Raw genomic sequence first — 47,828 nt, 5'->3', positions numbered from 1 at the left:
GAGCCGGAGCCCCCCGCTCCCGCCGGCCCCACGCCCGCCGAGCGCGCCGGTGAGTTTGCCGAGCGCGCCAAGGAGGTTGCCGGCAGCGCAAAGGATGCCGTGGTCGACTTTGGGCACTCCGTGGCGGAGCGCTTCGAGTCCCTCGGGCCGGACAAGGTCCCCGCAATCGCGATCGCGCTCGTGATCCTCGCCGTGGTGGGCGTGGCCCTGGCGTACATCTCCACCGGCTGGTTCAGCCCCTTCGCGGACCGCACCGCCGAGACCCCGCAGTTCGAGGAGCCCTCCGACGGCAGCATCGAGCCCATCCAGCCCGAGGTGGCCGAGGAGGAGCCCGAGGACGAGGGTCCCATCGAGGGCGGGCCCGAGGTTCGCGACACGCTCCAGGCCTACTCCTGGACCGAGCTCTCCCAGATCTCCGCGCTCATTGCCGCAGCGCCCAGCGACGAGGAGGGCATCGACATCGCCCGTCGCTACAACCTCTGCGCCGAGAGCGGCTCCATCGACGCCAACAACGTCAAGAACCTCGAGCTCTCCAGCGGCGCGGTCGTGCCCGTGGCCATCGGCGGCTTCAGGCATGACGCCAAGTCCGACGGCACCGGCGTCTCGGGCATCACGTTCATCACCCGCGCGTCCGTGGGCAACCAGGCCGTCGATCCCTCCGGCATCGCGACCGCCTGGGAGGAGACGCCCCTGCGCTCCTGGCTCAACCAGAGCCTCATGGCGGAGATTCCCGCCGAGCTCGCCGAGCTCGTGGTGCCCGTGAACAAGACCACCAACCTGCCCATGGCCTACGGCAGCGGCCAGAGCGTCACGTCCGAGTACCTGTGGATCCCCTCGTACTCCGAGGTCGTGGGCCCGCTCGACTCGAGCAACCGCCGCTACGGCATCTACCAGAGCGAGGGCGAGCAGTACCAGCTCTACACCGACTCCGGCGTGACCTCCGTGGGCGACAACGCCACGCTCGCCCTGGGCGAGTACTGGTGGACCAGGAGCCCGGACGTCGTGACCGACTACTGGTACCTCGTGGTCTCCCCCGAGGGCGGCACCCCGTACGGCCATCGCACGGGCACGTCGGACGCCATCATCCTCGGCTTCTGCCTCTAGGCGCGTCCAGAGAGACGACGGCGCCCCGCGGGTTCTTCTCGACCCGCGGGGCGCTTTTTTGTCCTGCCGCTTGGCGTTGCCGATGACCGGAAGGGCCGGCTGCCCGAGCCTAGCCCAGAAGCGCTGTCACGTCTCCCAACACGCTCTCGAAGCTCACGCCGCGCACCTGGTAGTCCGGCTGGTCGGGCGTGATCTGCATGGCGTGGCGCACCAGAGCGCCGGCAAACTCCACGCTGGAGAGCAGGCTCTCGCCGGCGTAGATCGCCGCGGTGAGGCCGGAGGCAAAGAGGTCGCCCGTGCCGTGCAGCATGAAGGGAAGGAGCACGCTCGAGACCTCCTCGACCTGCGTCTCGCCCTCGCCGTTCACGGCCACGTAGTTGCGGATGACCTGCTCGCCCTCGTGGACGATGCCCTTGATCACCACGGACTTGGCGCCCATGCCCAGCAGCGCGTCCATGAGGCGCGTGACGTACGCCACGTCCACGTCCTGTCCCTCGTAGGGGATGCCGGTGAGGATGGAGGCCTCGGTGAGGTTGGGCGTGAGCACGTCCGCGCCGTCAACGAGGTCGCGCATGGCGGCGCACATCTCGTCGGTGTAGGTGGGGTACTTGGAGCCGCCGTCGCCCATCACCGGGTCAACGATGCGCAGCGCGTTGGGGTACTCGCGATAGAGGCGCAGGATGGCGCCCACCTGCTCGGCCGAGCCCAGGAAGCCGGAGTAGATGCCGTCGAGCTCGATGCCCTCCTCGCGCCAGGCGTCGAGGTACTCGTCCAGCATGGGCGTGGTGTCGTGCATGTAGAACTTGGGGAAGCGCGTGTGCGCCGAGAAGAGCGACGTGGGGACGGGGCACACGTCGATGCCCGCCGCCGAGAGCACGGGGATGGCCACCCCGAGCGAGCACTTGCCGTAGCCGCAGAGGTCGTGGACGGCAGCGACGCGCGGCAGGTAGCCGCCCTCGCGCTGGTAGAGGTGCAGATTGCTGGCTGTGTTCATGGGATTCTCCTTTGTCCGCGGACTGATGGACCAGCGTACAAGGGGACAGCATAGCCCTTTTCCCGCCGCGGCATGTTACGTTTGCGACAAATTCCCGCGGCAGCGCGGGGCGAACCATGCAACACCCGGGGTTTGGCCCCGAATCTGCCCAATAAAGCCGGGTGTTGTATGGTCCAGCTTCACGCCCCGCTCGTTATGACAAACCACCCTGTCCCCTTTGTCATAACGTCGCGGGCCAGCACGTTCTATACTTGAACGGCATATGCAACGACGAGAGGAGCATCATGGCAGAGCAGCCGCTTGTTGGTATCATCATGGGCTCGAAGTCCGACCTCCCCACGATGGAGGCCTGCACCGCCCAGCTCGAGGAGCTCGGCGTTCCCTACGAGCTGGTCATCGCCAGCGCGCACCGCAACCCCGACAAGGTCCACGAGTGGGCCGGCTCCGCGGCCGATCGCGGCCTCAAGGTCATCATCGCCGCTGCCGGCAAGGCCGCCCACCTCGGCGGCGTCGTCGCGGCGTTCACCCCGCTGCCCATCATCGGCGTGCCCATGAAGACCTCCGACCTCGGCGGCATGGACTCGCTGCTCTCCATGGTCCAGATGCCCTCCGGCGTGCCCGTGGCCTGCGTCGCCATCAACGGCGCCAAGAACGCCGCCATCTACGCCACGCAGATCCTCGGCGCCACCATGCCCGAGTATCGCGAGAAGATCGTCGAGTTCAAGCGCCAGATGGCGGAGGCGTAGGTCCCAAGGGGCTCAGGATGGCTTCGCACTTCAGACAACCCGACGAGGCTCCCCGCGGCGCGCATGCCGCCCGCGGGTCCTCGGGCTCCGGGGCGCACTTCGCGCAGGAGTCCCAGCGCCCGCGCTCGGCCAACCCCCGCTCGGGCCTCACCACCCGTCGCGGCGGGGAGGAGTCCTTTCACGCGCCGGACGGCAACCCTCACGCCGCGAGCATCCCGCACGGCGCCGAGGGCTTCGTCTCGGTCGTGACCGAGCCCGAGGAGGAGCGCCGCGGGCACGACCGGCGCCTCAAGGCGCCGCACTTCGTCGAGACGGACCCCTACGACCTCTCCGGCCGCCGCAGCCGCAGCGTCTGGAAGCGCATCGGCCGCGTGCTCTCCGTCCTGCTCTTCCTTGCGGGCATAGGCCTCATCGTGGCCGCGGGCGTGCTCTGGTTCAACAACCAGCGGCAGTACGCGGAGCAGGAGCGCGTGAACGAGGAGCTCGCCGCGTTCGTGGACGTCTCGGAGAGCGGCGAGGAGCCGCCCCGGGTTGACTGGGAGGCCCTCAAGGCCGTGAACGACGAGGTCGTGGGCTGGGTGCAGATTCCCGGCACCGTGGTCAACTTCCCCGTCTACCAGGCCTCTGACAACGAGAAGTATCTCCACACCAGCGCCGAGGGCGAGTACACCATCGGCGGGCAGATCTTCATGGACTACGAGAACGCCGCGCCCGGCATGGTGGACTCCCAGACCATCATCTACGGTCACCACCTGCGCGACGGCTCCATGTTCAAGGCCGTGTCCGACATGCAGGGTCAGGAGATGTTCGACAGCGTGTCCACCATCTGGTACGTGACCGAGGCGGCCACCTACCAGCTCAGGCCGCTGATGGCCTACCCCACCTCCGCGGATGACGTCAACGTGCGGCAGTTCAACTTCGCCTCCATGGACGACTTCCACGCCTACCTCAACGGGCTTCTCGGCATGTCCACCGCAAGCCGCGCGGACGCCGCCGAGGTCATTGCCGGCACGTCGCAGGTGCTCTCCCTCTGCACGTGCTACTACGATGACGCGGACAAGGGCCGCGTGGTCCTGGTGTGCGCGCCCGTGTCCGCCGTGGACGCCGCCGCCGCGGCGGCCGCCTCGGCAGCCAACTGATAGGAGGGACCGATTTCGTGACCATCCAGGACCTCGATACTGGCGCTGAGCCGCAGACCGCGGGCAGCGCCGAGAAGGACCTCGAGCCCCGGGGCCTCCATGAGGAGTGCGGCGTCTTTGGCGTCTGGGCGCCCGGGCGCGACGCGGCCCGCATGACCTACTTCGCCCTGCGCGCGCTCCAGCACCGCGGCCAGGAGTCCGCCGGCATCGCGGTGGGCGACGGGCGTACCGTGCTCGTGCGCAAGGACCTGGGCCTCGTGACGCAGGTCTTCTCGGACGCCGACCTCTCGGCCATGCCGGGGCACGTGGCCTGCGGGCACTGCCGCTACGGCACCGCCGGGGCGCGCGGCTGGGAGGCCGCGCAGCCGCACCTCTCCACCATCAACGACGTGATCATCGCGCTCGCACACAACGGAACGCTCGTGAACTTTGACGCGCTGCGCCGCGAGCTCATCGAGATGGGCATCCCCTTCCGCTCCAACACGGACTCAGAGGTCGCCGCCAAGCTCATCGGCTACTTCACGCAGCGCGCGGGGCGCCTGCGCACGGGCATCGCGCACACGATGCGCATGCTCGAGGGCGGCTACGCCATGGTGCTCGTGCGCGACAACGCGCTCTACGCCTTCCGCGACCCGCACGGCATCCGACCGCTCGTGCTGGGCCGGCTGGGCGAGGACGGCTGGGTCGTGGCGAGCGAGACCTGTGCCCTCGACATCACCGGCGCCACCTTCGTGCGCGAGATCGAGCCCGGCGAGATCGTCCGCGTCTCCGACGACGGCCTGCGCTCCGAGCGCGGCTGCGCGCCGGGCCGCCGCGCGGCCTGCGTCTTCGAGCACGTGTACTTCTCGCGCCCCGACTCCGTCCAGGACGGGGAGAGCTTCTACCTCATGCGCCACAACATGGGCCGCCGGCTCGCCCGCGAGACCCCCGTGGACGCCGATCTCGTGATCTCCGTGCCGGACTCGGGCACCCCCGCGGCAGAGGGCTTTGCCCAGGAGCTGGGCATCCCCTTTGGCACCGGCCTCATCAAGAACCGCTACGTGGCGCGCACCTTCATCCAGCCCACGCAGGAGCTCCGTCAGATGGGCGTGCGCCTCAAGCTCAACGCCCTGCCGGACGTGGTGCGCGGCAAGCGCCTGGTGATGGTGGACGACTCCATCGTCCGCGGCACCACCTCGCGCCAGATCGTGCGCATGCTCAAGGCCGCCGGCGCCACCGAGGTGCACGTGCGCTCGGCCTCGCCCATGGTCAAGTGGCCGTGCTTCTACGGCATAGACACCGGCAGCCAGGACCAGCTCATCGCCGCCCGCATGTCGCTGGAGGAGATCCGCGCCCACATAGAGGCGGACTCCGTGGGCTTCCTCTCCACCGAGGGGCTGCTGGCCTGCGTGCCCTCCGGCGCGGGCTGCGGCTACTGCAAGGCGTGCTTCACCGGGGAGTACCCCGTCGAGATACCACGCTCGTTCTGGGAGGACCGGTTCCTCCCCGGGTTCGAGCCGCGCAACCTGGAGTCGGCCTCCGCGACCTCGCAGATGCCGCTCGAGGACGCCCAGGACTTCCTTGATAATGGGCCGGAGGGGGACAGCCCCCTTCTGACTCGCTGACAGAAGAAAGGACCAAGATGGCCGAGAACACCAAGCACGTGAGCTATGCGGACGCCGGCGTGGACACCGCCGAGGGCGCCCGCGCCGTCGACGCGATCAAGGCCGCCGTCGCAGCCACCAACCGCCCCGAGGTCATAGGTGGCCTGGGCGGCTTTGGCTCGTGCTTCTCGGCCGCCGCGCTCAAGGACATGGAGGAGCCCATCCTGGTCTCCGGCACGGACGGCGTGGGCACCAAGCTCGCCATCGCGCAGCTGCTCGACCGTCACGAGACGGTGGGCGAGGACCTCGTGGCCATGTGCGTGGACGACATCGTGCCCATGGGCGCCGAGCCGCTCTTCTTCCTCGACTACGTGGCCATTGGCAAGCTGCGCGCCGAGCACGTGGCCAAGATCGTGGGCGGCATCGCCGAGGGCTGCCGCAAGTCCGGCTGCGCCCTCGTGGGCGGCGAGATGGCCGAGCACCCCGGCGTCATGGCCGAGGGCGACTACGACCTCGCCGGCTTTGTGGTGGGCGTCGTGGACCGTCCCAAGATGATCGGCCCGGACAAGGTGCGCGAGGGCGACGTCATCCTGGGCCTCCCCAGCTCCGGCATCCACTCCAACGGCTACTCCCTCGTGCGCAAGGTGGCTATCGAGGGCAAGACCGTGGAGGAGCTGGAGACCCCGCTGCCCGAGCTGGGCGGCGAGTCCCTGGCCGACGCCGTCATGCGCCCCACCACCATCTACGCCGGCCAGCTCCTGGCCGCCCTGCGCGCCGGCGCGCCCATCCACGCGATGGCGCACATCACCGGCGGCGGCATCACCGAGAACCTCGACCGCGCCATGCCCGAGGGCCTGGATGCGCTGGTCTCCCGCGGCGGCGAGGCCGGCCCCGCGTGGGACGTCCCGCCCGTCATCACGTACATGATCAAGGCCGCCGGGCTCACGCTGGACGAGGCCTACCGCACCTTCAACATGGGCGTGGGCATGGCCGTCATCTGCGCGCCCGAGGACGAGGCCGCCGTGCGCGAGGCGCTCGAGGCCCAGGGGCTCGCGCCCTTCTCGGTCGGTCGCGTGATCGCTGGCGAGGCGGGCGCCAAGGGGAAGGTGGTGTACGACGATGAGCGCTAGCACGACGGACGAGAAGAACGTCGCCTCGTCGCCCGCCATCAGGCTCGGCGTCCTCATCTCCGGAAGCGGCACCAACCTCCAGGCCATCATCGACCGCATCGCTGACGGCACGCTGGACGCCTCGATCGAGCTCGTGGTGAGCTCGCGTCCGAGCGCCTTTGGCCTCAAGCGCGCGGAGGCCGCGGGGCTCCAGACCCTCACGCTCTCCAAGGAGATCTACGCCGACCCCGAGGAAGCGGACGAGATCATCGCCGCCGAGCTCAGGCGCCGCGGCGTGGACTACGTCATCATGGCCGGCTACATGCGCAAGGTGCACGACCCCATCCTGGCCGCGTTCCCCAACCGCGTGGTCAACCTGCACCCCGCGCTGCTGCCCAGCTTCCCCGGCGCGCACGCCATCCAGGACGCCTACGACCGGGGCGTCAAGGTCACGGGCGTGACCGTGCACTTTGCCAACGCGGACTACGACGCCGGCCCCATCATCGCGCAGCGCGCGCTGCCCGTCGAGGAGGGCTGGACCGTGGACGAGCTGGAGGAGCACATCCACGCCATCGAGCACGAGCTCTATCCCGAGGTCGTGGGCCTGCTCGCCGCGGGCCGCGTCCACGTGCGCGAGAACCTCACCGTGGCGATTGACCCCGCGTAGCGGGGCGAAGCGGGGGCGGACCCGTTCCGCCTCCCGCCACAGATACGGGCCGGCGCCCGACGGGGAAGGAGGACCCGTCGGGCGCCGGCCCGTTCGTATGGGTATACGCGTCTTGCCCTGTTGCGGCGAGGGGTCCGGCTATACCTCCGCCGCCAGGGGGTCGACGCGACGTACCTCGTGGATTCCGGCCGCCAGGAGGGCGTCAACGTCCTCGTCCGTGGCGCCGGTGTCCGTGATGAGAATCGAGACCTGGTCGAGCGTGGCGTAGGAGAACCCGGCGGCCATGCCCAGCTTGCTCGAGTCCGCAAGGAGGATCATCCTGTCCGCGCGCTCGACCATGAGGGAGTTCACGGCAGCCTCCTGCTGCGTGGTCGACGTGACGCCCGCGGAGGTGGAGATGCCGGCGCAGCCCACGAAGCACGTGGTGGCCGAGACGCTCCCCACGTTGGCGAGAGCGAACACGCCAGAGAGCACGCCGCGCGGGCGGCGGACCTCGCCGCCGGTCACGAGCACCATGCCGTTGGGCGGGATGGGCAGCTTGTAGGCGTTCGCGCTGTTGGTGACCACGGTCACGCCCTGCGCCCTGATGTAGGGAACCATGTCGAGGGCGGTGGAGCTGGTGTTGACAAAGAGCAGCTCGTCGCTGCTCACGAGCTTGGCCGCCGCCTGCGCGATGGCGGCGCGCTCGGCGGCGAAGGCCTCCTTGGCCTCGCTGCCGTCGGCCTCCGCGAGGACCGCCTCGCCGTAGCGGCGGACGACGACGCCGCGCTCCTCCAGGGCGTCGAGGTCGCGGCGTATGGTGAGCGGGGAGGTGCCGAGCCTGTCGGCAAGGTCGGAGACGCCGGCGCGCCCCTCGTCCTTGAGGATGTTGGCGATGGTCTCTCGCCTCTGTCTCACGAAGCCCCTGCTTCTCCCGGATCCCATGGCAAGGCCCCCTTGCGGATAGTCGTCGCTCTATGGTGCTGCTCAAACTGCTGAACAATATGAGCAAGTATTTGGTTACATTACACAGTAAACCATCAAATCGGTCCATTCACTGTGATTATTTTGAATGACCGTTCAGAGAGAAGAACAAACCGTTCACAGACTGTGAACGGTTTGAATGGCGCTCTCGGATTGGGGGTATCTACGCGAGGACGGTGTGGCATCCGACTACGCAATCGATGTCACAGCGGATGATGACAAGTTTTCTATGTTTTTCTTGACTCGCTTCCCCAACCATAGGTACCGAGGGGTTCGGCTTCCGCGGGGCCGACGAGACTCCAGCCTGTTCGTAAAGATAGACACAGGAGACGTCCTTATGGAAGACAAGTTCGACTATGACAACCTGCGCCTCCAGGTCGAGGTTGCGGACTGCCGCGACGCAATCCAAAAGGCGGCAGACGTGCTGATTGAAAAGGGCTGCATCACATCGGGGTACGTCGACGAAATGAACGCGGCGTTTGATGAGCTCGGTCCATATTTCGTGCTGTCCCCGGGAATGGCGTTCGCGCACTCAAAGCCCTCTCCCAGCGTCAAGCGCACCGGGCTCTCGCTCATTACCCTGAAAAACCCGGTCAACTTTGGCAGCGCCGCCAACGACCCGGTCTTTCTCGTGTGCGTGATTGCGTCCGTTGACGCTAAGGAGCACATTGACCAGCTCAGGCGCATCGCCCAGTTCCTGGGTGACGAGCGGCACGTGAGCGCGCTCCGAGCTGCCCGCACGGACGAGGATGCGCACGCCATAGTCGACGAGCTTAACAAGGGAGGCTGCTAAACCATGCCAGACATCGTATCTACGCTTGTTCAGTCATTCACCCAGGCACCGATCTTCTTGAGCCTGGTCACGCTCGTCGGCCTGCTTCTGCAGAGGAAGAAGGCCCACGAGATTCTTGATGGCGTCATCAAGACGCTCGTTGGCATGACGATGCTTTCTACGGGTTCGAACCTGCTCACCAGCACGCTCACGCCGGTTATCCAGAAGCTCAACGATGTGACGGGCGTTACGGGCGTCGTCCCGCAGAACTTCTCGGTCTACGGCACGATGCTCTCTGAGTACACGACCGCCGTCGTTCTGGCTTTCCTTGGCGGCTTTGTGATCAACCTCATTCTGGTTAAGATCGTGCCCTGGAAGCAGTGCAAGAACGTGTACCTCACCGTTCACGTTGCCCTTATCCTGTCCTCGTTCCTCTGCGCGTCCCTCTCTGCCGCTTTTGGTTGGGAGATAGTCTCCGTTCCCACCATTGTGACCGCCGCAGTGCTTCTTGGCATATACAACACGTTCTCTCCCGCGGTGGCGCGCCTCTACACCAAGAACTTCACCGGAGACAATTACACCCTTGGTCACCAGCTGCAGATTGGTACCGGCCTGGGCGTCCTTCTCGCCAAGGCGGTGGGCAACCCCGAGGAGGATGCGGACAAGATCAAGCTTCCCAAGGGTCTCGAGGTCCTGAAGGACGTCACCGTTGCCATGGCCATCCTCATGCCGCTCATCTTCATTGGGATGGGTATCGCCATTGGCCAGGCGGGCATCGAGGAGCTCGCTGGCTCCACCTATTGGCTCGTCTGGCTTTTCCTGCAGGGAATCTCCTTCACCGCAGGCTTTACCATCCTGCTTGCCGGCGTCCGCATGTTCATCAACCAGCTTCTGCCCGCCTTCAAGGGCATCGCTGACAAGTATGCCAAGGGCTCCATTCCCGCCCTGGACTGCGCGGTCTTCTATCCGCTTTCCGGTACGGGGGCGATGCTCGGCTTTGTGTCCGCCGCCGTGGGCGCGCTGTGCGCCATGCTCATCACCATCGTCTTTCAGATGCCCGTCGTGGTGTTTCCGAGCCCCAATGTTGTCGTGTTTGACGGAATGACCCTTGGCGTCTTTGGCAACAAGTTCGGTGGCTGGAAGGGCTCCATCGTTGCCGGGTTCGTGATCGTCTTTGCCGTCCATATGCTCGTGATGTTCCTCTATCCCCTCACGGGCGTGCTCTATGGCGGGGGCCTCACCTACTCGCAGACCGACTACAGCATCTTCTGGATGCCGGTCATGTCGATTCTCTCCGGCATCGGCCACGCTCTCGGCCTCGCCTAGTCCTCCTGGGGGGTGCGGGTTCGCCCCGCACCCCTTCTCACGCATCTCGCCCAAACGGGAATTCGTCTTGGAGTGTCTCTTGAAGAAGCGCGTCAACATGATTCTTCGCCAGCTGCTGAGGCAGCCCGGCTGGGTCAGCTCGCAGGAGCTTGCCGATCGGCTTGGTCTCAGCCGGCGTGCCCTGACGTATGCGCTTGGAGAGGTCGACGAGCTGCTGGAGGCTGGAGGCCTCCAGGCGGTCGAGCGTGTGCCGGGCAAGGGCCTTCGCCTCGCCGAGGCTCAGCGCTCAAGGGCGTTTGCGCTGCTTGACGAGGACGTCTCTTCAGATGTGGTGATAGATCCAGCCGACCCGAAGGGCAGGCGGCTCTTCGTGCTCTTCTCGATACTGTGCGTAGATGCCCGCAGCACCGTGGAGCGGATGGCAAACCAGATGCAGACGTCCGCCAGAACCGTAAGCAACGACATGAGCTCCCTGCGTCGCACCCTTACAGGGCAGGGGCTGCAGCTCGTCTTTGACAAGCAGCATGGCTACCAGGTCAAGGGAAACCTCTTCGTTGTGCGCAATCTCCTGCTGTCGAGTCTTCGCGAGGCATGCGTCATGGACACCTGCCGAGAGGTCGAGCGAGTTGTCCGGGGCCTTTACGGGATGGCCGAAACAGAGTTTGATCGGTTTGGCGCGACGCAGGTGGGTCAGCTTCAGCAGACCCTCGAGGACGTCCTTCCGAACCACTTTGAGCGGGGAGTCCAGTGGACGATTCTGCTTCAGGTCGTGCTCATCTCGCTGGAGCGAGGTGCCGGCCACGATTATGGTCTTAATGATGACGACCGATCCTATCTTGAGAGAAGCGCGGGATTCGAGCTCGCACGCTTCCTGCGAGCTCGCGCCTCCGAGCTGCTGGGCGTGGAGCTTTCGGAGGATGAGAACTACTACCTGGGCATCATCCTCCAGTCCCTGCCCACCACGAGCCCCCGCTACGCAGAGCAGAACTACCCATTCGAGCTCGAGGTAATAGCCCAGCGGTTCATCCTTGCCGTGAGCGAGCGCTACGACTATGACTTTGGCGCGGACTCCGAGCTCTTTGGCATTGTGGTGGGACACATGATCCCCCTTGTGTATCGGCTGCGCTTCAATGCCCAGATTTCCAACCCTCTGCTGGAGAGCGTGATGGGCAAGTACGGCAAGCTGCATGCCGCCGTCAGGGAATCCGTCTCCGAGCTGGAGGGGTTCGCCCACGCCGAGCTGACCGATGACGAGTGCTCCTTCTTCACGCTCTACCTGGCCTCCTCGATCGAGAAGCTGTCAAATGCAAGGCGGGGCGCGACGCGGGTCGTGATCGTCTGCAACGCTGGAAACGCGGTCTCGCGCCTTCTGCAGTACAAGCTCATCAACGCGTTCAGCATCAAGGTGGTGGCCACGGTGGGTGCGGCGGACCTCGCCGCGGCGCTCCGCGGCTCTTCCCCGGTCGACCTCGTCATCAGCGTCGTGGACGTCAATCGGTCCGCGTACGGGGACGTGCCGTTTCTGAGGGTGTCGCCCCTCCTCACGGACGACGACTATCAACGACTGGGCAGCCACCTTGTGCGTCGCGTCTTCACCTCGGTGGGCGACGAGGAACCTGAGGCTCCCGGCCTCCTCGACCTTCTTGGCGAGAGGTGCTTTGGGGTCTGTGACGAGGTTGAGGGCATGGACGAGCTCATCTTGCTCGGCGGTGGCCTTCTCCACAAAGCGGGACTCTGCGACGAGGAGTACCCACGACAGATGGTGAGCGCCGCGCACTGCTTTGGTCCGCTCACGACGATTCTCATAGCGCCGGGCATCATCATGCCTCACGCCGGGATAAGCGATCACGTGCGCGGGACCGGCTTTAGCTTCGTGAGGATACGGAGGCCCATTTACGTGAACGGGAAGGAGGTGTTCTGCGCGCTGTCCCTTTGCACGAGGGACAAGCTGGTAAATCAGAGAGCGATTCAGCAGGTGGGAATGCTGCTGAGTCGAAGCGACTTCATCGATCGCGTGCGTGCCGTTGGCACGTACGAGGAGTTTGCAGAAACAGTCAGTCAATGCCTCAAAGAGGCAGAAGGGAAGTAGGGTCATGAAGATCACGTGCGTTTGCGGCATGGGGATGGGCAGCTCCCTCATTGCCAAGATGAACATCGAGAGCATTCTCTCTCAGGAGGGGATTGACGCTGAGGTTGATAACTGCGACCTCGGTTCGGTTTCTGCTCAGGATTCCGACTGGTACGTAACCACGCGGGAGCTGGCGGACAACATGCCGGAGAGCGCCAAGGACCACACCATTGTGCTGACCGACTTTATCTCCGTTGACTCCATCCGGGAGGAGCTGGTCAAGAACCTCAAGTAACGCTTGCTGCCTTACGGGCGCCCGGTTGAGCCTGCTCGCCGGGCGCCCGTTTTCTACCGCAGCGCGCGCATGATGTCCGCCATGCTCGGCGCGAAGGCGTTGGCCCCGGCTGCCTCGCCGGCGCCGCGGTCCGCGCTGGCCGCGCCCAGGTACTGCACGGTCCAGATGCCCGCCGCGCGCGCCGCGGTGATTCCCGCGCGCGAGTCCTCCACGGCAACCGCCCGGAGCTCGGGGTTCTTCTCGCCCGGCGCGAGATACGAGAGGGCCGTCCGGTAGGGCTCGGGGCTGGGCTTGCGCTCGCTCACGAGCTCGCGTCCCACGATGACAGAGACGAGGGACAGCAGCTGAAAGTGGTTGAGGGCGCGCACGAGGCTCGAGCACGGGGTCGTGGAGACCACGCCGATCTTCGTGCCGCGCGCCGCGAGCTCGTTCCAGAGCTCGGGTAGGCCGGGGCTGGGCTCGAGGTCGGGGCTGCCGTAGATCATGCCGTCCGCATCCCACACCTCGAGGTACTGCTCGGTCGTGATGCTGATGCCGTGCTTTGCGAGGAGCTCCGGCGCCAGGATCTCTGAGGGATGGCCTACGAAGGAGAGGACCTCCTCGTCTGTGGGGTCGTAGCCAAAGTGCCGGATGGCCTGGCGGTCGAGCTCAACGTAGAGTGGCTCGGTGTCCGCGATGACGCCGTCAAAGTCAAAGAGGGCGAAGTCCAGGTGCTCGGGGAGCGTGATGGGGGCAGTCACGGTGTCTCCTGTTCTTGGGTCGGTCGTTCTGGGGCTCGCTGCCGGCTGCTACCGGCGCCTGAGGGTGACCACGCTCTCGACGTGGCGCGTGTGGGGGAACATGTCCACCGGCGTCACGTGCTCGAGGCGGTAGCCGCGCTTTCGGAGCAGCTCGAGGTCGCGCGCCTGGGTGACCACGTTGCAGGAGACGTAGGCCACGCGCTCGGGTGCGAGCGCGGCCACGCCTGCCAGGAACTCCGGCGTGCTGCCGGCGCGCGGCGGGTCCATGATCACGGCGTCGAAGCGCTCCCTCGCGCCCTCGCGGGCCATCCACTCGGTGGCGTCCGCGGCAACGAAGCGGCAGCGGTCCTGCACGCCGTTGGCCTCGGCGTTGCGGCGGGCGCAGGCAACGGCTCCCGTTACCTGCTCGACGCCCGTGACGCGCGCGTCCTCGGACTCGCGGGCGGCGCAGATGCCGATGGTGCCCGTGCCGCAGTAGGCGTCCAGCACGCGCGCGGAGCCCGCCACGCCCTCAAGGGCAAGCTGGTAGAGGACCTCGGTCTGCTCCGGGTTGGTCTGGTAGAAGCTCGTGGGCCCTATCTCGAAGGTGCAGCCGAGCAGCTGGTCGTGCATGACGCCGGGGCCAAAGAGGGTGCGGCAGCGCCGTCCCAGGATCGCGTTGGTCCGGCGGTCGTTCACGTTCTGCACGATGCTCGTGACCTCGGGGCACGCGGCGCGGAGCTCGGACACCAGGCGGCCGGGGTCGCGCAGCTCGTCCACGCGGGTCACGAGGACCAGCAGGACGTCCTCGGTCTTCCAGCCGCAGCGAACGACGGCGTGGCGGAGCACGCCAACGCCGCGGTCCTCGTCATAGGGAGGGATGTGCAGCCGCTCCGCCACGCGTGCGACGGAGTTGAGAATGCGCCGTGCGCGCTCGTCCTCCACGAGGCAGGTCTCGCATGGCACGATGCGGTGCGTTCCCGCAGCGTAGAAGCCGCAGCGCACGCGCCCCCGCGGGCCGTGCGCAAACGGCGTGGCCGCCTTGTGGCGGTAGCGCACCGGCTCGTCCATCCCGCGGATGGGCTCGAGCGCTGCGTCGTCCTCGCGGGCCATTGCGCCCAGCAGCTCCTCCACCTGCTCCTGCTTGCGCCGCAGCTGTATGGGGTAGGGAACCGCGAGCCACTCGCAGCCCCCGCAGTCGCGCGCAATCTGACAGGTGTAGGTCCTGTATCCCATGTGACCTCCGCTTTCATTGAGTCACAGCCCATCATATCCGAGCGTGCCGGGTCCCTCGGCCATCGTAATTGGCCTCCTCGTGCGGACGCTCTCATTTGTAGGGTATTTCACGGGGCTTGGGTGAGATACACTCAAAATGCGGCAAGCTCCCTAGCTGGGGTTTCTTCCTCCATTCATTTGTTGGGTATCTGGCAAACCCTCCTGGAAATACCCTACAAATGAGAGACGGGCGGCAGGTGACCCTCTCGGGCGCTCCGCCGGCCTCGAAGTCGCTAGAAAAGCACCCGCTCCCTGTCGTTCATCCACTGGAATAGGTCGACCTGAGCGCTTCTCTGGTCTTTCGTCGCCTCGGAGTGCTCCCGGCCGATTCGCTCTTCGAGCAGCCAGGTGAAGTCATCGAAGTGCTGGAGGGTGTCCATCTGTCCATGGGTTGCCGAGATGGTCTTGATCTCCATGGCCTCCAGGACGTTTCTCCGAGTCTGCGTGTGGTCAAGACGAAAGCGGCCCGTGTGATAGGTCAGGCTGTCGTACTCGAGGTCGCTCCTGTAGTCCGACAGGTACAGGTCGCCCTTGAGGTGATGCTCGTCCAGGAGCCGCTGGCCGTGTTCCTCGATCTTGATTATCTGGTTCGCCGAGATTGCGATTGGCCCCCTGCCGCCCAGATCGGGAGGCATCCCGTAGTGCATGGCAAGGTGGACCTCCTTTGGGGAGGCCGTCAGCTCGACGACGTACTCGAGGGCGCGGCGCGCCTGCCGCATGCCGTACGTGCGTTTTGGGAGGGAGCTCACGTACCTGCGAAGGTCGTCGAGGGAGACCAGCTGCTCGCGCTCTCCCGTGTAGTCGCGCCCGCGCTCCGAGATCGAGAACGTCGAGCAGAGATAGCAGCCAATCTCGACGAGCTCCCACAGGGTGTGGTGCGGAGCCATCTGGAGGAACGTGAGCCCGGGGGACGCCACGAGGTTGTCTCCGCTCAGTCGCCTGAACGAGTGCTCGGGAAGGCGGGTGCTGCAGACGTGCACCTCAAAGCCGTCAAGACGGTGCTTTACCGTCTGGTTGGGAACCATGAGGTGAAGGGGGCGCTTCTCGGAGGGCTCCAGCGGGAGGTGCTCGCGTCGAGCCAGCCTCGAGCTGGCCTGCGCAAATGCGAACCTGCCCGTGTCCGTGCCCTCTGGTACGGCCTCGTCCTCTCCCTTTGTCAGCCAGTACTGCAGCGCCGACTCAAATCCCAGACACAGCCCCATCTCCTGCCTCCCATCTCGAAACTCGGCCTCAGCCTAGCGGATGCCGCGTACGCAAAGCTGACCGGCAGCTTTGGGCAATCTGCCAGGCAAAAGGGAGGGACGAGCAAAATGGCGGGTAGCACGGCACGCGCTCGTCGCCGGTGCGGTCGGTCGGCGCCGGCGCCGTCCATCGACTATTCACTGCCGTACGCCGCTCCTCCTGCGGTTGCGTTGACAAGAAACCAATGTGATATCACAATGGTATCAGCGCATCGCGACCCATAGGGGGCCGCAGCGCCGTTGAAAGGAACCGCAATGACCGTAGAGAAGCAGGCCCGCGCCGCGTCCGGCTGGCCCATGCTCTTCGTCAACCTCGTCGTGTACGTCGTCGCCATCTGGGGTATGGTCCAGGGCATCATCATGTTGGGCACGGCGGATGAGGCTGGCCAGCCGCTGCCGATCCCGGGCGTTGTCCTCCTCGTCGGCGGCATCGTGCTGCTCATCGCGAACATCATCGTCAGCAGCGGGTTCTTCTCGCTGCAGCCGGGTCAGGCCCGCGTGCTCGTGCTCTTTGGCAACTACGTGGGTACCGTCCGCGAGTCCGGGTTCTACTGGGTCAACCCGTTCTACAGCCACAGCCTGGGCTCCGATGGTACCGGCGCCTCCATCGACGTGAGTCTGGAGGAGGGCACCCCGTCCGTGAAGGCAGCCGCAGCCGCCAAGGCGCTCTCCACCAAGGTCTCCCTGCGCGCCCGCACGCTCAACGGCGACCGCCTCAAGGTCAACGACAAGATGGGTAACCCCATCGAGATCGCCACCGTCGTGGTCTGGCACGTGGCCGACACCGCCAAGGCGCTCTTTGACGTGGACCACTACCCCAGCTACGTGGCCATGCAGACGGAGACGGCCCTGCGTCACGTGGCCAGCGTCTACGCCTACGACCACATGGAGGACGATGACGCCTCCAACCAGTCCATCACGCTGCGCTCCAACATCGAGGAGGTCTCCGAGTCCCTCAAGGAGGAGCTCGACCGTCGCCTGGCCCCGGCTGGCGTCTCGGTGGACGACGCTCGCCTCACGCACCTTGCCTACGCGCCGGAGATCGCCCAGGCGATGCTGCGCCGCCAACAGGCCGAGGCCATCATCGCCGCCCGCAAGAAGATCGTGGAGGGTGCCGTCTCGATGGTGGACATGGCCCTCAAGGAGCTCTCCGACGGCGGCGTGGTGGAGTTCGACGACGACCGCAAGGCCGTGATGGCCTCCAACCTGATGGTCGTCCTCTGCGGCGAGTCCGAGGCTCAGCCCGTGCTCAACACCGGGTCCCTCTACCAGTAGGACGCTGACGACGTGGCCGCGCGCAAGCAATATCCGCTCCGCATAGACCCGGAGGTCTGGGCCGCGGTCGAGCGCTGGGCCGTGGACGAGATGCGCAGCGCCAACGGCCAGGTCGAGTGGATCTTGCGCGACGCCCTGCGTCGCGCCGGCCGCCTGCCCAAGAAGGGCGAGGGCGACGATAACCCCAAGAAGTGACGATGGGGGCGGGACGGTGACGTTCCGCCCCCACCGCTCTTCTCGCCCGCTGCCCGATATGTGCGCAACGCCGTGTCCAAACGTGGGTATGGTGAATGGCATCGTGCATACACCCGTTCTAGGGAGGCATCATGGCTGCAAAGGGAACCGAGAAGGTTAAGAACGTGGTCCTTGTGGGCCAAGGCGGCGTGGGCAAGACCATGCTGGCCGAGGCCATGCTCCACCTGACGGGGCGTACCACTCGTCTGGGCGGCCACGCCGGCACCAAGCCCACGCTCGACTACGACGGCGAGGAGGGAGAGCGCGGCTTCTCCATCTCCACCGCCATCGCGCCCATCACCTGGGAGGGTACGCGCCTGAACGTGCTCGACGCTCCGTGCTACCCCGACTTCGTGGGTGACGCCTACGCGGCCATGAGCGCCTGCGAGACCGCCGTCTTTGTCGTGGACGCCGCCTCGGGCCCGGGCACCATCACCACCCGTCTGTGGTACGCGGCCGAGGACCTCTCCCTCGCCCGCGCGCTCTTCATCAACCGCCTCGACCGCCCGGATGCGGACTTTGACGTGGCCATGGCCGCGCTGCAGGACCGCTTTGGCTCCAACCTCGGTGCCGTGACCATCCCGATGGGCTCCGGCGAGGCGTTCCAGGGCATCATCGACGTCGTCCACATGAAGGCCCGTCACCTCGATAACGGCAAGCCCGTGGTGGGCGACGTCCCCGCCGAGTTCGCCGATGCCGCCGAGGCCGCGCGCGCCCAGCTCACCGAGCTCGTGGTCGAGGCCGACGACGAGATCATGATGAAGTACCTCGAGGGCGAGGAGGTCACCCAGGACGAGCTCGAGGGCCTGCTTGCCAAGGCCATCCGCGAGCGCGTCTTCGTGCCCGTCTTCTCCGGCAGCTGCGTGCGCGAGGAGGGCGTCATCTCCTTCATGGACGCCGCCGTGGCGTGGTTCCCCACCATGGCCGACTTCGGCCGCATCCCGCTGGTCAACGGCGAGCAGCTCGACATCTCCGAGGACGACGAGCGTCCCGTGGTCTTTGCCTTCAAGTCCCTCAACGACCCGCAGAACGGCCGCCTCTCCTTCCTCAAGGTCCTCGCCGGTACCATCACGCCGGGCATCGAGCTCACCAACGCCCGCACCCGCAAGACCGAGCGCCTCGGCCACCTCTATCAGATGTGCGGCAAGGAGACCACGGACGTCCAGTCCGCGGCCGCCGGCGACATCGTCGTGGTTCCCAAGCTCGAGGCCATGACGGGCGACACGCTCTCTGTCACCGGCAAGGTCGAGGCCGCCGAGTTCCGCTTCCCCAACTCGCTCTACCGCATCGCCATCGAGCCCGACGCGCGCGGCACCGAGGGCAAGCTCTACGCCTTCCTGGAGAAGTCCGCGGACGCCGATCCCACCCTCAAGGTCGAGCGCGACGAGGACACCGGCCAGACCGTCATCTCCGCCATCGGCGAGGCGCAGGTCAGCGTCCTTCTTGACCGCCTCGAGGACCGCGCCGGCATCACCGCTCACACCGTGGCGCTCAAGATTCCGTATCGCGAGACCATCCGCCGCGTTGCCTCCGCCCAGGGCCGTCACAAGAAGCAGACCGGTGGCGCCGGTCAGTACGGCGACTGCTGGCTGCGCATCGAGCCCAACCCGGGCGCCGGCTACGAGTTCGCCGACGAGGTCGTGGGCGGCCACATCCCGCGCGGCTTCATCCCGGCCATCGACAAGGGCGTCCAGGAGACCATGCGCGAGGGCGTGCTCGCCGGCTACCCGATGATCGACGTCAAGGTCGCCGTCTACGAGGGCTCCTACCACCCCGTCGACTCCAACGAGATGGCGTTCAAGACCGCCGCGCGCATCGGCTTCCAGAAGGCCGTCGACCAGGCCGAGCCCGTTCTGCTTGAGCCCATGGCGCACCTGCGCATCACCGTGCCCGAGAGCTACGCCGGCTCCGTGATGGGCGACGTCTCCGCCTCCCGCGGCCGCGTCGAGGGCATGGAGGCCGGTACCGGCGCCACCGCCGGCGAGACCACCGTCGTCGCCACCATCCCGTACGCCGAGGTCACCGACTACGCCACCCGCCTGCGCTCGCTCTCCCGCGGCACCGGCGAGTTCGAGATGGAGGTCTCCGGCTACGAGCAGGTCCCGCACGACATCCAGCAGAAGCTCGCAGCCGAGTACGCCGCCCGCCGCGCCGCCGGCGAGAAGTAGCCTGTAAATTGGGGACAGTCCCCAATTAACAGAACCCCCACGCGGGCGGTCGGTCCTCAGCGTCCGACCGCCCGCAGTTGGGTAAAATGCTACCAGTCGGCCAACAAATGAGGCCGTCGTGCAACAGGAGGACAGCATGCTTTCCGCAGTTCAGATCAAGCCGGACGTCTACTGGGTCGGCGCGCTCGACTGGAACGCCCGCGAGTTCCACGGCTACACCACCGAGGCCGGCATCACCTACAACGCCTACCTCATCCTCGACGAGAAGGTAACGCTCATCGACACCGCCAAGATCACCTTCAAGGACGAGCTGCTCGAGCGCATCTCCTCGGTGATTGACCCGTCCAAGATTGAGGTGCTCATCGCCAACCACGTGGAGATGGACCACTCCGGCTCCACGCCCGTCATCCACGAGCTCGCCCCGGGCGCCCAGATCTACAGCTCCGCCCCGCAGGGCGTCAAGAACATGACCGCCCACTTCGGCGACCTGGGCTACAACGGCGTCAAGACCGGCGACACCCTCTGCATCGGCAAGCGCACGCTGGCCTTTGTCCAGACCCCGATGGTCCACTGGCCGGACAACATGGTCACCTACGACGCCTACGACAAGATCCTCTTCTCCAACGACGCCTTTGGCCAGCACTTTGCCAGCTCCGCCCGCTTTGACGACGAGAACGAACTCTGCGAGATCATGCACCAGGCGCGCAAGTACTACGCCAACATCGTGCAGCCGTACCGCGCTCAGGCCACCGCGGCGGTCAAGGCCGTGCGCAGCCTCGGCCCGGACGCCATCGACATGATCTGCCCGGCGCACGGCGTCATCTGGCGCAGCCACGTCGAGGACATCCTGCGCGCCTACGAGGAGGACTTCGTCTCCGGCGCCGTCAAGGAGCGCGCGCTCGTGGTCTACGACTCCATGTGGCACTCCACCGAGAAGATCGCTCGCTCGCTCGTCGACGGCTTCCTCGCCGCCGGCGTGCCCGCGCAGCTCATGGACCTCAAGGAGAACCACATCTCCAACGTCATGGACGTCTTCCTGGATTGCAAGTACGTCTGCGTGGGCTCGCCCACCCTCAACAGCCAGATGCTGCCCACTGTCTCCGCGTTCCTCACGTACATGAAGGGCCTCTCGCCCAAGAACGAGAACCGCGTGGGTCTGGCCTTTGGCTCCTACGGCTGGGCGCCCCTCGGCCCCAACAACGTGGCCAAGGAGCTCGAGGCCGCGGGCTTCCAGATGCCGGTGAAGACCCTCGCCGTGAACTGGATTCCCACGGACGAGCAGCTCACTGCCGCGAGCGACGCCGTGAAGGAGCTCATGGCGTAAAGTCGTCCGCCCAAGGCGAACGGTAACGAAAAAGAACAGGCGCTGCTCAGGGCGTGGCTCTGAGCAGCGCCTTTCTCATGCTTACACGAATGTTACACGAACATTCATATACATAATGTAGAGATTTAATCTCTCGTTGCTCAGCCGAAGCCGTTGCCTCATTGTGGTGCCATGGGGAAAGGAGCGGCATGAGCGAGAGACGATTGGTGGTCGGGTACGAGTCAGCACTGGACTTCTGGCGCGCGGTCAGGGCGGCCACCGCGGAGCGAGACGTGCTCGAGCCAACGGGAAAGACGTACGGCGCGAGGCCGCTCACGCTGTCCGAGCGGGCGAACCTCGCGATCAACCTCTGCAACACGAAAGCCCCGCTCGATGTCGTGGTGAAAGCCAAGGGCAAGCGACGCGGATACGCGAACATCGACGACCATGTTTGGCGAGGCCCGCTCACGGACGAACACCTTCATGGGATAGGAAACGGAATATACGTCTGCCGGATTCCAGCTGTGTTCTGTCAGCTTGCCACCAAGATGGACGAGATTGACCTCGCTGAGGTGGCGTGCGAGATGGCCGGAACATACGGCCTGGCGCCCTGGACCGAAGAGGGGAGCGTCGGAGACCTAGAAGCGCTGGTTGGCCTTGCTGAGCTTGAAGGCTATGTTGGCGCTCTCCGTGCCTTGGGCGTTCGCGGAGGTGCTCGTGCGGCCGCGGCGCTGGACATATCGGCGCCCGGCTCCAACTCGCCTCGAGAGACGGACGTCGCAATCTTTCTCAAGTTAAGCCGGGCCCGCGGTGGAGCCGACCTTGGAGGATTCTCTATGAACAGGAGGATTAAGCTTCCCCCCGGCCTGGCGAAGCGGCTCAACAAAGAGACGGTGATTCCCGACTTCACTTGGGACAATGGGACCGTTGTCGAGTACGACAGCACACAGGAGCACCTTTCGCCCGAGGCGAGGGCACGAGACGAGGCAAAGCGTCGGGCGTATAAGGCCGAGGGCCTCGATTGCCTCACGCTCACAAACGGGATACTTAGAAGCAATGCGCTGCTCAATCTGTTTGTTGAGGATCTTGAAGAAAGCCTGGGGATCGAAAGGCGACCAATGAGCGACCGCATGGAAGAGAGAAGAGCCCAGCTCAGGGAGAGGCTCTTTGGCTCCGAGACCAAGGAAGCTGCCTTGGCGGCCCTGAATCATGCTGGCCAGGGGCACACATAACGCATTCGGGTCGGTGAGCCGATCTTTCGTCAGCAAAACCGGGCTTCGGGCCGGTGGATTTTGACGTCAAGGCGTCTTCTTGGCCGATGTTGGACAAGCGCCATATGGCATAACACAGTGATTCCAAGTCGCTCTTGCACGTCCGGCGCCCAAAATCCACCGGCCCGAAGCCCGGTTTTGCAGGCGCCGATCTGCCGAGCCGGCCCGAGCGCGTTATGTGCGGGTACGTTGTCGCTGACAAAGACTCTGGGCGGCTGCCGCTGGCGAGTGCAGGCTGGAGGCGCGCGCACAGGTGCCTGGTCCTTAAAAGAAAGATGGATTGTAAGGCACAAACTGCCGTGACCTGCTAGAATCATCCCATTGTGCCGGCGGTCCCATCGTCCCGACCAAGGCACGCATCTGATCCCCGACCAAGGAGGTTGCGCACAGGCGCATGGACGTAGCGATAAGTATTGTGGTCACTTTCCTGCTCACGCTGGCCAACGGCTATTTCTCGATGTCCGAGCTCGCGGTGGTGAGCGCCAAGCGAGCGGTTCTCGAACCCGAGGCTGAGGAGGGTGACCGCAGAGCACGCAGCGCCCTCGACCTCGCCTCCAACTCGGAGCAGTTCCTCGCTACCATCCAGGTGGCAATCACCCTTGTGGGCTTTGCGTCCTCCGCCTTCGCGAGCACCAGCCTCTCCGACCCGCTCGGCAGCTGGTTCGTGAGCCTCGGCATGCCCGAGTCCATCGCGCAGCCCCTCGCGCCCGTCCTCATCACCCTCGCGGTCTCCTACCTCTCCATCGTGGTGGGCGAGCTCGTGCCCAAGCGCATGGCACTCTCCAACGCCGAGGCCGTCGCCAAGTCCGTCTCTGGCCCCATTCGCGGATTCATGCACGTCGCGCGCCCGCTCGTCTGGCTCACGGCCAAGTCCGCCAACGGCCTCTCCGCCCTCCTGGGCGTCAAGTCCGCCGACGAGCGCGACAGCGTCTCCGAGGAGGAGATCAAGTACATGGTCACGGACGCCGACGAGCTCACGGACCAGGAGAAGTCGATGATCCACGAGGTCATCGACATGGGCGACACCATCGCCCGCGAGGTCATGGTCCCGCGCGTCGATATGACCGCGATGGAGGACACCTCCACGCTCTCCGAGGTCATGGCCGTCATGCGCCGCACCGGCTACTCCCGCATCCCCATCTACCACGAGTCCGTGGACAGGATCGTGGGCATCGCCCACATCAAGGACCTCATCAGCCCCATCCTGGACGACGGCAAGTCCGCCGACTCCGTGGCGTCCCACGTGCGCGCGGCCGACTTCGTGCCCGACACCAAGGACATCATCCCCCTGCTCTCCGAGATGCAGTCCAGCCACGACCAGATGGTCATCGTGGTGGACGAGTACGGCGGCACCGCCGGCATCATCACGATTGAGGACATCGTCGAGGAGGTCGTGGGAGAGATCGAGGACGAGTTTGACCCCGACAACAAGTACCTCACCAAGCTTTCCGATCGCGAGTGGCTCGTGGACGGCCGCTTCTCCATCGACGATGCCATCGAGCTCGGCTGGCCCATCGAGGACAGCGAGGAGTACGAGACCATCGCCGGCTTCGTCCTGGAGCTCGCGGACAAGGTGCCCCACCCCGGCGACGTCATCGAGAAGGACGACTACCAGTTCCGCGTCCAGTCCATGCGCGGCCGCCGACTCTCGATGCTGCGCGTCGTGGCGCCCGAGCCCGCCGCCGAGGCGGGCGAGAACAACGCTGACGGCGAGAAGGGCGACGACTCCTCGAAGGAGTAGGCTCCGCGGCGGCAGTTTAACTACAATGTACGGGTACACTGTCACCAGCCCGCACACCCGGCGGAAGTGAGAGGAGCCTCGATGGCCCAGCTTTTTGACATCATCAAGGTCACGGTGGGGCCGAGGAACCTCGAGGCCGTGGTTGCCGTCTCCCCCGATGCGCCCCTGCTGACCAGCGAGGACCCCGAGGGCACCGAGCACGTGCTCGAGATCATGCCCGGCCTCGTCGACCACATGTGCCTGGGCGACGCCTCCTCCAGCTTTGGTGAGGTCGTCGCGGACACCGAGCTCGCGCACCTGCTCGAGCACGTGACGGTGGAGCTCCTCGCTCAGACGAATGCCGCCGGCGACGTGACGGGCGGCCAGACCGTCGAGGTTGACGAGCGCACCTACAAGATTACCCTCGCCTGCCCGGACGACGTCCTCGTGGCCGGCGCCCTCTCGAGCGCCGTCTGGATTCTCCAGTGGGCGTACTCGGGCGGCGGCGAGCCGGAGCCCGACGTCGAGGCCATTGCGAGCGGCCTGGTCGACCTCGTGGACAGCCTCGGCGAGCCGGAGTCGGAGCCGGAGGATGATTCCGAGCCCCTCGACGACCCCTTCGACGATGAGCTCCCTTACGAGGAGGAGACCGTCGTGACCGAGTTCGTCGACGCGGCCTACGAGCCCATCACCGAGGACGAGCCCGCGGACGACGAGCCCGCGGACTGGGACGAGGCGGACGACCTCTCCGACACTGCCGTGACCGAGCCCGTGGCAGACGAGGCCGAGAAGGACCTCGAGCCCGTCGACGAGCCCGTTGACGACCTCGAAGAGCCGGAGCCCGCGGCAGACGCCGATTCCGCCGAAGACTTCGACGACCTCGACGACCCGGACGACCCCGATTCCGCAGATGATCCCGAGCCCGCGGAAGACCAGGCCGCCGACCCCGATTCCGACTCTGACCTCGAGGACGACGACCCCTGGGGCATGAAGGACGTCCCCCGTCCGCACCTCGTTCGTTAGCCGGCGCCCACGCGCCCCGATGTGCACCTACCAACAGGAGGAAGACATGAACAAGAAGACCGTCGGTTTCATCCTTGGCAGCATCTTCGGCGCCGCGACCGGTGTCGTCGCCGGCCTCATGCTCGCCCCGCGCTCCGGTGCCGAGAGCCGCGCCATGGCCGCTGATGCCATGAACGACGCCTGGGACTCCGCCGTTGACACCTACGAGCGTGGTGCCGGCGTCGTGACCGACAAGATCAACGACTTCCGTCCCACCGTCGACGCCAAGACCGACGAGCTCCGCGCCAAGGTCGACCTCGCCCGCGAGCGCATGGACCAGCTCCGCGAGTCCCTCTCCGACGCCGTCGCCGACGCCTCCGCCCAGGTGCAGGACGCCGTGACCACCGTGACTGACCGCGTGGCCGCCATGGCGGACGCCCCGTCCGAGGCCGGCGAGACCGCGGCCGAGGCCGTCCACGTTGAGGTCGTGGACGAGGACGAGACCCCCGAGGCCTAGGCGTGCTCAAAGTCTCCGAGCTCGTCGGCAGGCGCGTTCTCCTTCCAAAAAAGCCCAAGACGGCAAAGGACGGCACCGTCACCGAGCGCTTCCAGAAGCTCGGCAAGGTGCACAACGCCGTGTTCTCCCCGGGCGGCAAGCTCGTCATCGGCCTCATGGTCAAGCGACCGGACGTCGCGGGAGTGGTCAAGCGTGACGACGCCTTCGTCGCGCTCGACTCCTTCGCGCTCGACGGCGCCAACGTCATGGTCACGCGGCCCGAGGACGGCATGGACGCCGCCGCGGTCCGTCGCCTGGGCGTGGACTGGGACTCCTGCATCATCTGGTCCGGCATGGACGCCAGGACCGTGGAGGGCAAGCCCCTCGGCTACGTCTCCGACGCAGAGTTTGACGAGAAGAACGGTCGCGTCCAGCGCTTCTCCACCACCGACGGCGGCATGGCGCGCGCCCTCCTGGGCTCCTTCGTGATCGAGCCCGGGATGGTCGTGGGCTACCGCGACGGCTACATGGTCGTGGACACCGGCGGCCGCGCCCCGGAGCTCGACGGCGGCCTCGCCGGCGCGGCGGGCGAGGGCTATGCCCGCGCCAAGGCCGGCGCCTCCCAGGTGGGCAAGAAGGTCGGCGCCGCCGCGGGGGAGGCCGTGGACAAGGGCTCCTTCGCGCTGGGCCGCGCCCTGGGCAAGGCCAAGCGCGCGATCGCGGACGCCACGGCAGACGAACCCGAGCCCGTCCAGCAGGCGCCGGCGATAAGCGCGGCGGACGTGCGCGTGGAGCGCCCGGTCGAGGGCCTGCCCGAGAAGACCGCCACGGCCGAGCCCAGCCGTCAGAAGCCCAAGACGTACGCCCCCGCGCCCAAGGGCGCAGGCGCGACGAAGTCCGCGGCAAAGCAGGCGCCCAAGCCCGCCGCCAAGCCCAGGCCCAAGTCCGCCTCCACCGGCGACAAGGTGGCCAAGGCAGCCGGCAAGCAGCTCGGTTCCCTTGGCAAGATGTTCGGTTCCTTCAAGGACGAGTTCGACAAGGCCCGCAAGTAAAGTGTGGTAACAAGGGGTGGCGGGGCAGCTGGCCGCAAGGCGCTGCCGGCGCCACCCTGTTTCTCCCGTGAAACGGCTCCGGCTCCCCGCGCGCGATTGGGTATCATCACCTGAGTGTCAAAACAGGGGAGGGGGTAGCTCATGGCGGAGCATGAGGCCAAGAAGGACGAGGAGCTCGAGAAGCGCGCGGACTCCGTGTCCGGCCCCTCTGACGATGCGGCTGCCGGCACCGCCCCCGCAGACGACGCCCCAGCCCCCGGCGCCCACTTCGCCGCCGGCTCCTCCCACGCCCGCACGCGCGACGAGCTCGAGGGCGCCGTCGCGCATCCCGTAAGTCCCGAGGCGGAGAGCCTCGACGAGCTCACCTCCTCCCGCGCGGAGTCCCTCAGGCCCTCGGTGGCGCGCCACGCCCGCGCGCACGACAGGTACGAGACCGCCCTCCGCGAGGAGGCAAGGCCGTCGGCGTCGTCCGACGGAAGGCGCCGCGTGCCGCTCGCCGCGAAGATCCTCATCGGTCTCGTGGCCGTGCTCGCCGTCGTGGCGGTGGCGGCCGGGCTCTGGGTCCGCGGCCTGGACAGTGCCATGAGCGTGGACGAGGACCAGCGCGAGGAGCTCGAGGGGGCCCTCGTCGACCCCGAGCCCGCAACGGCAGAGGAGGACAGGTCCTTCTACGTGCTCATTCTCGGCTCCGACGCCCGAGAGGCAGATGAGATCTCCCGGGCGGACGTCATCATGCTCGCTCGCGTGGACACGGCGCGCGCGACGGTGACCCTCGTCTCCATCCCGCGCGACACCATGGTCCAGGCCTCCAATGGCGGGACCGAGAAGATCAACGCCTCGTACAACTACGGCCCCGCCTTCGCCGTCCGCGCCGTCTCCGAGTTCGCCGGCGTGGACATAGCGCACTACGTCGAGGTCGACTTCGAGGGCCTGGAGCAGGTCGTCGACGCGCTCGGCGGCGTGACCGTCACCATCCCCGAGGACATACCCGCCGGCAACGGCGGCACGGCCTTCTCCGCGGGCGAGCAGACCCTCACCGGCGAGCAGGCGCTCTCCTACGCGCGCGAGCGCTACAACGTCTCCGGCGGCGACTTCGGACGCGCCCAGGCCCAGCGCCAGATTGTGGAGGCCATCGTGCGTCAGGTGCTCGCCGCGAGTCCCGTCCAGATTCCCGGGCTTGTGGGCCAGCTCGCCTCATCAGTCTCCACCGACCTCTCCTCCGCGGACATCGCGTCCTACGCGCTGGAGATCCAGCGCTCCGGCGAGAGCCTCACCATCTACTCCGCCGCGGCGCCGAGCTACAGCCTCTCCCAGGGCGGCGTCTCCTACGTGGCCACGATGTACGACGAGTGGCGCGCGATGATGCGGCGCGTGGACGCCGGGCTCGACCCCAGCGACTCCTCGGCGGAGATCCCCCAGGAGCAGGCGGAGGACGAGCGCCTCGGCGCGGCCACCAACGCCGCCGGCCCGCGCGACTACCGCGCCCTCGCGGAGAGCGCTGCCCTCACAACGGAGGACGTCGCAGCGGTTGAGTAGGGCACACGACCCGTGCCGCCCGGCCAACCCGCTCCCGACACATGCTAACAATTTATGCTGGCCCCCCTCATACTCTATTCAGCAAGCTCAGGGGCAAAATCCGCCGCTCTACAAGAGGTTAGTTTAAGCTAACTAAAAGAAATCCCAGATAACTGGGCATGTAGCATCTTTGCGTACATCTGATTGAATAATGTCTCTCTCAGTACATTTTCAGGCACCCCCTCCCCTATAATGTACGATTGCTTGACGTAGAGACGAAGCTTCGGCGCAGAGGGCGGTAACCTCCGCGCAAGAAAGGACCGCGAAGGCATGACCCTCCTCGAGCTGCTGCAACTGCTGAGGAAGCACCTCAAGCTCGTGATCGCGCTGCCCCTGGCGTGCGCGCTCCTCATGGGCCTGTACAGCGTCGTGCTCATGCGCGACACCTACACCGCCTCCACGAGTATGTACGTCCTCGTGGAGCAGGAGACCGTGAGCAACACCACGCTCTACTCGGACCTCTCCGCCTCCCAGATGATCTCCACGGACGTGGCGACCCTCCTCTCGAGCGACCGCGTCCAGAGCGAGACCGCGGAGCAGCTGGGCCTCAAGGACCTCACCGGCTACTCCGTCTCCGTCACCAGCGAGACCGACTCCCGCGTCATCGGTCTCTCCGTCACCGGGGCTGACCCGCAGGTGGCGGCGGACATCGCCAACGGCATGGTGGACAACGTCTCCACCATCGCCCGCGAGGTCATGGACGTGGAGAGCGTCAATGCCATCGACCTCGCCGTCGCCTCGGACGAGCCCAGCGGCCCCAACCGCAAGCTCTACGTGGCCGTGGCCCTCATGGCGGGCCTCTTCCTCGCCGTGGCCATCGTCGTGATGGCGGACATGCTCAACACCAAGGTCCGCAGCCAGGAGGAGATCGAGGCCCTTCTCGACGTCCCCGTTATCGGGCGCATCCCCGCCATGAAGGGAGGGAGGTAGCATGCCCAAGAAGCGCCGTCGCGCCGCGGACAAGGTCGCCGTGCAGAACGCGGTCAAGACCCTCGCCGCAAACATCCGCTTCGCCTCCGTGGACGAGCCCGTCTGCAGCATCGTCGTTGCCTCCACCATCCCCAACGAGGGCAAGACCTTCGTGGCGGAGCTCCTCGCCCAGGCGCTCGCCGCCGGCGGCCGGCCCGTCCTCATCATGGAGTGCGACATGCGCAAGCGCTCGCTGGCCCCCAGGCTCGGCGCGCACTGCCGCCACGGCCTCTACGGGGTCCTCTCCGGAGAGGTCGACGTCAACGAGGCCGTGGTCCGCACCTCCACGCCCAACCTCTACTTCCTGGACTGCGAGCCCAACATCCCCAACCCCACGGACATCCTCTCGTCCAAGCGCTTCCGCGGCCTGCTCAAGTCCCTGAGGCGCGAGTTCGCCTATGTGGTGCTGGACACCCCGCCGCTCTCCGTCTTCGTCGACGCAGCGGTCCTGGGCTCCGTGGCAGACGCCACGCTGCTCGTGGTGCGCGAGGACTACGTTCGCAGGGACGACGTTGTGGCCTCCTACACCCAGCTCAAGCAGGCCGGAGCCCATGTGGTGGGCACCGTCCTCAACTACTGCGACGCAAGCGGCGGCGGCTACGGCTATGGCTACTACGGCTACTACAGCCACTACGGCAGTGCCGAGAAGGACGCCGGCTCCGGCGCCCGCGGCGGGGGCGATGACGTTGTCATAGACCGCGCCCCGGCCAAGGCTGCCCCCACGACGGCGCCTCAGGAGGCCGCACCCTCGCCGGCGGGCCTGCGCGAGATCCCAACGGTGACGCCCGGTGCCCAACCGGCCTCGCCGGACTCCACGGCGCAGTTCCTGGTGGGCACGCACTACCAGGCGCGCACGTACACAGACGAGTAGGACCTCGGGTCCTCGGCACAAAGACGCATCCAACGATCGCACGCGAAGGGAGGACCACATGAGGGACATGCACAGCCACATCCTGCCGGGCGTGGACGACGGCGCCAGGGACCTTGAGATGAGCCTGGCCATGATAGACGCCGCGCGCAGGGCGGGCGTGACCAGCATCGTCTGCACGCCGCACGCGCGCGATCCCTACTTCGACTACGAGTCCATGTGGTCCGCCTACCACGAGCTCTGCCGCCACACCAACATGCCGCTCTCCATGGGCTTTGAGGTGGCGCACCAGAAGCTCATGGAGCTCGGTGCGGAGGAGTGGGCGGAGCGCCTTGCCATCCAGGGCACCGGCGAGTTCCTCCTGGAGCTGGACTTCGGCTGCTCGGAGGCGGACTTCCGCGTGTACGAGCGCACCATATTCGAGCTCCAGGGCCGCGGCCTTGCCGTGGTAATCGCCCACCCGGAGCGCTATCGCGCCATCCAGAAGAAGCCCGAGCTCGCGGGGCGTCTCGTGGACCTGGGATGCCAGCTCCAGGCATCCGCCGGCTTTGTCGCGGGGGGCCTCCTGGACCCCGCGTCCCGCTGCGCGCGGAAGCTCCTCAAACGCGGCCTCTACAGCTGCGTGGCGAGCGACGCCCATCGCCCCGCGCACTACGACCACCTTGCCCAGGCACTCAGGGAGTTCCCTGCGGGGGTGCCCTAGCGCCGGGTGCGAGAGGCCCCTTCGCCGGGCTCGCCGTCGCCCTCCCCGTGACGACGAGCTCGACGAAGGAGGCTCTTGCCTCCAACGGTCCGCGCGAGCGGGCCGGCGCATATCCGTAAGGCCGCCAATCGTCGCCAAGGGCGCGTTGTCGATGGACTTGCGGGGGATGAATATCGTCGCTCAAGGCGGAGAAGACCCGTCCATGGCGAAGCCTTGGCGTGCCGTGCGTTGGCTGTCCGCGCGGCACGCCGGGAACGTCTTGTTCGCCTTTTGCTGGGCGCTCATGAGAGGAGCGCACATGACGCTTTATGTTATACAGGTTATGGGCGGCACGGAGAGCCGTGTCTGTGACCTCATCAACAAGCTTTTGAACGACATCGTGGACGACTGTTTCGTCCCGCGGCGCGAAGTGATGCGCCGCGATGAGGGCCAGTGGAGGCGCGTGCGAGAGACGCTCTTTCCCGGCTACCTCTTCGTCAAAACCAACGACATCCAGCACGTGTCCGAGCGCCTTGCGAGCATCCCGGCGTTCACGCGTCTTCTGGGAGTGAGCGACGAGCGAATCATCCCCCTGAGCCAGGACGAGGTTGCCTGGCTCACCGCGCTTTTGCAACCGCTGGACAAGGTGGTCGAGATGAGCGTGGGCGTCATAGAGGGCGAGAAGGTCATCGTGACCGACGGCCCCCTCGTGGGCCAGGAGGCCCTCATCAGCAAGATCGATCGTCACAAGCGGCTGGCCTACCTGGACATGCGCATGTTCGGCAGAACCAAGACGATCAAGGTTGGGCTGGAGATTGTCAGAAAGAGCGCTTGATGTGACCCAGGTTGGCTGCGTTGGTGGAGAGAAGAACCTCATCCTCGAAACGGCGCCAAAGCCCGGCACCGATGAGTTCGCTGGGCTCTGTCAATCGCTAGATTGTAGGCCGCTCGGCTACCGTGTTGTGAAGCGCGTCTTCGACGTCACGTTTAGTGTTGTCGCCATCGTTGTGGGGCTTATACCCTGCGCGCTGCTCTCCGTGGCGATAGCAGCTGACACTAAAGGCTCGCCAATTTACTCTCAGGAGCGTGTGGGCAGGCTCGGGAAGTCCTTCAGTATTTACAAGTTCCGCTCAATGGTCGCCGATGCTGACGATGTCGAGAAGTATCTGAGCTCCGAGCAGCTCGTCGAGTGGCGTCGTGAGCGCAAGGTGACGGACGACCCGCGTATCACGCGCCTCGGGCGTATCATCCGCTCGACTTCTCTCGATGAGTTACCGCAGTTTCTGAACGTGCTTCGAGGCGATATGTCCCTCATCGGTCCTCGAGCGATTACCTACGATGAGCTCACCGAATATGGGTGCGACACCGCGCTTCTGCTCAGCGTGCCCCAGGGTGTCACCGGCGCCTGGCAGGCAGGTCCCAGGAACGAGGCGACTTTCGAGAACGGCGCGCGACAGCGAATAGAGCTCCGGTACGTCCGCGACGCAAGCATTAGGGAAGACATACGCGTCTTCCTTGCCACCTTCGGGGCGATGTTTGGTAGGGACAGGAGAGGCCGATGATTCGTGTTGCGCAGGTCATGGGCTACATGGACGGCGGCGGCGTTGAGCAGGTGGTTATGAACTACTACCGTCACGTTGACCGTGCGACAGCGCAGTTCGACCTTCTCGTCTGCGAGGGATCGGGTATGGTCCCGCGCGACGAGGTCGAGGGGCTGGGTGGTAGAGTCCTCATGGTCCCCGGATACGGGAATCTGCCCCGCTTCATGCGTGCGCTCGAGCGCCTCTTCCGCCAGGAGCGCTGGCCGATTGTCCACAGTCACGTGAACGCCCTCTCCGTCTTCCCGCTGTGCGCGGCGAAGAGAGCGGGCGTACTTGTGCGTATCGCGCACAGCCACTCCACCTCAGGAAGAGGCGAGCCGGTTAGGAACGCTATGAAGGCGGCGCTTAGACCCCTCTCTAATGTCTATCCCACCTACCGTATGGCGTGCAGTCGCTACGCCGGGGAGTGGCTCTTTGGTGGAGGGGTGAACTTCGAGGTCCTCTACAACGCGATAGATCTCGCGCGCTTTGCATTCGATGCTGGGGTCCGCGTGAGGGTGCGTGCCGAATTGGGGCTCATGGAAGGCCAGCTTGCCGTCCTCCACGTGGGCCGCTTCACGGAGCAGAAGAACCACCGTTTCCTAATTGAAGCCTTCGCAAAAGCTTCCCGTCGCAGGCCGGATGCAATCCTCTTGCTCGCGGGGGAGGGCGACTCAAGGCCCTCCATAGAGAGGCGGGTCTCGGAGCTTGGTCTCGCTGATCGGGTGAAGTTCCTTGGGCAGAGGTCTGACGTCGAGCGGCTCTACTCCGCCGCCGACACCTTTGTCTTGCCGAGCCTCTATGAGGGGCTTCCAGTCGTCTCTGTTGAGGCACAGGCCTCGGGTCTGCCGTGTCTCCTGTCGGATCAGATTACGCGCGAGGTGGACGTGACAGGCAACGTACGGTTCTTGCCCATAGTCGATTCCGACCTCTGGGCGGACGTCCTGTGCACGGTGAGGTCAAGCGGGCGCGTGGGGGTCTGCAACGGGGACTTTGCGGACTACGACATTGTCCGCGCGGGCAAGCGGCTGACCGAGAGGTATGAGGAATTGTTCGAGAGGGTCCGTGTATGAAGTCTCTGTCTCAGACCTCGATCATTGTTGCGGACCGTAAGAGCGAGAGTGGTTTAAAGAGAAGAGATATAGATAGCAGGTACAAGAGATGGCTCGAATGTGTCGATAGACCAGAACGCATGAGGCTCGAGAGAATGGGCGTCGCTCTCGTCGAGGACGCGTTCTACCGTGATCTTGTATTCGGTACCGGAGGGCTGCGCGGCAAGCTCGGTATGGGACCCAATCGCATGAACTTCTATACCGTTGGAAGAGCGACGCAGGGACTAGCTAACTGGCTGAACTCCAACTTCGATGTCCCGACGGTCGCGCTCTGCCGCGATACGCGCCATGGTAGCGAGGAGTTCGTCCGTCGCACTGCCTCTGTCTTGGCTGCCAATGGCATCCGCTCTTACATGTATGAGCGTGTCGAGCCTACTCCGGCGCTCAGCTTTGCGGTCCGCGAGCTTGGCTGTTCTGCGGGGGTGAACATCACCGCCAGCCATAACCCCGCGACTTACAATGGCTATAAGGTGTATGGATCAGACGGTTGCCAAATCACCGTTGCTGCGGCGGAGGCGATTCAGGATGCAATCGACGTCTTAGACCCCTTCGAGGACGTCAGGGCGATACCCTACGCGGAAGCCGTCAACAGGGGCTTTGCTCTTGTCATTGATGAATCCGTTGTAAAAAGGTTCATTTCCTGCGCGGCGGCCCAGTCTACTGGTATCGATTGCTCAGGCCTGCGTGTCGCCTACACTCCGCTACATGGCGTGGGGCTGGAGTGCGTGTCGAGGGCACTTGCCGCCGTGGACGTGACCGACTTTCGTGTGGTCGAGGAGCAGGCATCTCGGGACGGAGGCTTTCCGACCTGCCCTAGGCCCAACCCGGAGGAGCGCTTAGCGCTAACACTGGGCCTCGAACTCTGTGCGAAGATCGGTGCCGACCTTCTTCTCGCCACCGACCCAGACTGCGACCGGCTGGGTATTGCCGTGCCACACGGAGGGAAACCCTCTCCGCTCTCTGGTGACGAGCTCGGTCTACTTCTACTCGACTTCCTAGCAGAGAAGGCCGTGGGAGGTGGCGCGGAGCTCGCTAGAAAGGTTGCTTGCACAACTGTAGTCTCAGCTCCCATGGCGAACGATCTCGCTAGGGATTACGGCTTTGAGCTGCGACGAACGCTCACTGGCTTCAAGTTCATTGGGGAGCAGATTAGCCTCCTCGAGTCCGAAGGGCGCGGAGCGGACTTCCTCTTCGGCTTCGAGGAGTCCTACGGCTATCTTGCTGGCACTTACACCCGCGATAAAGACGCAGTTGTCACATCTGTTCTTGCCTGCGAGTTGGTTGCCCACTGGAAGCGTAAGGGCTTCGACCTCTTTGAGGCGCTGCGGCTTCTTTACAAACGCTACGGATTCTGGGCGGGTTCTTCCCTCTCCAGGGCCTACGAGGGCCCTGCCGGCACTGCGAGCATGTCCGTTGTCATGCGACGTCTTCGAGAGAATCCACCCACTAGGCTTGCGGGACTCCCTGTCGAGCGGGTTGTCGACTATGCCCAAGGGGCTCCCATGCCTGTGGTGAACCCCTCTGGCTCCCTTCTCCAGGTCTTACCTCCCTCGAATGTCATCGAGCTGCGCCTTTCCGGCGGCTCGAGCGCCATTGTCCGCCCTTCCGGGACAGAGCCGAAGATAAAAGCGTACCTCTTCGCCAAGTCCCAGACGGGAGAGGGAGCCAGTTCTCTTCTTGCCGAAATGACTGGGGATTTTGATTCGATCCTAGGGGGAAGCGCATGATTCATCTTGTCCTGCTATCTGGCGGCTCGGGCACGCGCCTGTGGCCGCTTTCCAATCCCTCCCGTTCCAAGCAGTTCCTTAAGGTCCTGCGGGACGGCGGCGGGAATCATGTCTCCATGGTCCAGCGAGTCTTCTCGCAGATTCGCGCGGTCGATGCTGATCTCGACGTAACCATTGCCACCTGCGCGGACCAGGAGCTCTCCATCCGCAATCAGGTGGAGGGCAGCTATGCGCTGGTGCTGGAGCCCGAACGGCGCGATACTGCGCCGGCCATAATGCTCGCCTGCGCTAGCCTGGCGATGGAGCAAGGCGCTGATGCGAGAGACACCGTGGTCGTGATGCCCATCGACACCTACGCCGACCAGACTTACTACGATGAGGTTGTGAGGCTCGACGAGGCGGTTCAGTCAGGCTTCGCCGACCTTGTGCTACTGGGTGTGGAGCCGACTACTCCGTCCTCGAAGTACGGCTACATCGTCCCCGCTAGTCCAAAGAGGAGACCATGTCGGGTCGAGCGGTTTACCGAAAAGCCTGACGAGGCGACTGCGCGGAAGCTCATCTCCCAGGGCGCCCTCTGGAACTGCGGTGTCTTTGCGTTTAGGCTGGGCTACCTCACCTCCGTCACGAAGGGCTACCTCAAGGCCGCGAACTATGACGAGTTCCATGCCCGCTATGCCGAGCTGCCTAAGAACAGCTTTGACTACGAGATCGTAGAGAAGGCCTCTTCGGTCGGAGTGGTCCCCTACTCTGGCATCTGGAAGGATCTCGGCACTTGGGGCGCCCTTACCGAGGAGATGGCGGAGCGCGCTTCTGGGTGCGTTGTGATGGATGATGTGACTTGCAGTAACGTGCACGCGGTCAATGAGACGTGCCTCCCGATGGTGGTTGCCGGGCTCTCGGACGCCGTAGTCGTTGCTACGAGCGACGGTATCCTCGCCTGTGGTAAGTGGGCTTCAGCAAGCGTAAAACCGCTCGTCTCTAGGGTGGCAAGGGCTCTCCCGATGTGCGGTCGCCTCCCTTGGGGCGAGTACCGTGTGCTTGGAGTCTCCGAGCGTTCCGACGGCGGAGGATCGCTCACCCGGGAGCTCGTAATCGAAGACGGGGAACAGACCACCTACCAGAGCAATCTTTGCTGCACTAAGGTCTGGACTGTGATTTCCGGCGCTGGCGAGACCGTGCTCGACGGGGAGACCTCCCCCCTGTTCGTTGGCTCGGTCGTGAAAATCAAGCCCAAAGTTAAGCATGCCGTCCGCGCCGTCGGCACAGACCTTCACATCGTCGAAGTGCACCTCGGTGACCGGCTGGATGAGGGGGATGTCGAGAGATTTGGGGACTTCTGGAATTGAGACACTTGCAAGGGTCGATTGTGTTGAAAACGATACGGGTGAACTTTGCAGGAACAGTAGCTAGGATCTCTTGTACGGAGTTTATCTCCTTGACGTCGTAGGCGAAGAGAAGCCAATCTCGCCTTTCCAAGGTAGGGGTTCTTCGAATTTGCCTTCTGAGTCTTTAGATTGGCTGCATCCCTAGGCTTTCTCTTCGGCAGTGAGGGCGGCTTCGTCTTTTGGGGGGTGTTCGGAGTGCTCGGCCCCTGGGACTCCACAGAAAGCAAGTTGGGTGATATCCAGTGATTAAAACAAAATTAAATAAACAGTATAAATGTATAATAATAAATGGCGAATTTTGCGCTCGTAGGTTGACGGGTCAGGAGCGCGTGGCGAGAGAGCTCGTCATTGAGCTTGACAAGTTGATCGAGGATGAGCTCGCCGTCCGTCTTATTGTTCCCGAGTATGCTAAGGATGTTCCAAAGCTCGACCATATTTCCGTTATCCGAATGGGAAGGGCCAGAGGATCTCTCTGGGAACAGCTATGCCTCGGACCTTACGCGGTTAAAGAGAGGGCATACTGTTTGAATATATGTTCCATTGCTCCATTGATTAGTAGGGGCGCAATCTTCATTCATGATATCTGTTATAAGGAACGACCAAGATATTTCAAGTCCCCTTATGCTCGCATCTCTCAAATCTGGCATAAAATAAATTACCAGTATGCTTGGCATCGCGCCGATAGGGTGTACACAGTTTCGGAATACTCGAAGAGCAGAATAGTAAAGGTGTACGGGATCGACCCTTCGCTGGTGAAGGTGGTATATCCTGGGTGGCGTTATTTCGAAGCTGTTGAGCCAAACCCCAAGATAGGTGAGCGATATCCCGTCGTAATGGAAGGTGAATTCTACTACTCGCTTGGCAGTTTAGCTCCCAACAAGAATCTTGGCTGGATTATTTGTGCGGCGAGGCATAACGCAAACTCACTGTTTGTAGTGGCGGGAGGACTTAACGCAAAAGCTTACGGGTCGCTTCTGGGGAAAGCTATTCCTCGGAATGTGCTGTTTGTTGGATATGTGAGTGACGGCGAAAGTAAGTACCTCATGCAGCGATGCAAGGCTTTCATTCTCCCTTCTGAATACGAGGGCTTTGGCATTCCGCCGCTTGAGGCGCTCAGTGTTGGGGCTGAGGTGGTGGTCTCAAACGTCACGTGCCTCCCCGAAATATATGAAGATGCAGTGCATTACATCAATCCGAGAGATCCGAATGTCGATTTAGACAAGTTGCTCTCCGAGCCTGTTAACTCGCCTGAGGCCGTTCTTGCCAAGTGCGACTACGCGAGGATGGCAAGCACTGTATATGACGATTTAAAGACGAAGATAGGGGCTTAATGAGACGAGTTGGCATTCTTACCTATCATGCTTGTAATAATTACGGTGCGTCATTGCAGGCTTTCGCACTTCAGGTGATGGTCAATAGGCTTTTAGGGACTGGCGGAACCTGTAAGATAATCGACTATCGTTCGGAGGTCATGATGAATATCGTGACTCCGTTCGCTAAGCATATTGACCATCCTAAAGAGCTCATCAAGACTATTTCTCGGATTCCGTACAGAAAGCCTCTGACAAGGCGCGATGAGCTGTTTGTTTCCTTTGGTCAAGAAGTCTTGGATACCACGGAGAGATGCTTGACGTCGAGAGACGTCGAGAACGAAGTGAGGCAATTCGACACCGTGATATGCGGCAGCGATCAGACTTGGAATCTTGATTCGGGCATCCGCTATCAAAGTCCTGTGTATTACCTTAACTTTCCCAAAAGGGAGCGTCGCATCGCGTATGCGACCTCCTTTTCTGACTGGGTAGTTGAGGCAGAGAAACAGAAAGACTATCTGTATCCCATGATTTCGACCTTTGATGCTCTTTCAATGCGAGAGACTTCGGGTGTGGACCTCCTGAGATCATGGGGATTTGAATGTGAACACGTTTGTGATCCTACCCTCCTGTTGGGGAAGGATGACTACGCTCGGATAGCCAATCGCGATGTTGTTCCTGACAAGCCTTACGTGCTCTATTTTGCATGGAGTGGCACGAAGGACTCAATTGAGGCCGCCAAAGCTGCTGAGAAGACCTTTGGCATTCCTGTAATTAATATAGTGCCACCCCCTAGAGCGATGTTTTCCGGTATTCGACGCAGGCTAGATGTGGGTCCAAAAGAGTTTCTCGGTTTGGTGGAAAGCGCGCGCTTTGTTGTCACCAACTCATTCCACGGAACAGTCTTCTCTGCCATATTCGGCAAGCCATTCGTTTCGATTACTTCCGATCCTGGTGAAACGAGGAGAACTTCTCTCTTGAAATCGCTTGGGCTTGTTGATCGCCTTCGCTCCGCAGAAGACCTTAATTTTACCGAACTTGGGGAATTCGATCCTTCAACATCGAGGCGCGCCATTTCGGCTCAGCGAGAGCACGCTTTGGAATACTTGAAAGGAGCGCTTGCGGTCTGATGAGAGAGAAGGTCCTCGATTTCAACAAAAAGGAGAAATGTACTGGATGCTCCGCATGCGCTTCTGTTTGTCCAAAGGGAGCAATATCCTTCATCCAGATTGAAGGAGGCTTTGCGATTCCTGATATCGATAGGGATGCGTGCGTGGGTTGCCATAGGTGCGAACAAGTGTGTCCGACTTTCATGCGGTCTAAAGCCAAGTGTTCTGGCTTCCTTTCGGGATTCGTCTTTTCATCGGATAATTGTGAAACGGCGTTGGGGTCGGCTTCGGGCGGTGCGTTTTCCGAGCTTGCATACGAAGCGGTGGATGCCGGCGGCTGCGCATGTGGTTGCGTGTGGACTGAGAAACTCACGGCTGAGCATAGGGTGGCTCGAAATCGCGGTGATGCTAGGCGGTTCGAGAGTTCAAAATATGTTCAAAGTAAGATTGAAGGCATCTATACAGAAGTGAAAAATGAGCTCGAGTTCGGTCGCAAGGTTGTCTTTGGTGGAACGCCTTGTCAGGTTGAGGCGATCGGCCGCTATTGTGGAAAGGACCGGGACAATCTCCTCTTAGTCTCTTTGGTATGCCGGGGGGCTTCATCTCCGTCTGTCTGGGAATATTACATGCGGGGGCTAGAGCGTAGGGTTGGCTCAAGGCTTGTTGCGGTCAACCAGAGAGACAAGTCTACAGGATACAGTCAGCCGGCTTGCCGCTATGAATTCGAGAACGGAACCGTCCTTAAGCGCTCAACTTACATATCCGATTTGTATACAAACTGTTTTGCAAGCGGAATCACGCTTCGTGAAAGCTGTTATCGGTGTCCTGCCAAGGGTTATTCCAATGCCGATGTCATTCTTGGAGATGACGTGCTGCATGTCGGGTCTCCGAGAGGGGCCACGTTGATTTTGTGCGTTACCCCCAAGGGGGAGAATTGGATTAGGGGGGTTCTCCCGGGGCGAGGAAACTTGCTGGAGCTTGACCAAGAACAGATTTCCCTTGTCCTGAAGAGGTCGAATATGCTTCTTAACTCGTCGTCATCCCCTGGAGGTGCGCGCGAGCGTCTATTCCGCAACATACGGGAAGGTGTGTCGGCGGACAGCGCCTTGATGCGGTCACTGCCCCTTAAGCAGCAGATTAAGGTTTGTCTTGACAAAGTCGGACTCTTCTCACTGGCACGGGTTCTGAAAGCGAGGGTCCATGGCTGAATCTCCGAAAGGCAGAATCCGCGTGCTGTTTTTCATTGACGGGTATGGCAATGGAGGAGGGATTCAGGAGCAGTGTATTCGCTGGATTTCCAATATAGATCACAGCATTTTTCAAGTGGATGTCCTCTCCTACAATCGGACTAACGGCGTAAGGGATGATTATCCCGAAAGGCTCGAAGCATTAGGGAGTAAACTATTCCTGATTGCTCCGTATGCGGAAGGGGGAAGTGTCGTACGGAGTCTCCGCGAAACAAAGCTCTTTTTCAAAACTCATCAATATGATGTACTTCACGCGCATTCCTCTGCAAAAGCAATCTTTGTGTTGCAAGAAGCGAGGAGAAACGGAGTGCCGGTCCGCATTCTCCACGCCCATGCGGCGCGGGTCGTGACTGAGCAGCCATTCAAAAAGTTTATGGCGAACACCCTGAAAGGTGCAGCAAGAAGGGAGAGCACGAATCTAGCTGCCTGTTCGGTGAAAGCCGGCGAGTTTCTCTTTGGGAGGACGTGCATGGCCGCTGGCAAGGTAACGATAATTCCAAATGCCATAGAGCTGGGGCGCTTCTCATTTGATTCGTCCGTTCGAGAGAGAATGAGGGCGGAGCTCGGGTTGGATAATAGTTTTGTAATAGGTCACATCGGAAGATTTATGCCCCCAAAAAACCACTCGTTTCTCGTGGAGGTTATGTTTTCCGTCCTCAAAAAACGGCCGGATACTCGCCTAATCCTCGTTGGTGTGGGCCAACTACAGGAGAAAGTTAAAGAACAGGTCCGTTCGTTGGGAATCGATGAACAGGTTTCGTTCCTTGGCTTACGCTCAGATGTTGATCGGGTCGTGCAGGCTATGGACATCTTCGTGATGCCCTCGCTGTTTGAGGGGTTGCCGGTCTCTGCCGTGGAGGCGCAAGCATCAGGATTGCCTTGCGTCTTTTCGGAGGAGGTCACGCCCGAGGCTGTTCTTATACCCGGCTCAAAGAGGGTTTCTCTCTCAAGCACTCCGGACGAGTGGGCGAGGGAGATTCTCTCGGCAAGGGGTGGGGACCGAAGTCTCGCGCTCGGAATCGTCTCGGACAAGGGCTTTGAGATTGTCGAGGCTACGCGTCGCCTTGAGGCTTTCTACTTGGATGCATTGAAGGGCGTGGGGGTCAGCATATGAGGGTCGCGGTAGTCTGCACGGTATCTGATGGAGGGATGGTGCATTTTGCTCAGAGTTGCTTTCGTGCAATTGCTGAACTTGGAAAGGATGCCATGGTAATCTTTCCGCAGCGAGCTGCCGTTGACCTTAAGCCTCTCGAAGCGGTTGGAAGAGTCTGCGTTTACGATGATCGCAGGGGGATAAGTAATGGGTTTACCGCCGCACGTTCAATCGCGTCTCATCTGGAGGCATTCTCACCTGACAGCATATGGTTCACGGACGAAACCATCACCTCGGCGGCGGCCAGAGCTGCTTGCGATGATCCCGTCATTTTCATACATGATGTTAGGCCGCATCTCGTAAAGATGAGTGTGAAATCTCGACTTCGATTCTTGTGCCTTCTTATGGACAGGAGGCGGGCAATCGCTAGGGCTTCTCGCGTCGTGGTTATGTCTAATACGGCGAGAGATGACCTGTTGACTCAATACGGAGATAGATTCTATGACAGAGTCTCTGTGCTAAGGCTTGGTGCGACTGCGCCGAACTGCTCGGCTTTAGTTCCTCCCGAGCTGGACGAAGCGTTTGATGGCGGGTTTTTCCTGTTCTTTGGGGCCATTGAGAAGTATAAAAACGTGGAGGGTCTCGTTCGCGCGTTCTCTTCGCTTCTCACGGAGCGCCCGTTCGCAAGACTTATCATAGCGGGAAGGGGCGCTATTGAGGAAAAGACGCTTAGGATAATAAAACAACACCATCGCTCAATAGTTCTTCTGAATAGGTATATTTCCGATGGAGAGCTGGCGTATTTGATGATGGGCGCCCGCGCCACGTTGCTTCCATATCTAGAGGCAACCCAAAGTGGCGTCCTGCCGATTTCCTATAGCTTTGGTAAACCTGTCGTTACGAGTGATGCACCTGGTCTTTCCGAGTTTGTGGTCGATGGAGTGACCGGGTTTGTGGTTAAGGACGAAGTGGGGCTCGCTGCAGCTATGGACAAGCTTCTTGATGATGACCTTGTGAGGCGCATGGGCGAGGCGGGACGTGCGTATGCGAAACACGAGCTCGATTTCACGGGCAATGTCGCCAAGATCATCTCCGATATAAACGGGGAGTCCTGATGGCAAACGCCTGGAGGAAAAAAGGGGAAATCCTTCGGCATCGTGAGAAAAGAGACTTCTGGTCTTTTGCTGCCTTGTTTCTCGGGCTTTGTTTCGCACAGGATATCTGTTATGTAGGAAGAATAGGCAACCTTTACGTGGACGTCCTGTACCCCGTGGCATTGGTTATCCTGATGCTGCGTGTGGTTCTCAGCCCCGCAGAGACTGAACGTGACATCTTTGTTTGCTTTGATAGGCGCATGTTGCCGTTCTTGGTTGTTGTTGCGCTGTCGCTCGTCCTTGCTCTCGTTGCGACTGTAGTGCGTTCTGGAGTGCAGATAAGCTCATATGCTAATGGATTAATTATACTGGCAACTTCAATAGCCGTCTATTTGACTGTTCTCTCGCTTAGGGCATATATAAGTTACATCCTCAGGGGTCTCTGGGTGGGTCTTCTCATAAGTGTCATCGTCTCCATTGCGCAGTATTTCGCCTTTCAGAATGGCGGCGCGTTTACGTTCTACAGCCTCTTTCCTCAGCCAGCCTTTTATATCTCCGTCCCTTGGGAAGCCTCCTCTTCATGGGCTTCGAATGCCGACTATTTGGTTTTTTCCTATCGGGCACAGGGCCTATACCTTGAATGTTCCTATTTTGTCGCGGCAGCAACCATGATTTATGTTGTGACAGGTGGAAAGAAGACAGGGAGCGATCTGCTAAGAACGATAGTCCTCATTACGCTATTCGTACTATTCGCAATGTCGGCAACTGGAAACATGGTCTTTTTTGTTGCGTTTATCTTGCTGGCTTATATTCTTCGGCGTATTTCGGGCGTCGGAAACGTCGGCATTCTCCGCAGAAAGAGATCGCCCCTCGAATGGATTGCGATGGGAGCGGTTCTTTTTTTGACGATATCGTTCAGCGCTTACGTTCTTTTTGAGAACCGAGATATAGGTGCCTTCGTCGACGTGGATACGATTACCGGCGGGCTGAAAAAAGGCATAGAATCGACCGATATAGCTGGCGGTGAGAACGAAGGCCGCTTTTTGTGCATGTCAAATGCTATCGCCGAATTTATGCAATCCCCGTGGGGGGTTGGTTACAATATGGCCTCATCGGTTCTTAGGGTAGATTATGGAACGAATACCACTTTCAGTTACTTTCTAACACTGCTCGTTGAGCTTGGAATCCCAGGCCTTATTGCATACGGCTACTTTGTAGTAAAGCTCATTATCAACCTATTGAGTCATTCTTCAGATTGTCGAGCATATAGAATTGGGTTGGCGGTCAGCATAATGGCGCTTATGGGCTTCCAAGCTGGCAATGGGTCCGGTCTTATCCCTATTGCATGGTGCCTCTTTGCGCTTGCGGCAATAGAAGTATCAAGAGATTGCAAGGGGAGTGGGGGCCGCGAGCTTGGCACCGAAGATGGGACTAAGACTCATTTGAGTCGGTAAGAGGATGCGCGCGGGCATCGTGCCTTTCGAAGCATGCTCCACTTACCTCAAGTAAATCGGTGTAGGGCTGGGGGTGCGGCCGTCTTCTCGCCGGGGGGTGGACTACCGGCGAACATAGTTATCGTCCGGCCTCTTTTCGTCCGGCTTCTCTTGAGTCACTCGTAGTGGTGACTGGCTCTGTGACCATCCTCACGCATGTCTATGGAGCTGGCGATACATAAGTATGGGTGCATGGGAGGTCCCGGAGAGTCAGAAACCGGTTAAGATGGATACCACGTATTACTCGGTTGGGGCCGTGCGGTTCTTCCGCGAATGACTATGAGTGACAACAATGTCGTCGGTGCGGCCTGCCCGGGCTCGGCCTCCCCGAGGGAGGCTTCGTCTGGGAGGTCCGGAAGGCACGTCTGCTCTGTGGTGGACTACTACATACGGCGCAAGGGAATAGCAAAAAGCTTGCACAATGCACCGTCTTTGCATGGAGCGTAATTTGGACGCCCTCCCAATCAGGTTTTTTCACCGGCCTTCTCTCTACTATCTCAAATCTCACGAGAGCTTCGCGACGAATTCAGGGAGAAGCTGGGCGACAGTGCGAACGCAGGTGAAAGCACCTGTTGGATAGACGGGCTCGAGCGCGCATTCGTTAACAACGAGTAATTCTGCAAATATGCGGAGGGACGGCTTTGTATCAAATGACGAATAGGTTCACTTCGACTGTCAGGGGCCTTTTTTCGGTAGAGGAAAAAGGTGGTATAGCGAGTAACGTGGCTTACGCCTTTGCAGCTCAGGGAATCGCCCTTATTTCGAGTTTTCTCATGACTCTCGTTGTTCCAAAAGTCTTGGGTGTGCTCGAGTACGCTTACTGGCAACTTTTTATTTTTTATGCTGGTTATGTTGCCGTTTTGCTCTTCGGTATTGGAGACGGGGTCTATCTTCGCTTGGGAGGAAGGCATTATGAGGAATTGGACAAGGGTGCGCTGAAGGCCGAGATGGGAATTGTCTTCGGCATGCAGGTGAGTATCGCCCTCGCGCTTCTGCTGGCTATTTATATTTTTAATTTCAACAGCAATTTTCGAACTGTATTATTGCTGCTACTACTGTATTCTGTTTTTCAGAATCTCTACGGGTTCATATCGCCGATATTCCAAGCTGTAAATCTGACACGCCTCTATTCAATCGGCATAGCGATAAATAAGATTGCATTTCTGCTCATCCTTCTCGTCTTTCTATTGTCGGAGGGAAGTGGCTATGAGCCCCTTGCCGTTGGGTATATTGCGGGCATGGGCGCCTCCCTCCTATATTGCCTTGCATGTGGGAGGGACATTTTATTTGCTAAAAGCGGTTCTTGGGTAGAGGCTTTCAAGATAACTTTGGATGATCTTCGCACGGGTGCGCAGGTCATGGCCGCCTACTACGCATCCTCGCTTATCGTTGGGGTTGCAAGGCAGATTATTGTAATGCGGTGGGGGCTTGAGGCGTTTGGCCAGATGTCATTCGCTTTTTCCATGGTCTCTTTTGTTCTGGCATTCATCGCGCAGTTCAGCCTTGTCCTTTTTCCCGTTCTTAGGAGGCTCGACGTAGGCTCCATTAATTCAAGATACAGGCAGCTGCGCGATACGTTGTTTGTCTTGGCCTCCCTATCGTACCTTTGTTACCTTCCTGGGTGTACGCTTCTGGGGATGTGGCTCCCGCAGTATGCCGATAGCTTTCACTATCTCGGACTGCTTATGCCATTGCTTGTTTTTGATGGAAAGATGAATATACTCTGCTCAACCTATTTGAAGGTTTACGGTGACACCAGACAGCTTATGGGATTCAACGTCCTGGCTCTTGTGGTGAGCGCTCTGTTTTCGTGCGTTGGAGCACTTGTCTTGGACAGCGTTGACTTCGTTGTTTGCGGGCTGGTGTTAGCAATACTTCTTCGAAGCATAGCTAGTGAACTTTACCTTGCCAAGCGTCGTCTGTCCTTTCCCTGTTACAGGCTTTTGGTCTGTGAATGCGCCATGGCACTCTCCTTCATGATTGCCGTTTTTTTTGGCGGATTCTGGACTGAGATTGTTCCGTTAGCCGGTTATGCGTTATCTATAGCTCTCAACCGCGGAGTCTTCCAATCAACCAAGGCGCTCTTGTTGCACAAGAAAGATGCGCAGATGCCAGGTAGATGAGAGGGGCATCTTGCTGTTTGTGCTTGATTACCGGGGAGTCACATGCTCCTCGTTATGCCCCTCTCGCAATCTTGTGTGTGGGGGGTGTCTCTATGGTTTTGTCAAGCCTCGGGCTCGCGACCTCCCGACATGCTGACGCCGGCCCCGGGGACGGAGCCGCTGAGAAGTCCGGTGTCCCGCGGCGTCAGCCCTCCCGGTACGGCGTCCCGTCCCGCATGATCGCGTAGATCACCTTGAGGCGCTTGCGCGCGACCGCCTTGAGCGCCTTGTTGTGCCGCATGCCGCGCGCCCTGCAGGAGTCGTAGTAGCGACCGAAGCGGTTGTCCGTCCCGACCAGGGACGTGCAGGAGTATATGAGCAGGTTCTTCAGGGTCCGGTTGCCGCTCCGCGACGGCGACGACGAGTTGAGCGACGTCCCCGACTGCCGGTTGCAGGGCGCCAGGCCCGCGTACGCCGCGAGCTCGTCGTGGCTGCGGAACATCGACACGTCCACGAGCGTCACGAGCGCCGCGGCCGTCTTAGGACCCACGCCGGGCACGGTGGGCAGGGCCTCGTAGGCCTCGTCGCCGGCGAGCGAGTCGGAGATGAGCGCGTCGAGGCGAGCGGCCTCCGCCGAGTCCGCCGCCGCCCTCGCGGCGAGCGAGCGCACGAGCTCCGACTCCGCGGCGAGCTCGGGGCGGCCCGACGAGGCGGAGGCCGCGGCCGCCGCCCAGAGGCGGTCGGAGGCGGCCCGCCTGGCCCCTCCCGCGCGCTCGGCGACCGAGCGGAAGCGCCTGAGCCCGGCGGCCCTGATGCCGAACGGCCCGCCGAGCTCCGCGAGCACGGCGAGCTGCCAGCGGCTCGACGGGTCGACCGCCGACTCGAACGCCGGGTCCGCCTCGAGCAGCACCGCGCGCAGCCGGTTGACGGCCCGCGTCCTCGAGCCGACCGCGAAGTCGCGCTGGGCGGCGAGCATCCTGAGGGACGCGGCGGCGGGCGTCTCCTCGGCGACCTCGCGCAGCGTCCATGGCATGCCGGCCGCCGTCCGCGCGATCACCTCCGCGTCCATCGCGTCCGTCTTCGCCGTGACCGGGAACATGTCGCGGGCCTTCTTCATCGCGATGCCGGGCAGGTAGGAGACCGGGTTGCCCGCGGCGCGGGCCCTCGCGACCACGAGCGCCCCGATGTTGCGCTTCTGGTCGACGACGACCCTGGCCCCGGCACCGGCCTCGGCGAGGGCGCGGTCTATGTCGGCCGGCCTGTTGGCGACCTCCCGGTTGAACAGGACCTCCCCGGACGCGTCGACGGCGCAGGCGCGGTGCGACGACTTGCCGACGTCGAAGGCGAGGAAGGCGGCCCCTGGCCTTGCTCTCTCTTCCATGGTGTATCCTCTCCTCAAGTTGGCTGACCGCCGTCCGCGGGAGCGACAACCACATTACGGAGCCGTGGGGGATCCCCGGCATGTCTCTATCAGTCGCCTGCCGCGGCGAGCCGTCCCCGGCGGCAACACCCCCCGGGCCTTCGCGAGAGGCAGGGCGGAAGGGCCGTCCGGGGCGGTCGGCCAGCGACCCCTCGGGGTCGACTTCAATCGTATTTCCAAGGCTTGGGAGAATACAAAGGAGCCGGCGCGAGGGCCGGCTCAAACTGTAATGGGCTTCGTTGCTGGCTACGTAAAAGTTTCCGGCAGTAAGCAGGGTGACCAACACCATGAGAATCGTGTTATAGCGCGCCTCGGTGCTGTTTATGAAACCGTCCAGATGCTGCCATTGGGCAAGGAGTGCTTCGAGGCGCCTGTGCGATTCGGTGCTGTCGGAATAGCCGCTGCCTGTCTGGTCCACGGACATCAACTCCCATCACGCCGACATGCCTCTCTGGTCAGAATATACCCCCTCCCCTATCATTTTGGAACACCATATAGATGGGGGAGCGATGGCGGTGCTGAGTGACGAAAAGCCGGAAG

Annotated in this window: 41 protein-coding genes; 35 read left to right on the top strand and 6 right to left on the bottom strand. The window is 62.6% G+C overall.

What is annotated here, in order from left to right:
- Positions 1–1,104: DUF6273 domain-containing protein (locus B5F79_RS11025; protein ID WP_087221044.1), on the top strand; the 1,104-nt coding region annotated here is incomplete at its 5' end.
- A 109-nt stretch (positions 1,105–1,213) separates the two neighbouring features.
- On the opposite strand, the gene B5F79_RS09980 is transcribed toward B5F79_RS11025, so the two are convergent.
- Entirely contained in the window at positions 1,214–2,098 is an 885-nt protein-coding gene (locus B5F79_RS09980) for a PfkB family carbohydrate kinase (RefSeq protein WP_087221041.1), read from the bottom strand.
- 284 nt (positions 2,099–2,382) lie between these two features.
- On the opposite strand from B5F79_RS09980, the gene purE reads away from it, so the two are divergent.
- From purE to purN, 5 genes are read left to right on the top strand one after another with little or no spacing between them, the layout of a single operon-like run.
- Entirely contained in the window at positions 2,383–2,844 is a 462-nt protein-coding gene (gene purE / locus B5F79_RS09975; RefSeq protein WP_087221037.1) for a 5-(carboxyamino)imidazole ribonucleotide mutase, read from the top strand.
- A 17-nt stretch (positions 2,845–2,861) separates the two neighbouring features.
- Positions 2,862–3,983: a class B sortase gene (locus B5F79_RS09970; protein WP_087221034.1), complete on the top strand. Its 1,122-nt coding sequence runs from the start codon at positions 2,862–2,864 to the stop codon at positions 3,981–3,983.
- A gap of 23 nt (positions 3,984–4,006) precedes the next feature.
- A complete protein-coding gene (gene purF, locus B5F79_RS09965) occupies positions 4,007–5,587 on the top strand; it encodes an amidophosphoribosyltransferase (RefSeq protein ID WP_087221056.1) in 1,581 nt (526 codons plus the stop codon).
- Positions 5,588–5,604: 17 nt separating this feature from the next.
- Complete coding sequence (gene purM, locus B5F79_RS09960; protein WP_087221031.1) at positions 5,605–6,696, top strand: phosphoribosylformylglycinamidine cyclo-ligase; 1,092 nt, start codon at positions 5,605–5,607, stop codon at positions 6,694–6,696.
- On the top strand, positions 6,686–7,342 hold the full coding sequence (gene purN, locus B5F79_RS09955) for a phosphoribosylglycinamide formyltransferase (protein ID WP_087221028.1): 657 nt from the start codon (positions 6,686–6,688) through the stop codon (positions 7,340–7,342). Before purM ends, purN begins: the two co-directional genes overlap by 11 nt.
- Positions 7,343–7,480: 138 nt before the next feature.
- Here purN and B5F79_RS09950 read toward each other — a convergent pair whose 3' ends face one another.
- Complete coding sequence (locus tag B5F79_RS09950) at positions 7,481–8,266, bottom strand: DeoR/GlpR family DNA-binding transcription regulator (RefSeq protein ID WP_087221025.1); 786 nt, start codon at positions 8,264–8,266, stop codon at positions 7,481–7,483.
- Between the two features lie 376 nt (positions 8,267–8,642).
- Between B5F79_RS09950 and B5F79_RS09945 the strand changes: the two genes are divergently transcribed.
- The 4 genes from B5F79_RS09945 (at position 8,643) to B5F79_RS09930 (ending at position 12,766) form a co-directional block, all read left to right on the top strand.
- Positions 8,643–9,098 carry a PTS sugar transporter subunit IIA gene (locus tag B5F79_RS09945; protein ID WP_158094880.1) on the top strand — a complete coding sequence of 152 codons (456 nt, stop codon included), beginning with the start codon at positions 8,643–8,645 and terminating at the stop codon, positions 9,096–9,098.
- Between the two features lie 3 nt (positions 9,099–9,101).
- The gene (locus tag B5F79_RS09940; RefSeq protein WP_087221019.1) at positions 9,102–10,403 is read left to right on the top strand and encodes a PTS ascorbate transporter subunit IIC; all 1,302 of its coding nucleotides are present in this window, start codon (positions 9,102–9,104) and stop codon (positions 10,401–10,403) included.
- 79 nt (positions 10,404–10,482) lie between these two features.
- The gene (locus tag B5F79_RS09935; RefSeq protein WP_158094879.1) at positions 10,483–12,492 is read left to right on the top strand and encodes a BglG family transcription antiterminator; all 2,010 of its coding nucleotides are present in this window, start codon (positions 10,483–10,485) and stop codon (positions 12,490–12,492) included.
- A gap of 4 nt (positions 12,493–12,496) precedes the next feature.
- Positions 12,497–12,766, top strand: a complete 270-nt coding sequence (locus B5F79_RS09930; RefSeq protein WP_087221013.1) for a PTS sugar transporter subunit IIB — start codon at positions 12,497–12,499, stop codon at positions 12,764–12,766.
- 53 nt (positions 12,767–12,819) lie between these two features.
- Here B5F79_RS09930 and B5F79_RS09925 read toward each other — a convergent pair whose 3' ends face one another.
- The 3 genes from B5F79_RS09925 to B5F79_RS09915 form a co-directional block, all read right to left on the bottom strand.
- Positions 12,820–13,506, bottom strand: a complete 687-nt coding sequence (locus B5F79_RS09925; RefSeq protein ID WP_087221011.1) for an HAD family hydrolase — start codon at positions 13,504–13,506, stop codon at positions 12,820–12,822.
- A 48-nt stretch (positions 13,507–13,554) separates the two neighbouring features.
- Positions 13,555–14,721 (bottom strand): 23S rRNA (uracil(1939)-C(5))-methyltransferase RlmD, encoded by a 1,167-nt coding sequence (rlmD, locus tag B5F79_RS09920; RefSeq protein WP_087221008.1) that lies wholly within the window; start codon positions 14,719–14,721, stop codon positions 13,555–13,557.
- A gap of 272 nt (positions 14,722–14,993) precedes the next feature.
- Entirely contained in the window at positions 14,994–15,962 is a 969-nt protein-coding gene (locus B5F79_RS09915; protein WP_087221005.1) for a hypothetical protein, read from the bottom strand.
- Positions 15,963–16,256: 294 nt separating this feature from the next.
- Here B5F79_RS09915 and B5F79_RS09910 point away from each other — a divergent pair, with 294 nt between their 5' ends.
- From B5F79_RS09910 to B5F79_RS09795, 25 genes are all read left to right on the top strand, one after another.
- Positions 16,257–17,276, top strand: a complete 1,020-nt coding sequence (locus B5F79_RS09910) for an SPFH domain-containing protein (RefSeq protein ID WP_087221002.1) — start codon at positions 16,257–16,259, stop codon at positions 17,274–17,276.
- 12 nt (positions 17,277–17,288) lie between these two features.
- Entirely contained in the window at positions 17,289–17,471 is a 183-nt protein-coding gene (locus tag B5F79_RS09905; RefSeq protein WP_087220999.1) for an Arc family DNA binding domain-containing protein, read from the top strand.
- Positions 17,472–17,602: 131 nt separating this feature from the next.
- Positions 17,603–19,678: an elongation factor G gene (locus tag B5F79_RS09900; RefSeq protein WP_087220996.1), complete on the top strand. Its 2,076-nt coding sequence runs from the start codon at positions 17,603–17,605 to the stop codon at positions 19,676–19,678.
- Positions 19,679–19,814: 136 nt separating this feature from the next.
- Complete coding sequence (locus B5F79_RS09895; protein ID WP_087220993.1) at positions 19,815–21,002, top strand: FprA family A-type flavoprotein; 1,188 nt, start codon at positions 19,815–19,817, stop codon at positions 21,000–21,002.
- A gap of 188 nt (positions 21,003–21,190) precedes the next feature.
- Entirely contained in the window at positions 21,191–22,213 is a 1,023-nt protein-coding gene (locus B5F79_RS09890) for a hypothetical protein (RefSeq protein ID WP_087220990.1), read from the top strand.
- 433 nt (positions 22,214–22,646) lie between these two features.
- Positions 22,647–23,993, top strand: coding sequence for a hemolysin family protein (locus B5F79_RS09885; RefSeq protein WP_087220987.1), 1,347 nt, complete (start codon positions 22,647–22,649; stop codon positions 23,991–23,993).
- Between the two features lie 81 nt (positions 23,994–24,074).
- The gene (locus B5F79_RS09880) at positions 24,075–24,995 is read left to right on the top strand and encodes a cyanophycin synthetase family protein (protein WP_087220984.1); all 921 of its coding nucleotides are present in this window, start codon (positions 24,075–24,077) and stop codon (positions 24,993–24,995) included.
- Between the two features lie 46 nt (positions 24,996–25,041).
- Entirely contained in the window at positions 25,042–25,491 is a 450-nt protein-coding gene (locus B5F79_RS09875; protein ID WP_087220980.1) for a YtxH domain-containing protein, read from the top strand.
- Between the two features lie 2 nt (positions 25,492–25,493).
- On the top strand, positions 25,494–26,522 hold the full coding sequence (locus tag B5F79_RS09870) for a PRC-barrel domain-containing protein (protein ID WP_087220977.1): 1,029 nt from the start codon (positions 25,494–25,496) through the stop codon (positions 26,520–26,522).
- A gap of 141 nt (positions 26,523–26,663) precedes the next feature.
- Positions 26,664–28,058, top strand: a complete 1,395-nt coding sequence (locus B5F79_RS09865) for an LCP family protein (protein WP_241147312.1) — start codon at positions 26,664–26,666, stop codon at positions 28,056–28,058.
- Between the two features lie 309 nt (positions 28,059–28,367).
- A complete protein-coding gene (locus B5F79_RS09860; RefSeq protein ID WP_087220974.1) occupies positions 28,368–29,027 on the top strand; it encodes a YveK family protein in 660 nt (219 codons plus the stop codon).
- 1 nt (position 29,028) lies between these two features.
- Complete coding sequence (locus tag B5F79_RS09855; RefSeq protein WP_087220971.1) at positions 29,029–29,937, top strand: CpsD/CapB family tyrosine-protein kinase; 909 nt, start codon at positions 29,029–29,031, stop codon at positions 29,935–29,937.
- A 58-nt stretch (positions 29,938–29,995) separates the two neighbouring features.
- Positions 29,996–30,637, top strand: coding sequence for a CpsB/CapC family capsule biosynthesis tyrosine phosphatase (locus B5F79_RS09850; RefSeq protein WP_087220968.1), 642 nt, complete (start codon positions 29,996–29,998; stop codon positions 30,635–30,637).
- Positions 30,638–30,935: 298 nt separating this feature from the next.
- Positions 30,936–31,451: an antiterminator LoaP gene (gene loaP / locus B5F79_RS09845; RefSeq protein WP_087221050.1), complete on the top strand. Its 516-nt coding sequence runs from the start codon at positions 30,936–30,938 to the stop codon at positions 31,449–31,451.
- Position 31,452: 1 nt separating this feature from the next.
- A complete protein-coding gene (locus B5F79_RS09840; protein WP_206391116.1) occupies positions 31,453–32,178 on the top strand; it encodes a sugar transferase in 726 nt (241 codons plus the stop codon).
- Positions 32,175–33,269 carry a glycosyltransferase family 1 protein gene (locus tag B5F79_RS09835; protein WP_087220965.1) on the top strand — a complete coding sequence of 365 codons (1,095 nt, stop codon included), beginning with the start codon at positions 32,175–32,177 and terminating at the stop codon, positions 33,267–33,269. The genes B5F79_RS09840 and B5F79_RS09835 overlap by 4 nt, the downstream gene beginning before the upstream one ends.
- Complete coding sequence (locus B5F79_RS09830; RefSeq protein ID WP_087220962.1) at positions 33,266–35,035, top strand: phospho-sugar mutase; 1,770 nt, start codon at positions 33,266–33,268, stop codon at positions 35,033–35,035. The genes B5F79_RS09835 and B5F79_RS09830 overlap by 4 nt, the downstream gene beginning before the upstream one ends.
- A complete protein-coding gene (locus tag B5F79_RS09825) occupies positions 35,032–36,381 on the top strand; it encodes a sugar phosphate nucleotidyltransferase (protein WP_087220959.1) in 1,350 nt (449 codons plus the stop codon). The genes B5F79_RS09830 and B5F79_RS09825 overlap by 4 nt, the downstream gene beginning before the upstream one ends.
- Before the next feature lie 368 nt (positions 36,382–36,749).
- Entirely contained in the window at positions 36,750–37,751 is a 1,002-nt protein-coding gene (locus B5F79_RS09820) for a glycosyltransferase family 4 protein (protein WP_087220956.1), read from the top strand.
- Positions 37,751–38,860, top strand: a complete 1,110-nt coding sequence (locus tag B5F79_RS09815) for a polysaccharide pyruvyl transferase family protein (protein WP_087220953.1) — start codon at positions 37,751–37,753, stop codon at positions 38,858–38,860. Before B5F79_RS09820 ends, B5F79_RS09815 begins: the two co-directional genes overlap by 1 nt.
- Complete coding sequence (locus B5F79_RS09810; RefSeq protein ID WP_087220950.1) at positions 38,860–40,047, top strand: Coenzyme F420 hydrogenase/dehydrogenase, beta subunit C-terminal domain; 1,188 nt, start codon at positions 38,860–38,862, stop codon at positions 40,045–40,047. Before B5F79_RS09815 ends, B5F79_RS09810 begins: the two co-directional genes overlap by 1 nt.
- Positions 40,040–41,200, top strand: coding sequence for a glycosyltransferase family 1 protein (locus B5F79_RS09805; RefSeq protein WP_087220947.1), 1,161 nt, complete (start codon positions 40,040–40,042; stop codon positions 41,198–41,200). The genes B5F79_RS09810 and B5F79_RS09805 overlap by 8 nt, the downstream gene beginning before the upstream one ends.
- A complete protein-coding gene (locus tag B5F79_RS09800; protein WP_087220944.1) occupies positions 41,197–42,294 on the top strand; it encodes a glycosyltransferase family 4 protein in 1,098 nt (365 codons plus the stop codon). Before B5F79_RS09805 ends, B5F79_RS09800 begins: the two co-directional genes overlap by 4 nt.
- Positions 42,294–43,727 carry an O-antigen ligase family protein gene (locus tag B5F79_RS10865; RefSeq protein WP_143786288.1) on the top strand — a complete coding sequence of 478 codons (1,434 nt, stop codon included), beginning with the start codon at positions 42,294–42,296 and terminating at the stop codon, positions 43,725–43,727. The genes B5F79_RS09800 and B5F79_RS10865 overlap by 1 nt, the downstream gene beginning before the upstream one ends.
- Before the next feature lie 761 nt (positions 43,728–44,488).
- Entirely contained in the window at positions 44,489–45,889 is a 1,401-nt protein-coding gene (locus B5F79_RS09795) for a hypothetical protein (RefSeq protein WP_087220941.1), read from the top strand.
- A 184-nt stretch (positions 45,890–46,073) separates the two neighbouring features.
- Here B5F79_RS09795 and B5F79_RS09790 read toward each other — a convergent pair whose 3' ends face one another.
- On the bottom strand, positions 46,074–47,249 hold the full coding sequence (locus tag B5F79_RS09790; RefSeq protein ID WP_087220937.1) for an IS110 family transposase: 1,176 nt from the start codon (positions 47,247–47,249) through the stop codon (positions 46,074–46,076).
- Positions 47,250–47,828: the final 579 nt, after the last annotated feature.

It is taken from the genome of Olsenella sp. An285, from assembly GCF_002159625.1.
GTDB lineage: Bacteria > Actinomycetota > Coriobacteriia > Coriobacteriales > Atopobiaceae > Thermophilibacter > Thermophilibacter avicola.
The sequence above is the reverse complement of the archived record's forward strand: the minus strand, read 5'-3'. Positions and strand labels throughout refer to the sequence as shown.

Bases quoted from the DNA above. Each gene is read 5' to 3' on its own strand.
- B5F79_RS09980 (WP_087221041.1), bottom strand. From the start codon at position 2,098: ATGAACACAGCCAGCAATCTGCACCTCTACCAGCGCGAGGGCGGCTAC.
- B5F79_RS09890 (WP_087220990.1), top strand. From the start codon at position 21,191: ATGAGCGAGAGACGATTGGTGGTCGGGTACGAGTCAGCACTGGACTTC.
- B5F79_RS09915 (WP_087221005.1), bottom strand. From the start codon at position 15,962: ATGGGGCTGTGTCTGGGATTTGAGTCGGCGCTGCAGTACTGGCTGACA.
- B5F79_RS09865 (WP_241147312.1), top strand. From the start codon at position 26,664: ATGGCGGAGCATGAGGCCAAGAAGGACGAGGAGCTCGAGAAGCGCGCG.
- purN (WP_087221028.1), top strand. From the start codon at position 6,686: ATGAGCGCTAGCACGACGGACGAGAAGAACGTCGCCTCGTCGCCCGCC.
- B5F79_RS09810 (WP_087220950.1), top strand. From the start codon at position 38,860: ATGAGAGAGAAGGTCCTCGATTTCAACAAAAAGGAGAAATGTACTGGA.
- B5F79_RS09850 (WP_087220968.1), top strand. From the start codon at position 29,996: ATGAGGGACATGCACAGCCACATCCTGCCGGGCGTGGACGACGGCGCC.
- purM (WP_087221031.1), top strand. From the start codon at position 5,605: ATGGCCGAGAACACCAAGCACGTGAGCTATGCGGACGCCGGCGTGGAC.
- B5F79_RS09970 (WP_087221034.1), top strand. From the start codon at position 2,862: ATGGCTTCGCACTTCAGACAACCCGACGAGGCTCCCCGCGGCGCGCAT.
- B5F79_RS09885 (WP_087220987.1), top strand. From the start codon at position 22,647: ATGGACGTAGCGATAAGTATTGTGGTCACTTTCCTGCTCACGCTGGCC.
- B5F79_RS09940 (WP_087221019.1), top strand. From the start codon at position 9,102: ATGCCAGACATCGTATCTACGCTTGTTCAGTCATTCACCCAGGCACCG.
- B5F79_RS09825 (WP_087220959.1), top strand. From the start codon at position 35,032: ATGATTCATCTTGTCCTGCTATCTGGCGGCTCGGGCACGCGCCTGTGG.
- loaP (WP_087221050.1), top strand. From the start codon at position 30,936: ATGACGCTTTATGTTATACAGGTTATGGGCGGCACGGAGAGCCGTGTC.
- B5F79_RS09880 (WP_087220984.1), top strand. From the start codon at position 24,075: ATGGCCCAGCTTTTTGACATCATCAAGGTCACGGTGGGGCCGAGGAAC.
- B5F79_RS09895 (WP_087220993.1), top strand. From the start codon at position 19,815: ATGCTTTCCGCAGTTCAGATCAAGCCGGACGTCTACTGGGTCGGCGCG.
- B5F79_RS09790 (WP_087220937.1), bottom strand. From the start codon at position 47,249: ATGGAAGAGAGAGCAAGGCCAGGGGCCGCCTTCCTCGCCTTCGACGTC.
- B5F79_RS09930 (WP_087221013.1), top strand. From the start codon at position 12,497: ATGAAGATCACGTGCGTTTGCGGCATGGGGATGGGCAGCTCCCTCATT.
- B5F79_RS09815 (WP_087220953.1), top strand. From the start codon at position 37,751: ATGAGACGAGTTGGCATTCTTACCTATCATGCTTGTAATAATTACGGT.
- B5F79_RS09830 (WP_087220962.1), top strand. From the start codon at position 33,266: ATGAAGTCTCTGTCTCAGACCTCGATCATTGTTGCGGACCGTAAGAGC.
- B5F79_RS09910 (WP_087221002.1), top strand. From the start codon at position 16,257: ATGACCGTAGAGAAGCAGGCCCGCGCCGCGTCCGGCTGGCCCATGCTC.
- B5F79_RS09945 (WP_158094880.1), top strand. From the start codon at position 8,643: ATGGAAGACAAGTTCGACTATGACAACCTGCGCCTCCAGGTCGAGGTT.
- B5F79_RS09875 (WP_087220980.1), top strand. From the start codon at position 25,042: ATGAACAAGAAGACCGTCGGTTTCATCCTTGGCAGCATCTTCGGCGCC.
- B5F79_RS10865 (WP_143786288.1), top strand. From the start codon at position 42,294: ATGGCAAACGCCTGGAGGAAAAAAGGGGAAATCCTTCGGCATCGTGAG.
- B5F79_RS09835 (WP_087220965.1), top strand. From the start codon at position 32,175: ATGATTCGTGTTGCGCAGGTCATGGGCTACATGGACGGCGGCGGCGTT.
- B5F79_RS09950 (WP_087221025.1), bottom strand. From the start codon at position 8,266: ATGGGATCCGGGAGAAGCAGGGGCTTCGTGAGACAGAGGCGAGAGACC.
- B5F79_RS09800 (WP_087220944.1), top strand. From the start codon at position 41,197: ATGAGGGTCGCGGTAGTCTGCACGGTATCTGATGGAGGGATGGTGCAT.
- purE (WP_087221037.1), top strand. From the start codon at position 2,383: ATGGCAGAGCAGCCGCTTGTTGGTATCATCATGGGCTCGAAGTCCGAC.
- rlmD (WP_087221008.1), bottom strand. From the start codon at position 14,721: ATGGGATACAGGACCTACACCTGTCAGATTGCGCGCGACTGCGGGGGC.
- B5F79_RS09860 (WP_087220974.1), top strand. From the start codon at position 28,368: ATGACCCTCCTCGAGCTGCTGCAACTGCTGAGGAAGCACCTCAAGCTC.
- B5F79_RS09805 (WP_087220947.1), top strand. From the start codon at position 40,040: ATGGCTGAATCTCCGAAAGGCAGAATCCGCGTGCTGTTTTTCATTGAC.
- B5F79_RS09855 (WP_087220971.1), top strand. From the start codon at position 29,029: ATGCCCAAGAAGCGCCGTCGCGCCGCGGACAAGGTCGCCGTGCAGAAC.
- B5F79_RS09900 (WP_087220996.1), top strand. From the start codon at position 17,603: ATGGCTGCAAAGGGAACCGAGAAGGTTAAGAACGTGGTCCTTGTGGGC.